This is a genomic window from Leucobacter muris (assembly GCF_004028235.1).
Lineage (GTDB): Bacteria > Actinomycetota > Actinomycetes > Actinomycetales > Microbacteriaceae > Leucobacter > Leucobacter muris.
This window is the reverse complement of sequence record NZ_CP035037.1, coordinates 2,989,715-3,046,494: the sequence shown is the minus strand read 5'-3', so window position 1 is coordinate 3,046,494 and position 56,780 is coordinate 2,989,715. Positions and strand designations below refer to the sequence as shown.

49 protein-coding genes and 1 pseudogene (2 of these 50 running past the window's edge) are annotated in these 56,780 nt (G+C 71.0%); 29 read left to right on the top strand and 21 right to left on the bottom strand.

Features of this window, described 5'->3' with window-relative positions; all coding sequences use genetic code 11:
• Positions 1–59, bottom strand: partial view of an aldo/keto reductase gene (locus tag Leucomu_RS14260; protein ID WP_128387623.1) — the start only. The gene continues 793 nt to the left of window position 1, outside the view; the window shows 59 of its 852 coding nt (coding positions 1–59); it begins with the start codon at positions 57–59; the stop codon falls past the left edge of the window.
• A 171-nt stretch (positions 60–230) separates the two neighbouring features.
• Here Leucomu_RS14260 and Leucomu_RS14255 point away from each other — a divergent pair, with 171 nt between their 5' ends.
• Positions 231–1,667, top strand: coding sequence for a DHA2 family efflux MFS transporter permease subunit (locus tag Leucomu_RS14255; RefSeq protein WP_267128503.1), 1,437 nt, complete (start codon positions 231–233; stop codon positions 1,665–1,667).
• Positions 1,668–1,731: 64 nt separating this feature from the next.
• On the top strand, positions 1,732–2,043 hold the full coding sequence (locus Leucomu_RS14250) for an MTH1187 family thiamine-binding protein (protein WP_128387621.1): 312 nt from the start codon (positions 1,732–1,734) through the stop codon (positions 2,041–2,043).
• A 105-nt stretch (positions 2,044–2,148) separates the two neighbouring features.
• Here Leucomu_RS14250 and Leucomu_RS15625 read toward each other — a convergent pair whose 3' ends face one another.
• Both Leucomu_RS15625 and Leucomu_RS14245 read right to left on the bottom strand, forming a co-directional pair.
• Positions 2,149–3,240: a DUF5979 domain-containing protein gene (locus Leucomu_RS15625; RefSeq protein ID WP_228407389.1), complete on the bottom strand. Its 1,092-nt coding sequence runs from the start codon at positions 3,238–3,240 to the stop codon at positions 2,149–2,151.
• Positions 3,241–5,158: 1,918 nt separating this feature from the next.
• On the bottom strand, positions 5,159–8,734 hold the full coding sequence (locus Leucomu_RS14245) for a hypothetical protein (protein ID WP_164884578.1): 3,576 nt from the start codon (positions 8,732–8,734) through the stop codon (positions 5,159–5,161).
• 298 nt (positions 8,735–9,032) lie between these two features.
• Here Leucomu_RS14245 and Leucomu_RS14240 point away from each other — a divergent pair, with 298 nt between their 5' ends.
• Both Leucomu_RS14240 and Leucomu_RS14235 read left to right on the top strand, forming a co-directional pair.
• Positions 9,033–11,027, top strand: a complete 1,995-nt coding sequence (locus Leucomu_RS14240) for a sigma-70 family RNA polymerase sigma factor (protein ID WP_164884577.1) — start codon at positions 9,033–9,035, stop codon at positions 11,025–11,027.
• 117 nt (positions 11,028–11,144) lie between these two features.
• Positions 11,145–13,013, top strand: a pseudogene (locus Leucomu_RS14235) (ABC transporter ATP-binding protein).
• Positions 13,014–13,072: 59 nt separating this feature from the next.
• Here Leucomu_RS14235 and Leucomu_RS14230 read toward each other — a convergent pair.
• Positions 13,073–13,543 (bottom strand): GNAT family N-acetyltransferase, encoded by a 471-nt coding sequence (locus tag Leucomu_RS14230; RefSeq protein WP_228407122.1) that lies wholly within the window; start codon positions 13,541–13,543, stop codon positions 13,073–13,075.
• A gap of 66 nt (positions 13,544–13,609) precedes the next feature.
• On the opposite strand from Leucomu_RS14230, the gene Leucomu_RS14225 reads away from it, so the two are divergent.
• The 16 genes from Leucomu_RS14225 to Leucomu_RS14150 all read left to right on the top strand — a co-directional run bounded on the left by Leucomu_RS14225 (position 13,610) and on the right by Leucomu_RS14150 (position 29,570).
• Positions 13,610–14,836: a pyridoxal phosphate-dependent aminotransferase gene (locus tag Leucomu_RS14225; RefSeq protein ID WP_128387618.1), complete on the top strand. Its 1,227-nt coding sequence runs from the start codon at positions 13,610–13,612 to the stop codon at positions 14,834–14,836.
• Positions 14,833–15,291: a 23S rRNA (pseudouridine(1915)-N(3))-methyltransferase RlmH gene (gene rlmH, locus Leucomu_RS14220; protein ID WP_194294560.1), complete on the top strand. Its 459-nt coding sequence runs from the start codon at positions 14,833–14,835 to the stop codon at positions 15,289–15,291. Before Leucomu_RS14225 ends, rlmH begins: the two co-directional genes overlap by 4 nt.
• Positions 15,292–15,367: 76 nt before the next feature.
• Positions 15,368–15,748, top strand: coding sequence for a hypothetical protein (locus Leucomu_RS14215; RefSeq protein WP_128387617.1), 381 nt, complete (start codon positions 15,368–15,370; stop codon positions 15,746–15,748).
• 307 nt (positions 15,749–16,055) lie between these two features.
• Positions 16,056–16,289, top strand: coding sequence for a glutaredoxin-like protein NrdH (nrdH, locus tag Leucomu_RS14210; protein WP_017883938.1), 234 nt, complete (start codon positions 16,056–16,058; stop codon positions 16,287–16,289).
• A 170-nt stretch (positions 16,290–16,459) separates the two neighbouring features.
• Complete coding sequence (gene nrdI / locus Leucomu_RS14205) at positions 16,460–16,861, top strand: class Ib ribonucleoside-diphosphate reductase assembly flavoprotein NrdI (RefSeq protein ID WP_128387616.1); 402 nt, start codon at positions 16,460–16,462, stop codon at positions 16,859–16,861.
• Complete coding sequence (gene nrdE / locus Leucomu_RS14200; RefSeq protein ID WP_128387895.1) at positions 16,861–19,002, top strand: class 1b ribonucleoside-diphosphate reductase subunit alpha; 2,142 nt, start codon at positions 16,861–16,863, stop codon at positions 19,000–19,002. The genes nrdI and nrdE overlap by 1 nt, the downstream gene beginning before the upstream one ends.
• A 100-nt stretch (positions 19,003–19,102) precedes the next feature.
• Positions 19,103–20,071, top strand: coding sequence for a class 1b ribonucleoside-diphosphate reductase subunit beta (gene nrdF / locus Leucomu_RS14195; RefSeq protein ID WP_017883935.1), 969 nt, complete (start codon positions 19,103–19,105; stop codon positions 20,069–20,071).
• A gap of 231 nt (positions 20,072–20,302) precedes the next feature.
• On the top strand, positions 20,303–21,943 hold the full coding sequence (locus tag Leucomu_RS14190; protein WP_128387615.1) for an ABC transporter substrate-binding protein: 1,641 nt from the start codon (positions 20,303–20,305) through the stop codon (positions 21,941–21,943).
• Positions 21,944–22,024: 81 nt separating this feature from the next.
• Entirely contained in the window at positions 22,025–22,969 is a 945-nt protein-coding gene (locus tag Leucomu_RS14185; protein ID WP_128387614.1) for an ABC transporter permease, read from the top strand.
• An 8-nt stretch (positions 22,970–22,977) separates the two neighbouring features.
• Complete coding sequence (locus tag Leucomu_RS14180) at positions 22,978–23,865, top strand: ABC transporter permease (protein ID WP_228407121.1); 888 nt, start codon at positions 22,978–22,980, stop codon at positions 23,863–23,865.
• Positions 23,849–24,688 (top strand): ABC transporter ATP-binding protein, encoded by an 840-nt coding sequence (locus Leucomu_RS14175; protein WP_128387613.1) that lies wholly within the window; start codon positions 23,849–23,851, stop codon positions 24,686–24,688. Before Leucomu_RS14180 ends, Leucomu_RS14175 begins: the two co-directional genes overlap by 17 nt.
• Entirely contained in the window at positions 24,685–25,548 is an 864-nt protein-coding gene (locus Leucomu_RS14170) for an ABC transporter ATP-binding protein (protein ID WP_228407120.1), read from the top strand. Before Leucomu_RS14175 ends, Leucomu_RS14170 begins: the two co-directional genes overlap by 4 nt.
• Positions 25,549–25,588: 40 nt before the next feature.
• Complete coding sequence (locus tag Leucomu_RS14165; RefSeq protein WP_128387612.1) at positions 25,589–27,034, top strand: C69 family dipeptidase; 1,446 nt, start codon at positions 25,589–25,591, stop codon at positions 27,032–27,034.
• A gap of 1 nt (position 27,035) precedes the next feature.
• Complete coding sequence (locus tag Leucomu_RS14160; protein WP_128387611.1) at positions 27,036–28,166, top strand: glycerate kinase; 1,131 nt, start codon at positions 27,036–27,038, stop codon at positions 28,164–28,166.
• A 95-nt stretch (positions 28,167–28,261) separates the two neighbouring features.
• On the top strand, positions 28,262–29,014 hold the full coding sequence (locus tag Leucomu_RS14155; protein ID WP_128387610.1) for a TetR/AcrR family transcriptional regulator: 753 nt from the start codon (positions 28,262–28,264) through the stop codon (positions 29,012–29,014).
• Positions 29,015–29,114: 100 nt separating this feature from the next.
• The gene (locus tag Leucomu_RS14150; RefSeq protein WP_128387609.1) at positions 29,115–29,570 is read left to right on the top strand and encodes a DUF3817 domain-containing protein; all 456 of its coding nucleotides are present in this window, start codon (positions 29,115–29,117) and stop codon (positions 29,568–29,570) included.
• A 103-nt stretch (positions 29,571–29,673) separates the two neighbouring features.
• On the opposite strand, the gene Leucomu_RS14145 is transcribed toward Leucomu_RS14150, so the two are convergent.
• The 5 genes from Leucomu_RS14145 to Leucomu_RS14125 are packed head-to-tail and all read right to left on the bottom strand — an operon-like array spanning position 29,674 to position 36,776.
• Complete coding sequence (locus Leucomu_RS14145; RefSeq protein WP_128387608.1) at positions 29,674–31,404, bottom strand: ABC transporter ATP-binding protein; 1,731 nt, start codon at positions 31,402–31,404, stop codon at positions 29,674–29,676.
• Positions 31,401–32,315 carry an ABC transporter permease gene (locus Leucomu_RS14140; RefSeq protein ID WP_017882595.1) on the bottom strand — a complete coding sequence of 305 codons (915 nt, stop codon included), beginning with the start codon at positions 32,313–32,315 and terminating at the stop codon, positions 31,401–31,403. Before Leucomu_RS14140 ends, Leucomu_RS14145 begins: the two co-directional genes overlap by 4 nt.
• The gene (locus tag Leucomu_RS14135; protein ID WP_031289474.1) at positions 32,312–33,349 is read right to left on the bottom strand and encodes an ABC transporter permease; all 1,038 of its coding nucleotides are present in this window, start codon (positions 33,347–33,349) and stop codon (positions 32,312–32,314) included. Before Leucomu_RS14135 ends, Leucomu_RS14140 begins: the two co-directional genes overlap by 4 nt.
• Positions 33,346–35,052, bottom strand: a complete 1,707-nt coding sequence (locus Leucomu_RS14130) for an ABC transporter substrate-binding protein (protein ID WP_128387607.1) — start codon at positions 35,050–35,052, stop codon at positions 33,346–33,348. Before Leucomu_RS14130 ends, Leucomu_RS14135 begins: the two co-directional genes overlap by 4 nt.
• Positions 35,049–36,776 carry an amidohydrolase gene (locus Leucomu_RS14125; RefSeq protein WP_128387606.1) on the bottom strand — a complete coding sequence of 576 codons (1,728 nt, stop codon included), beginning with the start codon at positions 36,774–36,776 and terminating at the stop codon, positions 35,049–35,051. Before Leucomu_RS14125 ends, Leucomu_RS14130 begins: the two co-directional genes overlap by 4 nt.
• A gap of 155 nt (positions 36,777–36,931) precedes the next feature.
• Between Leucomu_RS14125 and Leucomu_RS14120 the strand changes: the two genes are divergently transcribed.
• Both Leucomu_RS14120 and Leucomu_RS14115 read left to right on the top strand, forming a co-directional pair.
• Positions 36,932–37,630, top strand: a complete 699-nt coding sequence (locus Leucomu_RS14120; RefSeq protein WP_017882599.1) for a TetR/AcrR family transcriptional regulator — start codon at positions 36,932–36,934, stop codon at positions 37,628–37,630.
• Positions 37,631–37,736: 106 nt separating this feature from the next.
• Positions 37,737–39,083 (top strand): M20/M25/M40 family metallo-hydrolase, encoded by a 1,347-nt coding sequence (locus Leucomu_RS14115; RefSeq protein ID WP_128387605.1) that lies wholly within the window; start codon positions 37,737–37,739, stop codon positions 39,081–39,083.
• Between the two features lie 106 nt (positions 39,084–39,189).
• On the opposite strand, the gene Leucomu_RS14110 is transcribed toward Leucomu_RS14115, so the two are convergent.
• On the bottom strand, positions 39,190–40,362 hold the full coding sequence (locus Leucomu_RS14110; RefSeq protein ID WP_128387604.1) for a PucR family transcriptional regulator: 1,173 nt from the start codon (positions 40,360–40,362) through the stop codon (positions 39,190–39,192).
• Between the two features lie 157 nt (positions 40,363–40,519).
• On the opposite strand from Leucomu_RS14110, the gene Leucomu_RS14105 reads away from it, so the two are divergent.
• The 4 genes from Leucomu_RS14105 (at position 40,520) to Leucomu_RS14090 (ending at position 46,663) form a co-directional block, all read left to right on the top strand.
• Positions 40,520–41,851: an MFS transporter gene (locus tag Leucomu_RS14105; protein WP_128387603.1), complete on the top strand. Its 1,332-nt coding sequence runs from the start codon at positions 40,520–40,522 to the stop codon at positions 41,849–41,851.
• Between the two features lie 58 nt (positions 41,852–41,909).
• Positions 41,910–43,565 carry a thiamine pyrophosphate-dependent enzyme gene (locus tag Leucomu_RS14100; RefSeq protein ID WP_128387602.1) on the top strand — a complete coding sequence of 552 codons (1,656 nt, stop codon included), beginning with the start codon at positions 41,910–41,912 and terminating at the stop codon, positions 43,563–43,565.
• Between the two features lie 55 nt (positions 43,566–43,620).
• Positions 43,621–45,270, top strand: a complete 1,650-nt coding sequence (locus Leucomu_RS14095; RefSeq protein ID WP_017882604.1) for an amidohydrolase — start codon at positions 43,621–43,623, stop codon at positions 45,268–45,270.
• Positions 45,271–45,403: 133 nt separating this feature from the next.
• On the top strand, positions 45,404–46,663 hold the full coding sequence (locus Leucomu_RS14090) for a M20 family metallo-hydrolase (RefSeq protein WP_128387601.1): 1,260 nt from the start codon (positions 45,404–45,406) through the stop codon (positions 46,661–46,663).
• A 20-nt stretch (positions 46,664–46,683) separates the two neighbouring features.
• Here the strand turns inward: Leucomu_RS14090 and Leucomu_RS14085 are convergent, their stop codons facing one another.
• The 7 genes from Leucomu_RS14085 to cuyB are packed head-to-tail and all read right to left on the bottom strand — an operon-like array spanning position 46,684 to position 51,904.
• Positions 46,684–47,556 carry an amino acid ABC transporter permease gene (locus Leucomu_RS14085; protein ID WP_128387600.1) on the bottom strand — a complete coding sequence of 291 codons (873 nt, stop codon included), beginning with the start codon at positions 47,554–47,556 and terminating at the stop codon, positions 46,684–46,686.
• The gene (locus tag Leucomu_RS14080) at positions 47,553–48,200 is read right to left on the bottom strand and encodes an amino acid ABC transporter permease (RefSeq protein WP_128387599.1); all 648 of its coding nucleotides are present in this window, start codon (positions 48,198–48,200) and stop codon (positions 47,553–47,555) included. The genes Leucomu_RS14085 and Leucomu_RS14080 overlap by 4 nt, the downstream gene beginning before the upstream one ends.
• 47 nt (positions 48,201–48,247) lie before the next feature.
• Entirely contained in the window at positions 48,248–49,150 is a 903-nt protein-coding gene (locus tag Leucomu_RS14075) for a transporter substrate-binding domain-containing protein (protein ID WP_128387598.1), read from the bottom strand.
• A gap of 46 nt (positions 49,151–49,196) precedes the next feature.
• Positions 49,197–49,955, bottom strand: coding sequence for an amino acid ABC transporter ATP-binding protein (locus tag Leucomu_RS14070; protein WP_128387597.1), 759 nt, complete (start codon positions 49,953–49,955; stop codon positions 49,197–49,199).
• The gene (locus Leucomu_RS14065; RefSeq protein ID WP_128387596.1) at positions 49,952–50,386 is read right to left on the bottom strand and encodes a hypothetical protein; all 435 of its coding nucleotides are present in this window, start codon (positions 50,384–50,386) and stop codon (positions 49,952–49,954) included. Before Leucomu_RS14065 ends, Leucomu_RS14070 begins: the two co-directional genes overlap by 4 nt.
• Complete coding sequence (locus Leucomu_RS14060; protein WP_128387595.1) at positions 50,386–51,168, bottom strand: amidase family protein; 783 nt, start codon at positions 51,166–51,168, stop codon at positions 50,386–50,388. Before Leucomu_RS14060 ends, Leucomu_RS14065 begins: the two co-directional genes overlap by 1 nt.
• Complete coding sequence (cuyB, locus tag Leucomu_RS14055; RefSeq protein ID WP_128387594.1) at positions 51,161–51,904, bottom strand: cysteate racemase; 744 nt, start codon at positions 51,902–51,904, stop codon at positions 51,161–51,163. Before cuyB ends, Leucomu_RS14060 begins: the two co-directional genes overlap by 8 nt.
• Positions 51,905–52,016: 112 nt before the next feature.
• On the opposite strand from cuyB, the gene Leucomu_RS14050 reads away from it, so the two are divergent.
• Both Leucomu_RS14050 and Leucomu_RS14045 read left to right on the top strand, forming a co-directional pair.
• On the top strand, positions 52,017–52,676 hold the full coding sequence (locus Leucomu_RS14050) for a GntR family transcriptional regulator (protein WP_017882612.1): 660 nt from the start codon (positions 52,017–52,019) through the stop codon (positions 52,674–52,676).
• Between the two features lie 97 nt (positions 52,677–52,773).
• Complete coding sequence (locus Leucomu_RS14045) at positions 52,774–53,163, top strand: TIGR02611 family protein (protein ID WP_017882613.1); 390 nt, start codon at positions 52,774–52,776, stop codon at positions 53,161–53,163.
• On the opposite strand, the gene Leucomu_RS15785 is transcribed toward Leucomu_RS14045, so the two are convergent.
• The 3 genes from Leucomu_RS15785 to upp all read right to left on the bottom strand — a co-directional run bounded on the left by Leucomu_RS15785 (position 53,156) and on the right by upp (position 55,781).
• On the bottom strand, positions 53,156–53,623 hold the full coding sequence (locus tag Leucomu_RS15785; RefSeq protein ID WP_128387593.1) for a DUF4870 domain-containing protein: 468 nt from the start codon (positions 53,621–53,623) through the stop codon (positions 53,156–53,158). The two genes, Leucomu_RS14045 and Leucomu_RS15785, sit on opposite strands and share 8 nt — an antisense overlap.
• Before the next feature lie 268 nt (positions 53,624–53,891).
• Positions 53,892–54,608 (bottom strand): winged helix-turn-helix domain-containing protein, encoded by a 717-nt coding sequence (locus Leucomu_RS14035; RefSeq protein ID WP_017882614.1) that lies wholly within the window; start codon positions 54,606–54,608, stop codon positions 53,892–53,894.
• A gap of 534 nt (positions 54,609–55,142) precedes the next feature.
• Entirely contained in the window at positions 55,143–55,781 is a 639-nt protein-coding gene (upp, locus tag Leucomu_RS14030; RefSeq protein WP_017882616.1) for a uracil phosphoribosyltransferase, read from the bottom strand.
• 56 nt (positions 55,782–55,837) lie between these two features.
• Here upp and Leucomu_RS14025 point away from each other — a divergent pair, with 56 nt between their 5' ends.
• Complete coding sequence (locus Leucomu_RS14025; RefSeq protein ID WP_128387891.1) at positions 55,838–56,272, top strand: nucleoside deaminase; 435 nt, start codon at positions 55,838–55,840, stop codon at positions 56,270–56,272.
• An 81-nt stretch (positions 56,273–56,353) separates the two neighbouring features.
• Here the strand turns inward: Leucomu_RS14025 and Leucomu_RS14020 are convergent, their stop codons facing one another.
• A protein-coding gene (locus Leucomu_RS14020) for an ABC transporter ATP-binding protein (RefSeq protein ID WP_128387592.1) crosses the window boundary here: on the bottom strand, positions 56,354–56,780 show its final stretch. The gene runs 644 nt beyond the window's last position; only the last 427 of its 1,071 coding nucleotides appear in the window; its start codon lies off the right edge, out of view; it ends in the stop codon at positions 56,354–56,356.

The following is a 56,780-nucleotide window of genomic DNA, read 5'->3' as shown; positions in this document are numbered from 1 at the left end:
TCGACGCCCGGGGCGATCGGGATCCGGGGGGCGGGAAGGGGCGCGCCTGCTGCAGTCATGCCTCGACGCTACCGAACGGGGGCCGCCCTGCCCACCCCGCCCTCCGAGGCGCGCCCCGCGTGCGTGTCGGAGGGCGGGAGTAGGCTTGCCGGGTGAACAGCGCTCAGCCCTCGAACACTCCCGAGATCAGGCCGTGGCCGGCCCTGTGGTCGCTCGTGCTCGGCTTCTTCATGATCCTCGTCGACACGACGATCGTGTCGGTGGCCAACCCGTCGATCATGCGCGGTCTCGACACCACCATGGTCGCGACGCTGTGGGCCACCAGCGCCTACCTGCTCGCCTACGCGGTGCCGCTGCTCATCACGGGCCGCCTCGGCGACCGCTTCGGCCCGCGCCGCGTCTACCTCGTCGGGCTCACCGTGTTCACGCTCTCCTCGCTCGCCTGCGGGCTGGCCGACGGCGTCGAGACCCTCATCGCCGCCCGCGTCTTCCAGGGCCTCGGCGCCTCGCTCATGACGCCGCAGACGATGGCGGTGATCACCCGCATCTTCCCGCCGCGCGAGCGCGGCGCCGCGATGGCCGTGTGGGGCGTCACCGCGGGCGCGGCGACGCTCGTCGGCCCGATCCTCGGCGGATTCCTCGTCGACGCCTGGGGCTGGGAGTGGATCTTCTTCATCAACGTGCCCGTCGGCGTGATCGCGTTCGTGCTCGCCATGCGCTTCGTGCCGGTGCTGCCCACCAACGCGCACCGCTTCGACTGGCTGGGGGTGCTGCTGAGCGCGCTCGGCATGTTCCTGCTCGTCTTCGGCATTCAGGAGGGCGAGAGCTTCGACTGGGGTGTGATCTGGGGGCCCGTCACGGTCTGGAGCCTCATCATCGCGGGTGCGGTGGTGCTGGCGCTGTTCGTGCTGTGGCAGTGGCGGCAGCGCGGCGAGCCGCTGATCCCGCTCGAGATCTTCCGCGACCGCAACTTCTCGGTCGGTTCGGCGGTCATCGTGACGGTCGGCTTCTCGGTCACGGGCATGTCGCTGCCGCTGATGCTCTACCTGCAGCTCGTGCAGGGGCTCACGCCCACGCAGTCCGCCCTCATGATGGTGCCGATGGCGGTGCTCTCGATCGTGCTGGCGCGCCCGGTGGGGCGGCTCATCGACCGCCGCGACCCGCGTCTCCTGCCCGTGCTCGGCCTGCTGCTCGTCGCGGTAGGTCTCGCGTGCTACTTCTTCATGGCCCGACCCGAGACGCCGATCTGGCTGCTGCTGATCCCGAGCGCCGTGCTCGGCTTCGGCAACGCCTTCATGTGGGGCCCGTTGGCGTCGATCACCACGTTCGGGCTCTCGCAGCAGCTCGCCGGCGCCGGTTCCGGCGTCTACAACACCAGCCGTCAGGTGGGCGCGGTGCTCGGATCGGCCGCGATGGCGGCGTTCATGGGATCGCGGATCGCTGCCAAGCTGGGGCCTGAGGTCGCCGATGCGGCCGGCGGCGCGGGTACTGAGGGCGGCGGGGGATCCGGCGCGCTCCCGGCGGCGCTGCACGACGGTTTCGCCGCGGCCATGGGCGAGTCGATCCTCATGCCGATGGGCGTGATCGTGATCGGCGCGCTCATCGCCCTGCTCTTCGCGCCGCGCCCGGCCCGCACCGGCGGCGTGCGGCTGCCGGTCGAGCGGTGAGGGGCTCCTGCGATACTCGGATGAGGGCCGAACGGCCCGCTCGTCACTGCAGGAAGGCAAGCACATGATCGTCGCATTCTCCGTCGCCCCGAGCGGCACCGGCCAGGCCGGCGCCTCGGTGTCCGACGCCGTCGCCGAGGCCGTGAAGGTGGTGCGCGCCTCCGGGCTGCCGCACCGCACCAGCAGCATGTTCACCGAGGTCGAGGGGGAGTGGGACGAGGTCTTCGACGTGGTCAAACGCGCCACTGAGGCCGTGCTGCCCTTCGGCTCGCGGGTGTCGCTCGTGATCAAGGCCGACATCAGGCCCGGCTTCGAGGGCGAGCTCGACGCGAAGCTCGAACGGCTCGAGCGCGCGATCGAGCGCTCGGGGGAGTAGGCCTTCGGCTCCGGCAGCGCGCTGTGCAGCGCGCGCGGGGCTCAGACGCCGCAGCGGCGGCCGCCCCGGAGGGCGACCGCCGCTGCGGCGTCTCGACGGATCGGATCAGACGTCGGCCTGCTTCCGGCGTCGCCCGGCGAGCACGCTCCCCGCGGCGCCCGCCGCGAGGAGCGCGACGACGGCGGCGACGAGCGCCCCGAGATCGGCGCCCGTGGTCGAGAGGGCGTCGTCCGGGCGCTGGGCCGGGTCCTCGGTCGGGCTCACCGGGGGCACCCCGTCGAACACGTTCGAGACGAGCGCGGTCGTGCCGCCGGCTGCGACGACGATCCCCTCGCGATTCGTGCCGGCGGTCTCCTCGCCCGACACGGTGATGGAGCTCGACTTCGCGCCGCCGTCACCGGTCTCGGTGAGCGTGCAGCGCGCACCCTCGGGGAGCTCGGACTCGGCGTGCCGTTCGCCCGCGCGCAGGGCGAACCGCTTGGTGATCGGCTCGTCCAGCCCGTTGGCCTCGCAGACGAGCTCGAAGGAGTACTCTGCCGAGCGGCGGTCGTCTCCGACGGGGTGCTCGTCGGCGCTGAGCACCGACTTCTCCACGACGATGCCGCCGAGCGTGTACGTGTTGCCGAATCGGAGGTGCGTCTCGCCGTCGGCCTGCTCGCGGATGCGGACCTCCGCGCTCAGCCCGTCGGTCGCCGGGGAGACCCCCGGACCGGCCTCGATCGAGCGCCCGGTCTCGCCGTGCGCGCCGAGGGCGCCGGCTTCGGACGCCGTGCAATCGGTGCCGATGGGCAGGCCGGGCACGGTGGCCGAACCGTTCTTCGGCACCATCACCGTCGCCGAGTCGCCGAGGTCGAGCGCGACCCGCGCGGGATCGGCCACCCCGCTCGGAACGGTGCACGAGAGCGCGACGGGGAACTCCTCGGGCGCGTTCGCGGCGCCGGGTCCGGCGACCTCCTTCGAGATGACGAGCGGTGCGGTCTTCACCGTGACGCCCGCACGCTGCGGCGTCGACGGCAGGTTCACCCGGTTGCCCGAGGTGTCCCAGGCGATGACACCGTTCTGGTTCCAGGCGAACTGCGGCGTCGCGTACTGATCGAGCGCCGCGCGGAGGCCCTGTGCCGAGGCATCGACCACGCGGTTCACCGTCTCGAACTCGATGGTGACCTCGCCCGCCGGTGCGAGCGGCGACGCGGCCATGTCGATGTCGACGCGGATCCCCGCGATGTCTGCGACAGCGCCGGTGTACGCCTCGAGAGGCGTCCACACGTTCGCCGGATTCGTCGCGGTGTCCGAGCAGGTCGGGTCGGACACCCAGAGAGATGCGCCCGGCACGTCGCCGACGCACGCCGCGGGGTTCGACGTCACCTCGACAGTGGTCGTGGCGCCGGCCGGCAGACCGGAGAAGCGGAACACATCGGCGAGATCCTCACCGACGAGCACGGGACGGAATGTCGACCCGCGAGCGGCCCCTCCAGCGAGCATCTTGTCGCCGACGGTCGGCATCATGTCGACGATCGTCATGTGCGAGAGCGGGTTCGTGCCGGTGTTGAAGTGCTGCAGCTTCCAGGTGTCGGTCGCCCCCACGGCGGTGTACGACGCGCAGGGATTGCGCGTGTAGCCGGATCCGACGGGGCGGTAGCTGGTCGGCAGGCACTCGTCGCCGGTGCGCACGTCGAGCGCGCCGTTCACGAGGTTCTCGCCGAGCGTGTCGAGATGCTCGCCGTTCACGGTCTTGGCCGCGCCGACGACGGTCCCCGCACGCGGCTGCACGAAGTTCGTGTTCGAGCAGCGGTAGGCCTCGACCGGCGCGGGCGGTTGCTGCCCGAAGTCGTTCGGCTGCTGGCACACCGCGAGCGGCACGCCGGTCTCGACGGTGACGGTGTTCTGCGCCTGCGTGCCCGTGGGCACGGGCTGAAGGGCCAGCCCGAGGCCGATGGTCATCGTCTCGCCGGGCTCCATGCGGGAACCCGCGGGCCAGGTGAACACCAGCGAATCGCCGTCATCCGAACGCGAGATGGTGACATCGGCGGGGTCGGAGCTCAGCCCCGCCTTGCCGCTCGCACCGGGCGCGCTCGTGAAGGTCGGCTGCTCGCCGTCCCACTCGAGCGTGGAGGGGAGCGCGTCGGTGACGCTCGTTATCGGCAGGTAGCCCGTGCCGGTATTCGTGAAGACGAGCTGCCAGGGCATGTTCACGAGCGGCTCCACCTGGTGGGTGCCGGTGTCGTTCGGGGCGCGCTTGCTGACCCGCAGCGAGTGGGTGCCGGGGCCGAACGTCACCTCCGCATCGGCGTCGTCGTTTGCGCTGCCGTATTCGCGGTTGTCCGCCACGACGATCGCGGTGTTCTGCTCGAGGTCGCCCGACCAGTCGACCTCGGCGTCCGCGCGCAGGCGCACGGTGAAGGGCAGCACGGCGGTGCCCCACGAGGCGTTCCACGAGCTCGCCCCCTGCGGGAAGAGGCCGTTGCCGGCCGCCCGCGAGAAGTCGACCGCGACGCCGGTGATCGAGCCCGGGTCGCCGGTGAAGACGTCGAACGGCACCCAGGTGCCCCCGACCTGCACCTGCAGTCCCGCGGTGTCGGCATCCTTCGGCGCGGTGAGCGCACCGAACGATACGAACTCGAAGCGCTTCCAGAAGGACTCGGTGTCGTCCTCGATGCGCAGCGTGTTCAGCGGCGCGGTGGACCCGTTCGAGTTCGCGGTGAGCGCGACCTGCACGGGATCCGACGGCGAGGTCTCGATGATCGTGCCGCTGCTGGACGCGCCGTGCTGCACGGAGACGGTCTTCCGAAGGCCCACCTGCACGGCGGCTTCTCGGAGATCGACGGCGGCTTGCGCGGTGTCGCTCGGCTGCGTCTCGGGGGCGACCACGGCATCCCAGCCGCGGGCGACCGCGAGGTTCGGCACGGTGACGACCGACACGAGGTCGCCGCCCTCGATCGGATCGCCGGTGAGGCGGGAGTCCTCGCGGAGCTGCATGTCGAGGTGCATGACCAGTTCGGCGCCCGCGGGGATGCGGTTGCCGTTCTGCTCGGGATCGGTTCCGGAGAACGTGGTCGCGATGCCGATCACATCGGGGAGCAGCGCCGTGAACGCCGGGTCTCCGCTGAGCACCTGGTCAAGTGTGAACACCTCCTGCACGCCGGCCGGCGTGCCGTCGTAGACCCAGACCTCGACCTCGCTCTGGGCGGTGTCGATGTACGCGGGCAGGGTGCCGAAGCTCACTCCCGTGAGGGTGAAGGTGTCGAAGTGGTTCTTCGGGCCGGCGACCTCCGCCGCGTAGTCGCGGCCGGTGAACTGGCTCTCGTCGATGGCGGCGGGGCTGTTCGGCTTCTGGGTGTCCGTGATGCGGATCTTCGCGAGCTGCATCGCGCCCTTCGCGCCGGGCTCGGAGGTCGAGGCGTTCGACGCGGTGAGCGTGTACCGCGCACGCGGGTAGTCGCTCGGGTCGAGCTCGCCCGGGTTCGGCACGGTCATGCCGATGCTCGCCGTCGGTGCGCCGGTGGGGGGCGCCGCTCGCGGCGTCGATGGGCTGCACCTGCTTCACGAGGTCGACGTTCGTCTTGCCGTCGAGCACCTGGATGGTGTCGGAAGCGGTGTAGGAGTCCGACGTCGTATCGCTGCGGATACCCGTGGCGGTGAAGACGTTCTCGATGCAGCCGTCGGCGGCGTCGACGCAGTTGAAGGCCGTGTCGTGCTCCTTCACCCACTTCACCGAGCTGTCGGCGGTGCGTGCGCGCTCGCGCAGCTGCCAGTCGAGGCGGAAGGCGCGGATGTCTGCGGAGGCGGAGACGCCGGTGCCGACTGCGGGGGCCGTGAGGTCGCCGGCCTGGCTGGCGGCCTCACGCGCTGCGGTGTTCTCGGCGAGCACGAGGCGCACCCCGAGGGTGCTGAGCTGCTGCGCCGGGGTGAGGGTGTACCCCTTGAAGCCGTTCGCGTCCATCCAGCTGCCGCCCGGCACCGGGGTCACGCTCGTCCAGGCGGTGCCGTCGAAGAGCTGCACGTCGGTGACGACGTCCCAGACGAGGCGGGGGTCGACCGTGCCGTCTCCCGCCGATCCGCCGGTGCGGATCGGGCGCACGTGGGTGAGGTTGAACGCCTCGAACACGGTGCCTTCGCCGCTCGCGGTGGGGTTCTGAGGATCCTGCAGCTCGACCGTCGTGTAGCCGGGCTCGGTCGAGGCCCAGCGCTGCGTGGTCGAGGTGCGGGCGCCCGACTGCGAGGTGAGCACATCGTCGGCCCAGGCCTTGGCCGCCCACATGCCCGTGCCGGGTTCCGGCCCGTTGTCGCGGGAGCCGCGGATGCCGACGGTCTCGTCGTCGGTGTCCGCTCCCGTGACGACGCGGTCGTCGAGCTCGCCGGTGCCGGTCGCCGAGGCGGTGTTCTCATAGCGCTCGACGGCGAGGAAGTCGGTCGCGGTCGGCTGCGAGTCGTCGCTGCGGAGCGTGGGGCGCGAGGTGAACGAGAGGTTCGGCTTGACGTAGGTCTTCTGCGAGAGGCCGTTGTCGTTCGTGTAGACGAAACGCACGCCGGTGATGCCGGCGGGCAGGTCGTAGGCCTCGTCCTCGGCGGGGTTGGTGACGAGCGGGGTCGGCGACCAGTTGCCGTCGGCGTCGCGGGTGTAGATCTCGAGATCGGCCTGCCCCGCCGGCTCGGCCGAGTTGAGCGGGCGGCTGATGGGGGGAAGGATCTGCTTCGCGTCGAAGGCGTCCCAGAAGGTGCCGGCACCGCCCCAGGCGTCTTCGACGACGATCTCCGTGGGCTTGGTGCGGCCCCCGCCCGTCGCCACCTCGGTGTCGAGCTGCACGACGACGTTCTGACCGGGGAGCACGGTGCCGGGGCCGACGCGCTTGTCGATCGTGACGTCGATCCGGGGCGCGACGAGCGAGAGCGTCGCGCTCGCCTCGTCGGTGGCGTCGGGCAGGCCGGCCTTCGTGCCGGTCACGTCGATGACGTTCGGCATCGGATCGGTCCTCGCGCCGGGCGCGACGAAGCTCTCGTCGGAGTTGGTCTGGATCCGGTAGCGCACCTCTGCGGCGGTGTTCGTCGAGATCTGCCCGGAGTAGACGATGGTGAACCCGGTGATGGTCTCGCCGGCCGGAGGGGCGGGGAGGGGATCGCCCTGCGCCACGGATACCGTGGTGGGGCCGCCGTCGTGGAACCAGACGATCTCGGCCGAGGTCGCGCCGTTGGGCCAGACTGCATCGAGGTCGCTGTTGTCGAAGCCGTCGAAGATGAGATCGTCGCCGAGGAAGCGGGCATCGGAGCCCGTGCCCGGTTCGGCGATCGTCAGGGTGTCGAGGGTGGTGCTCCGAGGCGCCTCGGGGTTGATGGCGCGGAACACCACGCCCACCGTCTCGCCGGCGGTGACGTCTGCGAGCGCGGTGGTCTCCGTGCCGTCGGGGAGCGCGAAGAACCGCTTCTGCGCGTCGACCGAGATCGCCTCGGGGGCGACCTCGAAGTCGGCCTCCGCGGGCTTCGAGACCGGCGGCTGACCCGGGGCCTCCACCGTCGCGAGCACGGTGTTGGTCGAGGTCCAGCCGGTTGAGATGTTCGCGCCGCTGCTGCGGTTCGTCTCGCGCTGCGTGACCGAGAAGGCCTGCGACACCGAGGCGCCGGGGGCGATGGCGGCGTCGGTGGAGGTGTAGGCCGTGCGCACACCTGCGATCTCGGAGTTCGGGATGCCCGCGGTCCAGGTCACCCAGTTCCAGGATGCGCCGGTGAAGCGGTAGACCTCGACGTCGGTGGCATCCGCGCCGGCGGGCCGGGTGCTCGTGGGATCCGCGGGCGCGGTGAAGCCGGCGAAGTCGACGAAGTTGAAGGGGTTGCCGGCGGGGAGTTCGCTCGCCCCGTCGGGTGCGAGCGCCGGGTCGGCGGGATCCTGCAGCCGAAGGGCGCCGGCCGGGACGTTCGACGCCTGCGTCGCGCCGATGGTGACGGTCGAGGCGGCGCCCGGCTCGTAGCTCTGCCCGGCGGGGCTCCAGCTCTTCGCCGGCGCCACGTCGATCACGACGGGGTTGTCGATCTCGATGATCGCGCTCGACGAGGTCTCGAGCGGCCTCGTGCCGGACATCGCGGTGAACGTCGCGGTGTTGGTCAGATCGGTGCGCAGCACCGGATCGTTCGGCGAGAGATCGCTCGGAACGGTGATCGTGTACTCGAGCACTCCCTGCGCGCCGGTGGGGATGCCGGTTCCGCCGGTGTTGCCGGTGCCGGCCTGCACCGGCAGCGCGACGCCCACGGTGATCTGCAGTTCGGCCGGGTTGCTCGGAAGTGCGCCGCTCGCCGGGAGCGCCGGGGAATCGCCCGACGCGACACCCGGCAGGTCGAGGGTGACGCCGGTGCGCTGATTGTTGAAGCTCGCGACGAGGTCGCTGATCTGCCAGCCGGCGAAGGCGGCGGGCAGCGCGTCGACCACGACCGCGGGGCCGTCGGCGTCCTCGTCGTTCGCGAGGAACTCGACGCGGTAGGTGACCGAGTCGCCGGGGCGCAGATCGCGCGCCTCTTTTCCGCCGTTCACCGTTTTGCTGATGAGGATCGAGGCCCCCTCGGCTGCGGTCGCCGGCGGCAGCTGGCCGCCGAGCGCGAAAGCGCCGCCGAACAGCAGCGCGGAGAGTGCAGCGGCGAGCAGGCGCGTCGCGCTGCGCCGCCTCGCCCGGTTCCGATCCTTCGAGTCGAGTCCGTTGACCCGCATACCTTGCCCCCTTCATGGCGATTCGAGCGCTTCCGGCGCTCGAAGCCCGACTTCCGCACTTGGGAATACTTCTGGGGGAAGCGAGTGCAGAAGCCGGGCACGTATGAAGACGGGCGAAGCCGTGAAATGTGACGCGCGTTTGACAAAGTTTTTTCTGCGAGTGCTGCGCGGGTCGAACTTTCAGGTGGTTTCGCGGATAATCGAAGTGGGGACCCGAGCGCCGATTCCGGCGCTGGGGGCTTGTCTGGGTGGCCGGCGCTGGGAATACGCCGTGCTTCCGCAATCCGCGGGGGCTTTGGTGATTGGCGAGCATCGGCGAGCGCGCTCGGATTCCGAGCTGATCTCCCTCAGCCGTGACGGTGACGGCGGGGCGTTCGCCGAGCTGTGGAACCGCCATCGTCGTGCCGGTCATGCTGCCGCCAGGAGCATCGCCCCCTCCCTCGACTCCGACGACCTCGTCGCCGGCGCGTATCTGAAGATCTTCGAGCTCGTCCGAGAGGGGCGCGGACCCACCGGTGCGTTCCGTCCGTACCTCTACCGGGTGATCTCCTCGCTCGCGGCAGACGCCTTCCGCTCTCCGGAGCACGCCGTCGCCGATCTCGAAGCGATCCCCGCCCTCAGCGGTGCCGGCCCGTGGGAAGACGAGGCGTTCGACCGCGACGCTGCAGCCCGCGCCTTCGCCGCGCTGCCCGAGCGTTGGCGCACCGTGCTCTGGTACACCGTGGTCGAGGGGCTCCCGCCGCGTGAGGTCGCACCGATGCTCGGGCTCTCGGCGAACGGCGTCTCGGCGCTCGCGGCTCGCGCGCGGGAGGGGCTGCAGGCGGCGTGGGTGGAGTCTCACGCCGACATGGAGGTCGCCGACGTCGCCTGCCGCACGGTGCGGCAACGCCTGCAGAGCTACCGGCGCGGCAGGCTCACCGCGAAGCGGAGACGCGAGGTCGCGGCGCATCTCGGCTCCTGCGAGGCGTGCGCCGCGGTGGACGCGGAGTTCCAGGCGCTCAATAGCCAGCTCGCCCTCGTGCTGTCGGTGGTGGTGCTCGGTGTCGGCTCCGCGGCCGCGTTCGCCTCCGCGCTCGCGGCAGGCACCGGCGTCTCGGCCGTAGCAGCGGCGGCAGTCGGGAGCGCCCCCGGCATCGGCGGCTTGTCCGGAGGCGCCTCCGGCAGAGCCGGGGCCGGGTTCGGCGGAGCGACCATCGCGACCATCGCGGTGGCCTCGGTAGCGCTCGTCGCGGCTGCGGCCGGCGGCGTCCTGCTGCTGAACTCCCTGAGCGACCGCGACGCGGGAGGCGCTGCCCCGATCGAGGCCGCGCCCCGGGATCGCGAGGTCGACCCCGCCGAGGCCGGCTCGGAAGGCCACGACGCGGGCGGATCCGGGCCGGCGGCGGAGTTCGAACCGGTAGCACCGTCGCGCACCGGCGAAACGCCCGTGCCGCTCATCGCCGTCGACCCGCCGTCGGCCGCGGTGCCGCAGCCGGATCCGGGCGAACGCGCCACGCCCGTCCCCCCGGAGCCCTCGGTGGTGCCTCCCGATCCGGTCGGCCCGACCGATCCGGTCGATCCGGTCGATCCGGTTGATCCGGAGCCGCCGAATGATGGGCTCCTCCCGGGAGCCGAGTGCTTCACCCCCGACGTCGACGCCGGGCAGTACGTCGTCTCCGGGCGGTCGAGCGCGCCGGGGACGGTCGAACTGCGCTTCCCCGCCGAGCTGGGCGGCGGAGCAGCGGCGGCGGTGACCGGGGGCGACCGGAACTGGTCGTCGCAGGCGCTGCCCGCGCTCGCCGCGCTCGTCGGCGGAGCCGCACCTCCCGAGGCGCGGCTCGTCACCGACGCCGCCGCCGGCCCCTGGACGCCCGTCCCGGTCGCGCAGTGCGGCGGGACCGGTCCGATCGTCGTGTCCGAGCTGAGCGTTCCGGAGCTCTGCGCGGCGATGCCTGCGGGCGAGGCGACCGCCCGCCTCGACGGCACGCTCTCGGAGTACGGGGTGGTCTTCGCGAGGCACCGGGCGCCCGCGGGCACGACGCCGATCGTCGACCCGCTGCTCGACGGCGCTCCCGATCTTCGCTACCCGTGGGTCGCCTGGCACGGCATTCTCTCTCGCGCCGCTCTCTGGGAGCCCCACTCCTGGACGGCGTCGTTCCCCATCGACGCCTCTGCCGCCTCTGTCGCGGAGTACAACGCCGGCCGCGCGGGGCTGATCGAACTCCGGGTGCAGACTCCGGGCTTCTGGTGGGCGGGGCCCGGTACGACGTCGCCGTGGATGCCGGTCGACCAGCTGGTGGAGTGCGGGTCGTAGGGCAGGGAACCGCGGTCGGGCCGTGCGCCGACCGCTGCGGCGCGTGTGGGCGTGTGCGCCCGCAGCGTACGCGGCGCTCGAATGTCGGAGGTTGCGGGTAGTCTCCGAAACATGAGCATGGGCGGTGGTATGGCAAGCGGGCGCGGATCGCGCGTGTCCGCCGGCGACGCCGAGCGCCAGCGCGAGATCAACGAGGCGGCCCCGCAGATCACCGACCTCGGGCCGCGCATCGCGGCGCTCTTCGCACCCTACCGCTGGCAGCTGTCGGTGATCATCGTGCTCGTGCTGGTCTCGGCGGGGCTCGGCATCCTGCCGCCGCTGCTCACCCAGCGCGTCTTCGACGAGGGGCTGTTCCCGCCCGACGGCTCTCCGAACATCGGGGTGCTCTCGTGGCTGGTGGCCGGCATGATCGCGGCCTTCGTGCTGTCGTCGGCCATCGGCATCGTGCAGACCCTCTTCACGGCGCGCGTCGGCAACCGGGTGATGGGCGACCTGCGCGTGCGGCTGTTCGCGCACCTGCAGTCGATGGAGCTCGGCTTCTTCACCCGCACCAAGACGGGTGTGATCCAGTCGCGTCTGCAGAACGACGTGGGCGGGGTCTCCAACGTACTCACCAACACCGTCGCCAACATCATCGGCAACACCGTGACCGTGATCGCGGCGGCGGTCGCGATGGTGCTGCTCAGCTGGCAGCTCACCCTCATCGCGGTCGTGCTGATGCCGATCCTCGTGATCGCGCAGCGACGGGTCGGGCAGATCCGCGCCCGCATCGCGGGCCGCACCCAGGAGTCGCTCTCCGAGATGACGGCCATCACGCAGGAGGCCCTCTCGGTCTCGGGCGTGCTGCTCGCCAAGACCTACTCGCGGCAGCGGGCCGAGACCGAGCGCTACGCCGCCGAGAACGGCAGGCAGATCGACCTGCAGGTGCGGCAGGCCATGAGCGGTCAGGTGTTCTTCGCGCTCGTGTAGGTGTTCCTGTCGGCCGTGCCCGCCATCGTCTACCTCGTCTCGGGCTGGATCATCGCCCGCGGGCAGGGCGAGGGCTTCGACCCCGGCATCACGGCGGGCACGATCGTCGCGTTCACCACGGTGCAGTCGCGGCTGCTCTTCCCGCTCATGGCGCTCATGCGCATCGCGCTCGACCTCCAGACGTCGAAGGCGCTCTTCGCCCGCATCTTCGAGTACCTCGACCTCGACCCCGCGATCACCGACGCCCCCGACGCGCGCGAGCCCTCCGATGCGCCCGGCCTCGCGGGGCGGGTCGAGTTCGAGCGGGTCTCGTTCCGGTACCCCGACGCGGGCGCGCAGGAGCGGCTCACGCTCGACGACGTCTCGTTCCACGTGCAACCCGGCGAGTTCGTCGCATTCGTCGGAGCGTCGGGTTCGGGCAAGACCACGATCGGGTCGCTGATCCCGCGGCTCTACGACGCGAGCGAGGGCGCCGTGCGCTACGCGGGCGACGACGTGCGAGAGCTGCGCCACGAGGCGCTCGTCGACCGCATCGGGGTGGTCACGCAGGAGCCCTACCTCTTCCACGCGTCGATCGCGGCGAACCTGCGCTACGCGAAGCCCGATGCCTCGCAGCACGAGTTGGAGGCGGCCGCGAGGCTCGCCAACATCCACGACACCATCGTGGGCTTCGCCGACGGCTACGACACCGTCGTGGGCGAGCGCGGCTACCGCCTCTCCGGCGGCGAGAAGCAGCGCATCGCGATCGCGCGCGTGCTGCTCAAGAACCCCCGCGTGCTCGTGCTCGACGAGGCGACCAGTGCGCTCGACACCGTGAACGAGCGCGCGGTGCAGCGCGCGCTCGACGACGCCCGCAGCGGGCGCACCACGATCGCGATCGCTCACCGGCTCTCCACGGTCGTCGACGCCGACCGCATCTACGTGGTCGGGGCGGGTCGCATCCTCGAGCAGGGCACGCACCGCGAGCTGCTGCTGCGCGGCGGCGCCTACGCCGAGCTCTACGCCCAGCAGAGCTGATCACGGCCGAGATCCGCCCCGGGGCGCCGATGTCCGAGCCGCGGATCGGCGGACCGCCCTCACCCCGCGCGGTCGGCGACGGGTCGAGCGAAGTAGACCCGGTCGAAGCCGTCCTCCGTGCGGCGCTCCACCTCCCGGAATCCGCGCCGCGGATAGTAGGCGAGGTTCTCCGTCATCCTCGCGTTCGTGTAGAGCCTCGTCTCGACGAGGCCGAGCGAGCGCGCCTCCTCGTCGGCGCGCTCGAGCAGCGTGGCCCCGATCCCGAGCCCCCGGGCCTCGGGCGCGACGGCGACGTTCTCGACGAGCAGATGATCCGGGCGCGCCTCCGTCACGAGCACCCCGAGGATCCTCCCCTCGAGCCGCGCCACGAGCACCCCGCCCGCCTCGACGGCGGCCGCGTAGTCGGTGCGCATGGGCGCGGGCTCGCGCCCGATGCGCGATACGTAGGGCTCATAGGCGGCCCGCACGAGCGCTGCGATCTGCGCCGCATCGCCGGCTCGCGCCGCCTCGAACCCCACCGCCGCCTCCACCCTCCCAGTATCCGCCCGCACGCCGCCGAACGCGAGGCTTCGGGGCTCGGAGAGTAGGATTTCCCCGTGCGCCCCATCACCCAGTCCAGCAAGTTGGCAGGCGTTCGCTACGACGTGCGCGGCCCGATCCTGCAGGAGGCCGAGCGGCTCGAGCGCGAGGGGCACCGCATCCTCAAGCTCAACATCGGCAACCCGGCACCGTTCGGCTTCGATGCGCCGCCCGAGATCGTCGAGGAGCTGCGTCGCATCCTGCCCGCCGCCCAGGGCTACAGCGATTCGCGGGGCATCCTCCCCGCGCGCGAGGCCGTGGCCCGCTACTACGCCGAGGAGGGCGTCGTCGGCGTCGGCCCCGACGACGTGTTCATCGGCAACGGCGTGAGCGAGATGATCTCGCTCGTGCTGCAGGCGCTCGTCGATGACGGCGACGAGATCCTGGTGCCCGCCCCCGACTACCCGCTCTGGACCGCGCAGGTCACGCTCGCCGGCGGTCTCGCCGTGCACTACCCCTGCGACGAGACGAACGGGTGGATGCCCGACCTCGAGGCGATCGAGCGCCTCATCACTCCGCGCACCAAGGGCATCGTGCTCATCAATCCGAACAACCCCACGGGCGCGGTCTACTCGGCCGAGCTCGTGCGCGGCTTCGCCGCCCTCGCCGAGCGCCACGGCCTCGTGCTCATGGCCGACGAGATCTACGAGCGCATCCTCTACGACGGCGCCGTGCACGAGCACGCGGCCCTGCACGTGCGCGACACGCTCTGCCTCACGTTCAGCGGCCTCTCGAAGGCGCAGCGCATCGCGGGGTACCGCTCGGGCTGGGTGACGGTCTCGGGCGACCGCGCGCCGGCCCGCGACTTCCTCGAGGGGCTCACCCTGCTCGCGAACATGCGCATGTGCGCGAGCGTGCCCGCGCAGTACGCGATCCCGGTGGCGCTCGCCGCCGAGTCGAACTGGTCGGGCATCGCCGAGCTGTGCGCGCCGGGAGGGCGGCTCAGAGAGCAGCGGGAGGCCGCGCACCGGCTGCTGACGGGGATCCCGGGGGTGAGTTGCGAGCGGCCCGGCGGTGCGATGTACCTGTTCCCGCGGCTCGATCCCGAGGTCTACCCGATCGACGACGATCAGCGCTTCGTGATCGACCTGCTGCGCGCGACGCACGTGCTCGTGACCCACGGGCGCGGTTTCAACCTGCCCACCACCGACCACCTGCGCTTCGTGACGCTGCCCTCGGTGCCGGTGCTCACGGAGGCGATCGGCCGCATCTCCGAGTACCTCGATGCGAGGAGAGTGCGGTGAGCATCAGGATCCTCGCGGTCGGCAAGCGTCACGAGGCGTGGGTCGCCGACGGCATCGACCGCTACGAGAAGCGGCTGCGCAAGCCGTTCGACGCGAGCTGGCAGTTGCTGCCGCACTCGTCGCGCGAGGGGGATGCGGCGCGGGCCGAGGAGTCGGAGCGCATCCTCGCGAAGGTGGATCGCGACGCGTTCCTGGTGCTGCTCGACGAGCGCGGGCGCAACGTCGACTCGCCGGCGCTCGCCTCCGCGCTGCGGGGCGCGTTCGACTCGGGCCGCACGGTGACGGTCGTGATCGGGGGTGCGTACGGGGTGTCGGATCGCGTGCGCGAGCGCGCCGACTTCGTCTGGAGCCTGTCGAAGCTGGTGTTCCCGCACCAGCTCGTGCGCCTGATCCTCGCCGAGCAGCTGTATCGGGCGCAGGAGATCTCGGCGGGGCGGCCCTACCACCACGTCTAGGCCGCGGCGCGCTCAGTCCGGCTGCGCAGCACACGCGCAGCCTATCAATGTCGGTGGTGCGGTCTAGCGTGTGGGCATGAACCCCTTCCGCTTGAGCACCCGGCTGCAGCAGTCCCCGCGCGGGCGCCAGCCTGCGAGCCGGCACGCCGCTCAGGCGGTGCGCGCCGAGGCGGGCGGTGCGGTGCAGGTGCCGTGGCGCGTGGTCGCGCGGTCGGCGAGCGGGGTGATCGAGGTCGAGCAGTGCGGCGACGGGCCGCTGCACTCGGTGCGCTTCGCCCTCGCGGGCGGCGGCATGCTCGGCCTGTCGCTGCCTCGCACGGTGTATCCCGACGAGCGGTTGCGGGTGGTGGTGCGCGGGGCGGGCGGGTCGCCGGCCGCGCAGTCGCCCGACGCCATGCTGGTGCTGCGCTGGTTCCAGCCCGACGGAAGGGAGCTGCTGTGGCCGATCGCGCTCTGAGGCGGGCCGATCGTGCGGCCCGGCGAGGGGTGCTGCGCGAGTTCGGCGCGCGTGTCAAGAGGGCCTCGCGCGACACGCCGGGGAGGAGGTGTGAGGGAAAAAACTTTCGCCGCTCACCGCCTGTGGATAACCCCCTGCGAGGGGCGGAACTCCGCCGAAAGTTCTCCCCAAGCCGCACCCCTGATCCGTGGAAATAAAGTGGAAAACTACAGCGTTGTAACTACTGCATCTTGTGGTTGGCGTGGGTGTGGTTCACTATATGTAGTGCCCCGAGCGGGGCATCTGAGTTTTGGAAGAGGGGCGTGAAATGGCCATCACGGTGTACACCAAGCCGTCGTGCGTGCAGTGCACGGCGACCTACCGGGCGCTCGACAGCAAGGGGATCGAGTACGACGTGCTCGACCTCTCGCAGGACGAGACCGCGCTGGAAACGGTGAAGGAGCTCGGCTACCTGCAGGCTCCCGTGGTGGTGACCGACGACGAGCACTGGTCGGGCTTCCGCCCCGACAAGATCTCGGAGCTGGCCAGCCGCCTCGCGTAAGCGATTCGCGTCGAGCCGCAAGCGGGTGGGGAAAGCTCGTGCATCGCTCGACCGCACTGTCATCATTTCGAACCGCGGCGGCGGGCGGGGCCCGGAGGCCCGGCCCGCCGCCGCGGTTCAGGAGCGAGGGAGCCGCACGGCTCTCGGGGGTTCGCACGGAGGTGAAGAGCATGACCGACCTGGTGTACTTCTCCAGCGTCTCGGGCAACACGCACCGCTTCGTGCAGAAGCTCGATCGCCCCGCCCTGCGCATCCCCCTCCACTCGCGCGACGAGCCGCTCGTGGTCGACGAGCCCTACGTGCTGCTCGTCCCCACCTACGGCGGCGGCCCCGAGACACGGGCCGTGCCCAAGCAGGTGATCCGCTTTCTGAACGACGAGCGCAACCGCAAGATGTTGCGCGGCGTGATGGCGGCCGGCAACACCAACTTCGGTGAGGCCTACGGGATCGCGGGCGACATCATCGCCCGGAAGTGCCGCGTGCCCTTCCTCTATCGATTCGAACTCTTTGGAACCCCGGACGACGTCACCGCCGTCCAAGAAGGATTGGAACAGTTTTGGAAGCAGCAGTGATGGAGGCCGGCCACGAGTCGTCGAAGATCAGCGACATGGATTTCCACTCGCTGAACGCGATGCTCAACCTGTACGACGCCGACGGCAAGATCCAGTTCGACAAGGATCGCGAGGCCGCGCGCCAGTACTTCCTGCAGCATGTCAATCAGAACACGGTGTTCTTCCACTCCTTCGAGGAGCGCATCCGCTACCTGCTCGACAACGACTACTACGAGCGCGAGCTGATCGAGCAGTACCCGATCGACTTCATCGAGCAGCTGCGCGACGAGGCGTTCGCGATGAAGTTCCGCTTCCCGACGTTCCTCGGCGCCTTCAAGTTCTTCACCTCGTACGCCCTCAAGACGTTCGACGGCAAGCGCTACCTCGAGCGCTTCGAGGATCGCGTGGTGATGGTCGCGCTCGGCCTCGCCCAGGGCGACCACGAGCTCGCGCGCGGCATCATGCGCGAGATCATCTCGGGGCGCTTCCAGCCCGCGACCCCCACCTTCCTCAACCTGGGCAAGGCCCAGCGCGGCGAGCTCGTCTCCTGCTTCCTGCTACGCATCGAAGACAACATGGAGTCGATCTCGCGCGGCATCAACTCGTCGCTGCAGCTCTCGAAGCGCGGCGGCGGCGTCGCCCTGCTGCTCTCGAACATCCGCGAGTCGGGCGCTCCCATCAAGAAGATCGAGAACCAGTCCTCCGGCATCATCCCCGTGATGAAGCTGCTCGAGGACAGCTTCAGCTACGCCAATCAGCTCGGCGCGCGCCAGGGCGCCGGCGCGGTGTACCTGAACGCGCACCACCCCGACATCATGCGCTTCCTCGACACGAAGCGCGAGAACGCCGACGAGAAGATCCGCATCAAGACCCTCTCGCTGGGCGTCGTGGTGCCCGACATCACCTTCGAGCTCGCGAAGAACAACGAGGACATGTACCTGTTCTCGCCCTACGACGTCGAGCGCGTCTACGGCGTGCCCTTCGGCGACCTCTCGATCAGCGAGAAGTACTACGAGATGGTCAACGACGCGCGCATCAAGAAGTACAAGATCAACGCGCGCCACTTCTTCCAGACCATCGCCGAGCTGCAGTTCGAGTCGGGCTACCCCTACATCGTGTTCGAGGACACGGTGAACCGGGCCAACCCGATCAAGGGCCGCATCAACATGTCGAACCTGTGCTCCGAGATCCTGCAGGTCAACACCCCGACCACCTACCACGAGGATCTGAGCTACGACCAGATCGGCAAGGACATCTCCTGCAACCTCGGGTCGATGAACATCGCGGCGGCGATGGACGGCGGCGACCTGGGCGGCACCGTCGATCTCGCGATCCGCGCCCTGACCGCGGTGAGCGACATGAGCCACATCACCTCGGTGCGCTCCATCGAGGACGGCAACGAGCAGTCGCACGCCATCGGCCTCGGCCAGATGAATCTGCACGGCTACCTCGCCCGCGAGCACGTGCACTACGGCTCCGAAGAGGGCATCGACTTCACCAACATCTACTTCTACACGGTGCTCTTCCACGCGCTGAGCGCATCGAACCGCATCTCGATCGAGCTGGGCCGCACCTTCGGCGGCTTCGAGGATTCGAAGTACGCGTCGGGCGAGTTCTTCGACAAGTACACCGAGCAGCCCTGGGTCCCGGCCACCGAGCGGGTGCGCGAGATGTTCGCGAACGCGGGCATCGAGATCCCCACCCAGGACGACTGGCGCGAGCTCAAGGCCAGCGTCATGCAGCACGGCATCTACAACCAGAACCTGCAGGCGGTGCCGCCCACCGGCTCGATCTCGTACATCAACAACTCGACCTCGTCGATCCACCCGATCGCCTCGAAGATCGAGATCCGCAAGGAGGGCAAGCTGGGTCGTGTCTACTACCCGGCGCCGTTCATGACGAACGAGAACCTGGAGTACTACCAGGACGCCTACGAGATCGGCGCCGAGAAGATCATCGACACCTACGCCGCGGCCACGCAGCACGTCGACCAGGGCCTCTCGCTCACGCTGTTCTTCAAGGACACGGCGACCACCCGGGACATCAACAGGGCGCAGATCTACGCGTGGCGCAAGGGCATCAAGACGATCTACTACATCCGTCTGCGCCAGCTCGCGCTCGAGGGCACCGACATGTCCGAGTGCGTCAGCTGCATGCTCTGAGCATCTGCCATCCTGCGCGAGCGACGCGAATCGCAGGATCCAACCCCGACGTGAGAAGAGATCCTGCGATCCGCGCAGGATGACGCATAAGGAAAATTCGATGAACTTCAAGCTGGGTCACGCCGTGCAGGCGATCAACTGGAACCGGATCGAGGACGACAAGGATCTCGAGGTCTGGAACCGCCTGGTCAACAACTTCTGGCTGCCCGAGAAGGTGCCGCTCTCGAACGACGTGCAGTCGTGGGCGACGCTCACCGACGCCGAGAAGCTGCTCACCATGCGGGTGTTCACCGGCCTCACCCTGCTCGACACGATCCAGGGCACGGTCGGCGCGGTGTCGCTGATCCCGGATGCGATCACGCCGCACGAGGAGGCCGTCTACACGAACATCGCGTTCATGGAGTCGGTGCACGCGAAGAGCTACTCGTCGATCTTCTCGACGCTGTGTTCCACGCAGGAGATCGACGACGCGTTCCGCTGGTCGGTCGAGAACCCCAACCTGCAGAAGAAGGCGCAGATCATCGTCGACTACTACGAGGGCGACGACCCGCTGAAGCGCAAGGTCGCCTCGACGCTGCTCGAGTCGTTCCTCTTCTACTCGGGCTTCTACCTGCCGATGTACTGGTCGAGCCACGCCAAGCTCACCAACACGGCAGACCTGATCCGCCTCATCATCCGCGATGAGGCCGTGCACGGCTACTACATCGGCTACAAGTTCCAGAAGGGCCTCGAGCAGGAGACCGAGGAGCGCCGCCAGGAGCTCAAGGACTACACGTTCGCGCTGCTGTACGACCTCTACGAGAACGAGGTGAAGTACACGCAGGATCTCTACGACCCGGTGGGCCTCACCGAAGACGTGAAGAAGTTCCTGCACTACAACGCGAACAAGGCGCTCATGAACCTCGGCTACGAGCCGATGTTCCCGAAGGAGATGACCGACGTCAACCCGGCCATCCTCTCGGCGCTGTCGCCCAACGCCGACGAGAACCACGACTTCTTCTCGGGCTCCGGCTCGAGCTACGTGATCGGCAAGGCCGTCGCCACCGAAGACGAGGACTGGGACTTCTGACGCCCCTGATCTAGGCCGGCCCCACAGGGCTTCCGAGAGGCCCGGACCCGCGATGTTTCGCAGGTCCGGGCCTCTTTTTCGCGCCAGCGACGGGATGCAGTTGCAGGGTTTCGACGCATTCAAGTGAACGCGTGTTGACATTAGTGTTGTCTTTCTGGTTCACTACCTACGGGTCGAAGCATCAGAGGTGGTGCAAGCCCCACTCAATGAGGAGAAGGAGAACCGAAGACAATGGGAGTCACACGGAAGAGAGCCCTCGCGCTCTCCACAATCGTCACGGCGGGGGCGCTTGCGCTGACGGCGTGCGCCGGAGCCCGCGGCGGCGAGCCGGCCGCGTCGAACGACGGCGCGGAATGGTCGCAGACCACCCCTGAAGCGTCCGGCAACGCCGGCACGATCTCGTGGGGGTTCTACTACGAGCCCGCGACGGTCGACCCGGCCCACTCGTTCAACTACGCCGAGAATCAGGCCGACGCGAACATGTGCGAGAGCCTGTACGTGCTGAACCCCGATTTCTCGTCCTCGCCGAGCCTCGCGGAGGAGACCGAGCGGCCCGACGACACCACCTACGTGTTCACGATCCGCGACGGTGTGACCTTCTGGGACGGCACGCCGCTCACCGCAGAAGACGTGGCGTTCTCTCTCAACCGCAACCTCGACCCCGAGGTCGCCTCCTACTTCTCCCAGAACTACACCAACGTGCAGTCGGTGGAGGCCACCGGCGAGCGTGAGGTCACCGTCAAGCTCGCACAGCCCGACGTCCTCTTCGAGGCCGGTCTCTCGACCGCCGCCACGGCCATCGTCCAGCAGGCCTTCACCGAGAACGCCGGCGCCGAGTTCGGTGCGCCCAGCACGGGTGTCATGTGCACCGGCCCCTTCCAGTTCGATTCGTGGACTCCCGGCACATCGCTCGTCATGACGAAGAACGAGAACTACTGGAACACCGAGCGCGCCGCCCTCAGCGACAGGATCGAGTTCAGCTTCCTGCCCGAACCCTCCACGCAGACCAATGCGCTGATGACGGGCCAGCTCGACGGCATGTACCAGGTGCCGGCGTCGAGCATCGCCCAGCTGCAGGCGTCGCCGTCGGGCACCCTGTACCTCGGCGAGAGCCTGATCACCTTCGACATCATCGGGGGAGCCCGGGAAGGCGCCTTCGCGGATCCCAAGATCCGCAAGGCGCTCTCGCTCGCGCTCGACCGCGAGGCGATTGCCTCGAACGTCTTCGCCGGTGCTGCCGAGCCGGCGAACACGCTCGTCTCGTCGACGGCTTGGGGGTACGCCCCCGAGGTCTTCGAAGAGGCCGCCGCGGAGATCGCTCCGGCCGAGGTCGACCTCGAGGCGGCGAAGGCGCTCGTCGCGGAAGCCGGATCGCCGACCGACACCATCGTGCTCGCCTACAACTCGGGCGACACCTCGATGGTGCAGGTGGCGAACGAGGCCCAGTCGGCGGCCGAGCAGATCGGCCTGAAGCTCGAGCTGAAGCCCATGCCCTCGACCGGCTACCAGACGATCTTCTTCGACCCCGAGACGCAGGCCGGTGTGGATGCGTGGATGACGATCTGGTACGCGAACACCCCCGAGCCTCTCGACGTGTACTCGATGTTCATCGAAGGCGCCTCTTCGTACAACTTCAGCGGCTACTCCAACGCCGACGTGAACGCCGATCTGACGGCCGCGCTCAGCGAACTCGATGAGACCAAGCGCGCAGAGCTCGTGGTGAAGGCGCAGGCGACGCTGGTCGAGGACGTCCCCTGGATCCCCGTCGTGCACCTCGCGAACACCCTCTACATGAACGATCGCGTCACGGGCGCGCCGGCGTCGTTCATCGACCTCTACTCGCCCTGGGGCGCGCAGGTCGGCACCCCCTGACCGGTCGGATCGGTGGAGCGGCGCCACTGCTGCCGCTCCACCGATCCGGTGCGAGGCCCTGCCTCGGATTGAGAACCACAGATGCTCCTCTTCATCATCAAGCGAGCCGGCGCGCTCGTCGCGACGCTGTTCGTGACGAGCTTCATCGTCTTCGTCGCGCTGCAATACGCGCCGGGCAGTCCCATCGCCGCTCTCGTCGGCGGGCCGGGTGTGACCGCCGAGACGATCGCGCGCGTGCGTGCGCAGTACCATCTGGATGATCCGGTGATCATCCAGTACTTCCACTGGATCTCCGGCGTGCTGCGCGGAGACTTCGGCAACTCCTTCGTCTTCAAGGAGAGCATCCTCGGTCTCATCGGGCCCCGCCTCGAAGTGACCGGCGTGCTCGTGCTGTACGCCACCCTGCTCATCATGGTCTTCGGCATCGCGCTCGGCCTGATCTCCGGGCTCGGTTCGCGCCTCTGGGACCGTGTCATCAGCGCCTCGGCGGCTGTGGGCCTCGCGGTGCCGTCGTTCGTCGCTGCGATCGTGCTGATCGCGGTGTTCGCGGTGGGGCTCGGCTGGTTCCCGGTCTTCGGGTCCGGCGAGGATCTCGGCGACCGTCTCTGGCACCTCACGCTGCCGGCGATCGCGCTCGCCCTCAGCGCTACGGCCTACGTCGTGCGGGTGACCCGCAGCAGCATCCGCGAAGAGGCGTCGAAGGAGCACGTGCTCACGGCCCAGGCGCGCGGCGTCGCGAGCGGCCGGGTCGTGCGCCGGCACATTCTGCGCAACGCCGCGATCCCCATCGTGACCGTCGGCGGGCTCACGGCCACGGGCCTCATCGCGGGCACCGTCATCGTGGAGAGCGCGTTCGGGCTGAGCGGGGTCGGGGCGCTGCTCGTGCAGTCGATCTTCCAGCGCGACTACCCGGTGGTGCAGGCCATCGCACTGATACTCGTGGTCGCGTTCGTGCTCATGAACCTGCTCGTCGACCTGTTCTATCTCGTACTCGACCCCAGAATCACGATCGGAAGCGGACAGTGAGCATTCCCGTGCAGACGAACGAACACGCCGATGTGCGGGATCCGCGTGTGCGGAGGATCCCGGTCCCCCGGTGGCTTCGCAAGCCGCCCCTGGCCGACGCGATCACCCTCGGCGTCATCGTGCTGCTGCTCGCAGCCGGGTTGCTGGCGCCGCTCATCGCCCCCTACGACCCCAACCGGGTGTCGCTCTCCGAAGCGCTGCTCCCGGCGAGCCTCGATCACCCCCTCGGCACCGACGCGAACGGGCGCGACCTTCTGTCCCGGCTGCTCTGGGGCGCTCGAACCGCCCTGCTCGGGCCGCTGCTCGTCGTGGCCGTCTCGACGGTCGTGGGCACGGCGCTCGCGGTCTTCGCCGCCTGGCGAGGGGGGTTCGTCGACGCGCTCATATCGCGAGCGCTCGACATGGTCTTCGCGTTCCCGGCGCTGCTGCTCGCTCTGATCTCGACGGTGCTGCTCGGTCCGGGTCTCTTCTCGGTCGCGCTCGCCCTGTCGATCTCGTACGTCCCCTACATCGCGAGGGTCGTGCGTTCAGCGGCGATCAAGCAGCGGCAGATGCCCTTCGTGCAGGCCAGTGTGATCCAGGGCTTCTCCGGCTACTTCATCACGATGCGAAACATCCTTCCGAACGTGCTGCCGCTGGTGTTCGCGCAGGCGGCCATCGTGTTCGGCTGGGCCGTGGTCGATCTCGCCGCGATCTCCTACCTGGGGCTCGGGGTGCAGCCGCCCACCGCCGACTGGGGGCAGATGATCGCGAACGGGCAGGCCTCGATCCTGCGCGGCTACCCCGAGGAATCCGTGTACGCGGGCGCGCTGATCGTGATTCTCGTCGTCTGCGTGACCCTGCTCAGCGATCGACTCAGTGAAAGATGGGAGGCGAGTCATGTCGCCGGTGATTGAGTGCGCTGATCTCTGCGTCGATTTCGGCGCGACGAGGATCCTGCACGACGTGTCCCTGCGGTTGCATCACGGGCAGGCGCTCGCGATGGTCGGGGAGTCGGGCTCGGGCAAGTCGATGACGACGAAGGCCATCCTGCAGATCCTCCCGAAGGGGGCGAAGACCAGCGGATTCGTCCGCTTCGAGGGCCGCGAGGTGCTCGCCATGCGACCCGCCGAGCTGCGGGCGTATCGCGGCTCGGACGTGTCGATCATCTTCCAGGACCCGAAGGCCCACATCAACCCGGTGCGGACGATCGGCGAGTTCTTGACCGAGACCCTGCGCGACGGCGGGGCGCGCCGCGCCGAGGCGCGTCGACGTGCGGCCGCGGCCCTGGGCGACGTGGGCCTCGCCGCCCCCGAGGAGAAGCTCGACCAGTATCCGCACGAGTTCTCCGGGGGCATGCTGCAGCGCGTCATGATCGCATCGGTCGTGCTCGCGCAGCCGAAGGTGATCCTCGCCGACGAGCCGACCACCGCGCTCGACGTCACCACGCAGGCGGAGGTGATGTCGATCCTCAAGGATCTGCGCGAGCGCACGGGCATGGCGATGCTGCTGATCACGCACGATCTCGAACTCGCGACCGCGACGTGCGACACCATCAGCGTGATGAACTCGGGCAGGATCCTCGAGACGCAGTCGGAGGCGGCGTTCGAGGCGAACCCGAGCCACCCCTATTCGCGCCAGCTGGCGGCTGCACGGCCGTCGGTCGATCGGAGGGCCGACCGCCTGCCGACCGTCACGTGGCGGTTCGGCGATGAAGCGACAGAGGGAGCCGAGGCATGAGCGCGCGGATGAAGACGGACGGCGCGCAGGACGGGGCCTCGGGCGCCGCTCCCGCGCTCGAGATCATCGGTCTGCAGAAGACCTATCGCACTCGCCGAGGCGAGGTGCACGCCGTGCGCGACGTGAGCCTGACCCTCGAGGAGGGCGGCTCGCTCGCCATCGTCGGCGAGTCCGGTTCGGGCAAGACGACCACGGCGAAGATCGTCATGGGGCTGGAGGCGCAGACCGCGGGCGCGGTGAGGGTCTTCGGCGCGGAGCGCAGCGCTCACCCGCCCGCGGCGGAGCGTCGCGCGTTCGGTCGCATCGCGCAGATGGTGTTCCAGGATCCGTACAGCTCCCTCGACCCCCGCATGACGGTGTCGGAGTCGATCCGCAGCGTGCTCAAGCTGCACGGCGGCGGCGACCCGGGCGCGCGGGAGCGACGTGTGGTCGAGCTCTTCGATCTGGTGGGCCTCAGCGGACGTCTGCTGAACGCGCGGCCGAAGGACATGTCGGGCGGCCAGCGCCAGCGCGTCGCGATCGCGCGTGCGCTTGCGCCGGAACCTCGTCTGGTCGTGCTCGACGAGGCGGTCGCCGCCCTCGACGTCTCCGTGCAGGCGCAGGTGCTGAACCTGCTGTCCGACATCCGGGAGGCCACCGGGGTGGCGTACCTCTTCATCTCGCACGACCTCGGCGTGGTGCGGCAGATCACCGAGACCGCGGTCGTCATGTACCGCGGCGAGATCGTCGAGCGCGGCAGCACCGCCGAGATCCTCGATCATCCGAACCATCCCTACACGCAGCACCTGCGCGCATCGATCCCGGGGCCCGAGTGGCGAGACCGCGATCGCTACTCGCTTCCCTTCGACGCCCGTGCCTGAACGGCCCGCGCCCAACGACCAACTCTTGAGGAACCCCACTGTGATCATCCCTGCCAAGCCGCGAGTCCGGTCCTGCGACACCGTTGTGGTCGCAGCCGAGTCCAGTGCGACCGGACGCACGCTCTTCGGGAAGAACTCCGATCGCCACCCGAACGAGGCGCAGTATCTGACGCTCGTCCCCGGTGCCGAGCACGCTCCGGGAACGAGCGTCGACTGCACGTTCGTCTCGGTACCGCAGGTCGCCCGCACCGCCCGCGTCGTCGGCTCTCGGCCCTGGTGGATGTGGGGGTTCGAGCACGGTGTGAACGAGCACGGCGTGGCGATGGGCAACGAGGCGCTCTGGTCGAAACTGCCCCCGCGGCTCGAGGCGGGGCTGCTCGGCATGGATCTGCTGCGGCTCACCCTCGAACGGTCCACGACCGCGGACGAGGCTCTGGAGTGCTTGCTCGCGCTGGTGGAGGAGCACGGGCAGTCGGGCCCCACCAACACGGTGATCCTGGAGAGCTACGACAACGGCTTCGTGATCGCGGATCCGTCGACGGCCTGGCTCGTGCAGACCGCCGGGCGTCACTGGGTCGCGAAACGGGTGACCGGGGTCGCCGCGATGTCGAATCTGTACACGATCGGATCGGACTACACCAGGATCTCCGACGGGGCGGTCGACGAAGCCGTGGCGCGCGGCTGGTTCGACCCGGACGCCGGGACGCCGTTCGATTTCGCGCGTGCGTACGGGGACGAGCACCTGCCGGATCTCGACGGCTGCGCCCGCCGTTTCGACCGCAGCTCGCATCTGCTGCAAGAACTCGAGCGGTCGGGGCGAGGGCTCCGGCTGCGGGACATCCACCAGGTGCTGCGCGACCTGGGCGACGGCCCCGCCGAGGCGCTCCGGCCCGGCCCCCGGTCTGAGGGGGCGATCTGCATGTACGCGCAGGATCCCGCGGGAAGCGAGACGGCGGCCACCATCATCGCCGAGCTCGACGCGGCCCCCGAGCTCTGCCGCATCGGAGTCTCCGCGTCGGCTCCGAGACACGCCGGGCTCATCCAGGTGTGGGTCGATCTCGATGACTTCGGCACCTTCGAGCAGCCGGTCGACGCCGCCGGCGCCGACCTGTGGTGGGAGACCGAGCGTCTCCAGCGAAGGATCGAGGCCGCCTTCCCCGCATTCGCGCCGATCGCCGACTCCGTCTTCGACCGAGTGAACCGACGGTTCTTCTCGCTCTCGCAGCAGCCGGTCGGCCGAAGCCGAGACGACAGGCAAGCCGTGTTCTTCGAGGGTGAGGCGCGACATCGCGCGGCCGTGGCGCAGCTCACCGAACTGTTCGAGGAGCTCGGACCGGTGCTGGTCGAACAGGGCGACGCCGACCTTCGCGGAGACCATCTCGCACGGCTCGCCGCGCTCGTGGAGACGACCACCGTCGAACGCAGCGCGCCGGTGCGGGAGCGGGTGCTCGCCGATGCGCAGCGCCACTCGGTGAGAACCGCCTGACGTGGCTCGCGTCCTGCTCGCACCCGACTCGTTCAAGGGGTCGGCATCGGCCGCCGACGCGGCGCTCGCGCTCGCACGAGGCTGGCGCTCGGTGCGCCCGGAGGACACGTTCGACCTGCGTCCGATGGCCGACGGCGGAGAGGGGACCCTCGACGCCGTGCACGCCGCGGTGCCCGGCTCCGAGCACGTTCCGGTGGAGGTGCTCGGGCCCCTCGGTCGGCGTCACACCACCTCCTGGCTCTCCCTGCCGAACGGCGAAGCGGTCGTCGAACTCGCCGCTGCCAGCGGTCTGCTGCTGCTCGACCGAGACGAGTCGACGGGCCTTCCGGAGTTCCACCCCCTCGACGCGCACAGTTTCGGTACGGGTGAGGCGATTCGTTCGGCCGTCGAATCGGGTGCGAGACGGGTGCACGTCGGGCTCGGGGGCAGCTGCTCGACCGACGGAGGCGCCGGAATACTCCTCGCCCTCGGGGTCGAATTGCTCGATCGGGGCGGCGAACGGATCGCGTTGGGCAACCGCGGGCTCGCCGAGATCGCCTCCGTGGACGAGGCTGGACTCATCACTCTCCCTCCGGACGGCATGTGCGTGTGGAGCGACGTCGACGCGCCGCTGGTGGGGGACTGCGGCGCCGCGGCCGTCTTCGGCCCTCAGAAAGGCATGTCGGCCGCGCAGATCGCCGCGGCGGATGCGGGATTGGCTCATTTCGCCTCTCGGCTCGGTCTGAGCGCGGCGACTGCCGGATACGGAGCTGCGGGAGGTGCTGGCAGCGCGCTGGCCTGGCTCGGCGCATCGCTGATGAGCGGGGCAGAAGCCGTCGCGAACACGATCGGAGTGCCGCGGGCTTTGGAGGCGGCCGATGTCGTCATCACGGGCGAGGGGAAGTTCGATCGTCAGAGCGCCGGGGGGAAGGTGCCGTGGCGGGTGCGCGAACTCGCACGCCGGCACGATGTGCCGGTGATGCTGGTCGCCGGGCTGATCGAAGAGGACGCTGCTGACTTCGCCGACAGCCGGGCTCTCGTGGATCTCGCGGGCGATGCGCGGACCTCGCGCGCGCACGCCCTGCACTATCTGGAGGCGGCCGGCGCGAGTCTCGCCGAGCGATGGACGCGGAGCCCGGCGACGGGAGCGTGACCAGTGCGGTCCGGTGCTCGACGCGCCGCCGACCGGAAGCCCGCGAGAACACATCAGGATAGGTTTATGAACGCAGGGGGGCATCGAGGAGACTTATGGACGGAACCAAACGGGGGAAGACGCGCGGCGTACTGAGCCGGCGGAGGATCGTCGACGCGTCGATCAGGATCGTCGAGGAATCGGGGGGCGATGCGCTCACGTTTCGCCGCCTCGGCGCCGAGCTGGGGGTGCACCCCTCGGCGATATACCGGCACTTCCGCGACAAGAACGAGCTGACCCTCGCGCTCGTGGATCGTCTCAACGAAGACGCGATGAAGACGTTCACGCCCGATCCCGATTGGTTGGTCTCGCTGCGCGACCTCTGCCTCCGTCTGCGCGCGGCGCACTACAACTCGCCCCGAGTGGGTTCCTTCGTCATGGCGCGAACCTCCCGAAGCCAGTACGAGTTCCAGGGAGTCGAGAACTTCCTCTCCACTCTTCGGCGCGCTGGATTCAGCGACGAGGACGCGGCGGTGCTCTACCGGGTGATCTCCGAGTGGGTGCTGGCGTTCGCGTACGAGGAGGCGGCGTTCATGTCGCTGCCCGAGGCGACGCGCGAGGCCGATAAAGCAGCCTGGAGGGAGGACTACCACCACGTCTCGCCGAGGAAGTACCCGACGATCTTCGAGCTGGCTCCGCACATTCCCGCCATCGACGACCCGTCGGTCTTCGAACTGGGCCTGGACCTGCTGCTCCAGAGCATCGCGCGAAAGGCCGACGCGGCGGCGGGGTCGGCGACCGATCCGCGACGGGTCGACACGGGGACGGCGTCCGCGGATCCCGGGACGGACGGCGCCGACGCGGGCTGAGGGGGTTCACCGCCGACGCGGCCCGGTCCCCTCGCGGCAGGTCGCCGAGTGCTCAACCCGTTCGCCGCTCTCCCAGGCGGTGATCGATAGCTTGGGAGGTATGTCGCCCCGCCTGCTCTTCCGCACCTTCGCGTTCGCAGAACTCGTCACCTGGGCGGGTCTGATCACCGCGCTCGTGCTGCGCGGCACGGGCGTCTCCGACGCCTTCGTCTCCCCGGCGGGCGGGGTGCACGGCTTCGTGTTCCTCTCCTACTGCGTCATCACCGTGTTCGTGTGGGTGAACGACCGGTGGTCGTTCGGCACGGGCCTGCTCGGCCTCGCCAGCGCGGTGGTGCCGTTCGCGACGCTGCCCTTCGAGCTCGTCCTGGACCGTCGAGGCGAGCTCGGGCGCAGCTGGCGCCTCGGGGCGGGCGGCGAGCCGCCCCGCACCCTCGTCGAGCGGGTGCAGGCGTGGGTGCTGCGGCACCCCTGGTGGGCGCTCGCGATCCTCGTCGCCGGTGTGACGGCGGTGTTCTCGCTGCTGCTCTGGATGGGGCCCCCGATCCCGAAGAGCTGACGGAATCGGCCCGACTTCCTCTGATGAAACCCCTCGAATCGGAGCGGGGAGATGAGAGGAAGTCGGGCGGATTCCAGCAACCGGCCCCGCCGTGCCGCTCCCGCTACGCCGCCTGCTCCCACAGCGGCTCGGGCCGCGAGTCGAGCAGGCGGCGCGTGTACTCCTCGCGGGGACCGCCGAGGATCTGCGACGTGCGGCCATGCTCCACGACCCGCCCGCGCTGCATCACCAGCGTCTCCTCGCACACGCGCGAGACCACGGCGAGGTCGTGGCTCACGAACACGATCGTGAGGCCGAACTGCTCGCGCACCTCCTCGACGAGCTCGAGCACCTGCGCCTGCACCGACACGTCGAGCGCGCTCGTCGCCTCGTCGAGCACGAGCATGCTCGGCTGCGCGGCGAGCGCCTTCGCGAGCGCGACGCGCTGCCGCTGACCGCCCGACAGCCCGCGAGGGCGAGCGGCCGAATGCTCGGGGCGGATCCCGACCCGCTCGAGCAGTGCGGCGGCCTCGCGCTCCGCGTCGGACCGCGAGGCGCCGCGGTGCAGCCGCACCACGTCGGCCACCGCGCGCCCCACCGCTATGCGCGGGTCGAGCGAGAGATACGGGTCCTGGAAGACCATCTGCGTGTGGGCGGCCAGGGCCCGCCGCTCCGCCGCGTTCAGCGCCCGCTGCGGCCGCTCGGCGCCGTCGACGGTCAGCGTGCCCGAGCTCGGCTCCTCGAGGCCCACGATGATGCGGGCGAGCGTCGACTTGCCCGATCCCGACTCGCCGACGATGCCGAGCGATCCGCCCCTCGCCAGCTCGAAGCCGACCCCCGACAGCGCCTGCACGTCGTCGCGCCCCGGCACCCGGTAGCGCTTCGAGATGTTCTCGGCGCGGATCGCGGCCGCGGGCCGCGCAGGCTCGGGCGCCCCGGGCTTCGGCGCGCCGGGCTCAGGCGCGTCAGGCGCGGGCGCGCCGGGCGCGGTGGCGGCCTGCGTATCCGGCGCGCCCGCCGCCCCGAACCGGTCGAGCTCGATGCGCGGCGTCGCGGCCAGCAGCTCGCGCGTGTACTGCTCGCGCGGGGCGCGGAACACGCGCTCGGTGGCGCCCTCCTCGACGACGAGCCCGCCGCGCAGCACGACGACCCGCTCGCAGAGCGAGGCGGCGAGGCCGAGGTCGTGGGTGATGAAGAGCATTCCCATGCCGCGCGCCTGCTGCTGCTCGCGCAGCAGCTCGACGATGCCGGCCTGCGTGGTGACGTCGAGCGCGGTGGTGGGCTCGTCGCAGAGCAGCAGCTCGGGCTCGTCGAGCAGCGCGGCCGCGATCATCACGCGCTGCAGCATGCCGCCCGACAGCTGGTGCGGGTACTGCTCCAGCAAGGCAGAAGCGCGGGGCAGCCCGACCTGTTCGAGCTGGGCGACCGCCCTGGCGGCGGCGTCGGCGCGGCTGAGGCCGTGCCAGCGCACGAGGGTCTCGGTGAGGAAGTCGCCGAGGGTGCGCACGGGGTTGATGCCCGAGCGCGGATCCTGGAAGATCATCGACGCGCGGGTGCGGCGGATCGCGCGCAGTTCGGCGGGGGAGTCGGTGACGGTGTCGACGCCGGCGACGCGCACCGAGCCGGTGAGTGCGGCCTGCTCGGGGAACAGGCCGAGTGCGGCCCGGGTGGTGAGCGACTTGCCCGATCCGGACTCGCCGACGAGGGCGACCGACTCGCCGGCGCCGACCGACAGGGAGACGCCGTGCAGCAGGGGGCCGCGGCTGGGTACGCGCAGCGTGAGGTCGTCGATCCGCAGCAGCGGACCGCCGGCCCGGCCGGCGGCGTGCGCGTGAGTGCGAGGTGCAGCGGTCATGAGAAGTTGCCTCCGATTCGGTCGGACAGTTCTTCGCCGATCACGTTGATGGCGACGACCACGAGCACCACCACGGCGGCGGGCACGAACGTGGGCAGCAGGGCCCCGCTCATGAGCGCGCCGCGGCTCTCGTTGATCATGGAGCCCCAGTCGGCGGTGGGCGCCTGCACGCCGAGGCCGATGAACGACAGCGCGGCGAGGTCGGCGAGCACGTAGCCGAAGTTGAGGGTGGACTGCGCGCCGACGGTGGGCACGACGTTCGGCAGCACGCGGGTGAACGCGATCCACGAGCTGCGGAAGCCGAGCACGCGGTAGGCCTGCACGTAGGGGCGGGAGCGCTCGGTGATGATGAGGCCGCGGGTGAGCCGCGCCACGTAGGGGATGTAGGCGATCGTCATGGCGAGCACGGGGGCGAACAGCCCCTTGCCGAAGAGGGCGACGCCGAGCATGGCGAGCAGCATTGCGGGGAACGAGAACAGGAAGTCGAAGACCCGCGAGAGCACGGCGTCGACCCAGCCGCCGCGCCAGGCGGCGACGAGGCCGAGCACGAGACCCAGCGCGGTCGAGCCGACCACCACGATGAGGGGGCCGATGAGCGAGGTGCGCGCCCCGAACATGAGCCGGGTGAGCAGGTCGCGGCCGAGCGCGTCGGTGCCGAGCCAGTGCGCCCAGCCGGGCCCGGCGAGCACGTTCTGCAGGTCGACGTGGTCGGGATCGTAGGGTGCGATGACCGGCGCGAGGGCCGCGGCGAGCACCACGGCCGCGACGAACACGACGGCGATGCGGCCGGTGGTGCTGAAGAGGCCGCGGCGCTTCGGCTTCACGGGCAGGGCGAGGGCGCGGGTGCCCTCGGGCTGCGCGGACGGAGTCGGGGCCGCTGCGCGGCGCGAGGGGCTGGCTGCGGTGCTCATCGGGTCTCCGTTCCCGCGGCGATGCGCGGATCGATCAGCGGTTGGATGAGGTCGACGACGGTGTTGACGGTCACGAAGGCCACGACCACCACGAGCACGATCGCCTGCACGACGGGGAAGTCGAGGCGGTCGACCGACTGCACGAGCAGCGAGCCGATGCCGGCGAGGCCGAAGGTCTGCTCGACGATCGCGCTCGAGACGAGCAGGCCGGCGACGAGTACGCCGCTCACGAGCAGGATCGGGCTGATCGCGTTGCGCAGCACGTGCCGCAGCACGACCGACGACTTCGTGAGGCCGCGGCTCGTGGCCACCTCGACGTGCTCGCGCACGAACTGCTCGTTCATCGAGGATCGGGTGACGCGTGCGACGAGCGCCACGAAGGCGAGGCCGAGCGCGAGGGCCGGCAGCACGAGGTGCACGAAGCGGTCGAGCCCCTCGTCGCCGCTGCCGAACGAGGGGAACCAGCCGAGCTGCACGGAGAAGACGGCGATGAGCAGGATCGCGATCACGAACGACGGCACCGCGCCGAGCGCGGTGGAGGTGATGAGGATCGCGCGATCCGCGAACCGGCCGCGCCTCAGGCTCGCGAAGATGCCGGCCGCGAGGCCCAGCACGGTGATGAGGATCGCGGCCATGGCCACGAGCTCGAGCGTGACGGGCAGGCGCTGCAGCAGCACGTTCGACACGTCGTCGCGGTACTGCAGCGAGCGGCCGAAGTCGCCGCGCAGCACGCCGCCGATCCAGCTGAGGTACTGCTCGACGGGCGACTTGTCGAGCCCGTACTGGCGGGTCACCTCGGCGATGGCCTCGGGGCTCGGGCTGCGGCCGCGCAGCAGGAAGCGCGCGGGGTCTCCCGGCACGACGAAGCGCGAGAAGAACACCACGAGCGAGGCGGCGAACAGCGTCGCCATGAGGCCGACGATGCGGCCGGCGATGAAGCGCGCGGTGCGCGCGCCTCGGCCGGGCCCGCGGCCCTCGCTCTCCTGCAGGCGCACGGCCCGCGTCTGCGCGGCCCCCATTGCGGTATCGGTCATCGCTCGGCCCTTCCGATCGTCGCGGCCCAGGGGTAGTACATGTAGGAGATGGACGGGTCGACGCCCGTGATCCGATCACCCATCCACAGGGTGGTGGGCAGGTCGATCAGCGGGATCCAGGGCAGTTCCTCGCTGGCGATGCGCTGCGCTTCGGCCGAGAGGAACGAGCGCTCGCCCGCGTCGTCGGTCTGCAGCGCCCGGTTCACGACGTCGTCGAACTCGGGGTTCGACCACTGCCCGTAGTTGGAGAACTCGCCCGTGCGGATCACCGCGTACATCTCGAGGGGGTCGGTGCTCGACAGGTACCAGGTAGTGGCGAACAGGTCGACGCCCTCGATGGCGGTGGGGTCGGAGAACAGCAGCGTGTAGGCGTTCGGGGTGCGTGTCTCGATCTCGATGTCGAGACCGATCTCGCGGCCCGCCGACGCGACGGCCTGCGAGATCACGTCGAACGACGAGTCGAGCGAGGCGGTGACGTAGGTGATCTTCGCGCCCTCGGCTCCGGCCTCCCTCACGAGTTCGCGGGCGGCTTCGAGGTCGTAGTCGTGGTCGGGCAGGTCGTCGAAGGCCTCGCGCACGGCGTCGGGATCGCCGTTGATCCACACCGACTCCGACGTGAGGGCGTCGCTCGGGCTGCCGTAGCCCTGCACGGCCGCGCGCACCAGCGCCTCCCGGTCGATGGACATGGTGAGGGCCTGACGCACGCGAGCGTCGCCGAGCGGGCCCTCCATGTCGGAGACGATGAGGCTCTGCACGGTCGCGTTGGTGCCGAAGTAGACGGAGCCGGTGTCGCTCGCGCGCAGCACGTCGATCGCATTGCTCGGGATCGTCCACGCGCCGTCGATCTCGCCGGTCTGCAGGGCGTTGACGCGTGCGTTGGGGTCGTTCAGCACGACGAAGGTCATCTGCTCGGCCTTCGCCCGAAGGTCGGGATCCCAGTAGTCGTCGAATCGCTCGAGGGTGATCGACTCGCCGGCCCGCCACTCGCCGAACGAGAAGGGGCCGGAGCAGTTCACGCCGGTGGACTGGTTGCCGTAGTCGGCGCCGGCCTGCTCGGTGCTCTGCGCCGACTGGATCACGCCGGGGGCGGCCGACATGAGCTGGTTGAACTGAGAGTCGGGCACGACGGTGCGCACGGTCACCTCGTGCTCGCCGGTCTGCTCGATCGTGTCGACGTTCTTGAAGCTGTCGTACCAGAACGAGGCGACCTCGGGGTCGAGGTGCCGGCTCAGCGACACGACCACGTCGTTCGGGGTCATCGGGGTGCCGTCGTGGAACCGCACGCCCTCGCGGATCGTGTAGACCCAGCTCAGCGGGTCGGGGTGGTCGACCGCGGTGGCGAGGCCGGGCGACTGCGACAGGTCGGAGTTCCAGCGCAGCAGCGACTCGCACATGTTCGAGAGCACCGTGTTGTCGGCGTAGTCGAAGGCGTAGGCGGGGTCGAGGGAGTACGGCTCGGTGGCGAGCGCCCAGGTGAAGGAGTCGATGTCGCCCGCGGGCTGGGGCGTATGGGCGGTCAGCTCGAAGGTGCCGGCGTCGCGGCCGACGGCGCTCTGGCCGCAGCCCGCGAGTGCGCCGATGGCGAGGGCGCCGACGCCCGCGGCCGCGAGCAGCCGGGCGGTTCGGGATCGCGCGCGGCGGCCTGTCGCGTGAGTGCGGTCGGGTGCGGGTGCGCCGCCGGCCCCGGGGATCCGGCCCGTCACGCCTCTGCGCCCGTCGCGTCGAGCTGCGGGGCGCGCTGCGCCGCCGCGATCGGATCCGAGCCCTCGGCGCGCGAGTAGACGCGCTCGCCGCCGATCCAGGTCTCGTCGACGACGGCGCCGCCGATCTGCTCCGCGGGCAGTTCGAAGAGGTTGCGGTCGACGATGGCGAGGTCGGCGTAGTAGCCGGGCACGAGTCGGCCGGTCGCGTGATCGAGATGGTTGATGCGGGCGGTGCCCTGCGTGTAGGCGTCGAGGGCCTGCGCGAGGGCGAGCTTCTGGTGCTCCGGGCCGAGGGGCGGGCGCTGCGCGCCCGGCGCGACCCGGTTCACGGCGACGTGGATGGCCGCGATCGGGTCGGGGCTCGACACGGGCCAGTCGCTGCCCGCTGCGAGCGCGGCCCCGGTCGCGGCGAGTTCGCCGAAGGGGTAGTGGTGCGCCTCGGCGTCGCCGGCGAGGAAGGGGAGCGTGAGCTCGTCGAGCTGGTCCTCGTGGCACGCCCACAGCGCCTGCATGTTGGCGGTGGCGCCGAGCGGGGCGAAGCGGGCGACGTCCTCGGAGCGCACGACCTGCAGGTGCGCGAGGTGGTGGCGGTTGTCGGTGGGGCCGTTGGTTGAGAGGGCCTGGTCGAGCGCGTCGAGCGCGTCGGTGACGGCGCGGTCGCCGAGCGCGTGGAAGTGCACCTGCACGCCCTCGCGATCGAGCGCGGTGACGAAGTCGGCCATCTGCCGCGCGTCGAAGAACGAGATGCCGCGGTTGTCGGTGGCGCGCCCGTGGTGGTCGAGGTAGCAGTCGTGCATGGCCGCGGTGAAGTTCTCGGCGACGCCGTCGACCATCACCTTGACCGAGCCGAGCGAGAGGCGGTCGGGGTCGCACTCGGCGGCGGCCTCGTCGCGGCGGGCCAGGATCGGTTCGAGCTGGGCGTCGCCGTCTTCGCGGTTCCACCACTGCGCGCCGCGCACCCGCACCTTGAGGGTGCCGTCGGCCGCGGCGCGCCGGTAGACGGGCACGGTGTCGGGGCTGCCCATGAACTCGCCGACGGCGGCGTCCTGCCAGGCGGTGATGCCGAACGACACGAGGTGCTCCTGCGCGGCGAGCAGGCCGGCGTAGGCCTTCTGCTGGGTGGCGCGGGGGCGCACGCGGTCGAAGAGGCCCATCGCGCCCTCGTGGGCGGTGCCGGCCGGGGTGCCGTCGGTCTCGCGCTCGAAGCGGCCGTCGGCCGGGTCGGGGGTGTTCGCGTCGATGCCCGCGAGTTCGGCGGCGCGCGTGTTGAACCAGGCGCCGTGGTGGTCGCGGTTCTCGAGGAAGACGGGTCGGTCGGGCACGACGGCATCGAGCATCCGGCGGGTGGGGGTGCCGCCGGGGAAGGAGTCCATCGACCAGCCGGCGCCGAGGATCCAGTCGAGCTCGGGGTGGGCCTCGGCGTAGGCGGCGATGGTGGCGAGCGCGTCGTCGGCGGTGTCGCACTCGGTGAGGTTGCAGCTCAGGAGCTCGATGCCGGCGCTGACGGGGTGCACGTGCGCGTCCTGGAAGCCGGGGATGAGCAGGCGGCCCGCGAGGTCGATGCGCTCGGCGGCGGTTTCGGCGAGGCGGGCGACCTCGTCGGGGTCGGTGCTGAGGATGCGGCCGTCGGCGATCGCGAGTGCGCCGCGCCGGGGGCGGGCCTCCGTGCCGGTGTAGATCCAGCCGTTCTCGAACACGACGTCTGCTTGCGGGGTGTGGGTCACCGGTGCCTCCTGGGGTATCGTCATCGATCCGTGCTGCAACAGTAGGAGCATAGGCCGGCAATGTCAATTAGATTGACATGAACGTTGACAGAACGATGACGGGGGTGTTTCCGACGCCTACACTGGTGTGAGGAATCCGAACGACGGGAGTCGAGATGGTGGAGGCTGCGACGGAGCAGACGGCTGGCGCGCGCCGCGTGCGGCTGGATCGGCGCATGATCGTCGACGCGATGCTGGGGCTGGCCCGCGACGAGCCGCACACCCGGATCACCTTCAAGCGCCTCGGCGAGGCGCTCGGGGTCGATGCGACGGCGATGTACCGGCACTTCCGCAACAAGGACGAACTCACCCGCGCCGCGCTCGACCGCATCACCGGCTGGGCCACCGACGCGGGGCGCGCGAGCTCGGGCAGCTGGCGGCAGCGCCTCGAGACCCACCTGATGCGCACGGCCGAACTCGCCCTCGAGTACCCCTCCATCGGCGCCGAGGGCGCGATCATCGACCCCGTCGGCCCGGGCGACACCTCGGCCGTCGAGTTCATGCTCGAGATGCTCGCCGAGAGCGGTCTGCGCGACGCGGAGCTGCTGCGCGCCTACGCCGCGATCTCGGGCTTCGCGCTCTCGCAGAGCTCGGCCCTCGCCCACGACGTGCTGCGCAACCCCACCGCCGCGCGCGACGGCTCCGAGCCGTGGATCAGCACCTTCGGGTCGATCAACCTCACCGAGTACCCGCTCGTCAACGAGCACCGCGACGCCCTGCTCGCGATGGACGGCATGACCGTCTACCGCGCCGGCATCTCGGCGATCCTCGACGCCGTCGAGATGCGGCAGGCCGCCGCGCGCCCCGTCGCCTGAGCCCGAGGCGCCCCGAACGGGCGTGCGCAGGAGGCGAGGATGCGCGGGACACGCCCTAGGCTGGAGGGGTCGGGGCCCGAACCCCGGCGCGACTGGAGGTGCGAGGGTGACGGAGGAGCGGATCGACGGATCCGGCGGAGCCGGCGAGGCGATCGAACTGCTGCGCGAGCTCATCCGCGAGGGGTGCGTCAACGACGGCACGCCCTCGTCGGGGCAGGAGATCCGCAACGTGCGGGTGCTGCAGCGCTTCCTCGCCGACGCGATCGCCCTGGGCCGCATCGAGACCCAGGTGCTCGAGTCGGCGCCGGGCCGGGCCTCCCTCGTCGCACGCGTGCGGGGCACCGATCCCGACGCCCCCGCCCTCGGCCTGCTCGGCCACCTCGACGTGGTGCCCGTCGACCCCGACGGCTGGACCCGCAACCCGTTCGGTGGTGAGCTCATCGACGGCGAGGTGTGGGGGCGCGGCGCCGTCGACATGCTCTACCTGACCGCCGCGTTCGCCTGCGTGCTGCGCGAGGTCGCGCTCGCGCCGCGGCCGCCGCGCGGCGACCTGGTGCTGCTCGCCGTCGCCGACGAGGAGGCGGGCAGCGACCTCGGCATGCACTGGCTCGTGCGCGAGCACCCGGAGGCGGTGCGCGTCACCGAGGCGCTCTCGGAGTCCGGCGGCATGCGCATGGGGCGCCACGTCGCGATCGAGGTCGCCGAGAAGGGCTCCGCCGGCCGCCGCCTCGTGGTGCGCGGCAAGCCCGGCCACGCGTCGATCCCGTTCGGCGCGACGAGCGCCGCCTACCGCATGGGCGAGGTGCTGCAGCGACTCGAGGCGGTGATGCCCGCGGCGCAGCTCGGCGAGCTGTGGAACGCCTTCGTCGACGCCCGCATCGACGACTCCGAGCTCGCCGAGCGGCTGCGCGATCCGGTGCGCCTCGACGCGGCGCTGCCGCAGCTCGGCGGCATCGCCGGATACGCGCACGCGGTGTCGCGGATCACGATCTCGCCGACCGTGGTGCGGGCCGGCGCCGCCCACAACGTCATCCCCGGTTCGGCCTCGATCGATCTCGACATCCGCACGCTGCCCGGCACGAGCGACGAGGAGGTCGACGAGCTGATCGCCGCCGTGCTCGGCCCGCTCGCCGACGAGGTGGAGATCCGCCGCCTGCGCGGCTGGGCCGCCACGGGATCCCGCTCCGACACGCCGCTGTTCGCGGCCATCAAGCGTGCGATCGCGGAGGTCGCCGACGCGCCGACGGTGCCGATCATGGCGGCGGGCGGTTCGGACGCGCGCGTGCTGCGCGAGCTCGGGATCCCCGCCTACGGCTTCGGCCTGCTCGCACCTGGCTGGAGTTACGAGCGCTACCGCGAGGGCGTGCACGGCAACGACGAGCGCATCGATCTCACCTCGATCGAGCTGTCGATGGCGGCGCTGCGCAGCATCGTGAGCGAGAGGATCGGCTAGGGCGCGTCTCGGGGTCGCCTAGGCGCCGAGGGGCGGATCTCGCTGGTTCTGCCGCAGGGAGGCCTGCGGAACCCGCCCCTCGGCGGAGGGCACATGCCCCTCGCTCTCACGCCCAGCCGACGACGAGGCGCGCGGCCTGCTCGGGCACCGTCGGATCGACGCCCGTGAGCTCGGCGAAGCGCCGCAACCGGTTCGCGAGGGTGTTGCGGTGGCAGAACAGTTCGGCCGCCGAGTCGCCGATGCTGCCGGTGCGCAGGTAGCTGCGGGCGGCCTCCTCGAGGCGGGCGCGCTCGGTCTCGCCGCAGCCCGCGAGCGCGGCCTGCACGTCCGAGAGCACGGGGCGCCCGGCGGCGAGCAGGCTGCGCGCGGCGAGCCGAGCCCAGCCGCGGCTCCAGGTCATCGCCCCGTCCTCGCCCGGGGCGAACACCCGCGCCAGCTCGCGGGCCGTGCTCGCGGCGCCGCTGAGCGCCGGGAGCCCCGAGTTCGAGACCGTCGCGCCGATGCGCAGGTCGAGCAGCCGGCGTCCGAGCTCCTCGATGCGCGATCCGGGCAGTTCGAGCTGCCGGGTGAACGCCACGAGCGTGTCGCCGAGGTGGTGGGTGAACACGCGCGCCCCGGCCCGCTCGAGTTCTGAGACCGCGACGCGCAGCGGGGCGATGTCGTCCTCGACCGCGGCGAGCACGACGAGCGGTGCGTCGGCGGGAAGGCCGAGCTCGTCGGCGACGCGCTGCAACTGGGTGCCGGAGGGGATCGGTTCCTGGAAGAGCGACGCGATGAGGCCCTGCCGCACGGAGGCCTGCTCCTCGCGCATGCGCTCGCGCTCGGCGACGTACGCCCGCTGCGTCTGCCCGACGTACTCGTCGACGGTGCGCAGCACGATGCCGGTGTGGCGCACGATGAGCTCGGCGTCGTCGGCCTCCGCGACGCGCGTGAGCGCCTCCCAGAGCACGGTGAAGTCGTGCCGGATGGCGGTCATGAGCGAGGGGAGGGGGATGCCGGCGCGGGCGCGCGAGACGCCCACGTCGGTGGCGATCGTGATGGCGTGGTCGAACCCTCCGGAGCGCAGGCCGTCGATGAGCGTGAGGAACGAGAGGCGGGCCGTGCGGCGCACCTCGGAGGCGGGGATGGGTGCCGGGTCGTAGGCCGGCACCGCGACGACGAGCGCGAGGAACGTCTCGGTGAGCTCGTCGGCGTCGAGCCGGTCGAGCAGCTCGAACCAGCGCTCGGCGTCGCCGGGCGCGGGCGTGTCGCTCAGCGGGTGGGCGGGATTCGGAACCATAGCCCCAGTGTATGTGCACATGCACAATCTGCGGCCGCGATCCGGGGGCGATACGTGCCCGCAACAGTGCGAAACGCCTGAGATTCTAGAGGGCGTGGCCGCCGCGACCGCGACGGCACGCCCGCACCGGATCCCGCATCCTCGACGGAGAGAGAGCATGAGCGAGACAACCAACACGTCGGCGATCGAGTACGACGCCACGCAGGAACTGAGCATCAAGGACGCCAACAAGGTCGCCCTCGGTGCCCTGATCGGCACCGCGCTCGAGTGGTACGACTTCTTCCTGTTCAGCGCCGCAGCCGCGCTGGTCTTCAACGTCCAGTACTTCACGAGCGAGAACGCGACGGCCGCGGCCCTCGCCTCGTTCGCCACCTTCGGCGTCGGCCTCGCCGCCCGCCCGATCGGCGGCATCATCTTCGGACGCATGGGCGACCGCATCGGCCGCCGCAAGGTGCTGATGATCACGATCGTGGGCATCGGCCTCGTGACCGGCCTCATCGGCATGCTGCCGACCTACGCGGCCATCGGCATCGCCGCCCCGATCCTGCTCGTGCTGCTGCGCGTGCTGCAGGGCCTCTTCGTGGGCGGCGAGTGGTCGGGCGCCATGACCATCGTGGTCGAGAACGCGCCGCTGCACCTGCGCGCCCGCTACGCTGCGATCCCCCAGATCGGCTCGCCGATCGGCACCATCCTCTCGTCCGGCGGCTTCTTCATCATGACGCTGGTGTTCTCGCAGCAGAACTTCGACGCGTGGGGCTGGCGCATCCCGTTCCTCATCGCGCTCCCCCTGCTGCTCGTCGCCGTCTACATCCGCTCGAAGCTCGAGGAGTCGCCGGTCTTCCGCCAGCTCGAGGAGTCGGGCGAGGTCGTCAAGAGCCCCGTGCTCACCACCTTCCGAGACAGCTGGAAGCAGATCATCGTCGGCATGGCCGCGGCCCTGCTCGGCGTCGGCGGCTTCTACCTCGTGACCGCGTTCTGCGTCTGGTACGGCGTGAACGTGCTCGGCTACGACTCGTCGCTGATGCTGCTCGGCTCGATGGTCGCGGCCGCGGTCGAGATCTTCGTGCTGATCTGGGGCGGCAACCTGGGCGCCAAGTACGGCGCGAGCCGCGTGATCCTGTGGGGCGGCGTGCTGTCGGCCGTCGTCGCGGTGCCCGCCTTCCTGCTGCTTTCGTCGGGCAACCCCGTGCTCGTGGTGATCGCGATGACCCTCGCGGTGTCTGCGCTCTCGCTGCCCTACGCCGCCTCGGGCACCGTGCTCACCGGCCTCTTCCCCGCGAAGACCCGCTACACCGGCGTCGGCCTCGCCCAGAACACGGCGGGCATGCTCTCGGGCTTCATCCCGCTGCTCGCCACCGGCTTCGTGGCCGCCGTGGGCGACCACTGGTGGCCCGCCGCCGCGATGCTCGCCTTCCTGTCGCTGTTCACCGCGGTCGCCGGCGCCATCGCGCCGGGTCTCAGCGTGAAGCTGCCCGGCTTCAAGCACTGACACCGCGCTCCGAACCCTGACACCCGTCTCCCAGCAGTCTCCCGAGAGGATCGAACCCATGTCGCAGTCAGCCGGACACCTGATCGTGCGCACGCTCGAGTTGCACGGCGTGGAGCGCGTCTACGCCGTTCCGGGCGAGAGCTACCTCGATGTGCTCGACGGCCTGCACGACTCCTCGATCGAGACCGTCGTGTGCCGCCACGAGGGGGGCGCCGGCTTCATGGCGCTGTCCGAGGGGCGGCTCACGGGGCGGCCGGGCGTCGCGATGGTCACCCGCGGCCCTGGCGCCGCGAACGCGATGATCGCGGTCCACACCGCCTGGCAGGATGCGACGGCCCTCGTGCTGTTCGTGGGCCTGATCCCGGTGGCCGACCGCGAGCGGGAGTCGTTCCAGGAGTTCAGCCTCTCGGGCTGGTTCGGATCGACCGCCAAGCGGGTGATGACGATCGACGATCCGGCGCGCGCGGGCGAGCTCGTCGACGAGGCGATGCGGATCGCCGCATCCGGTCGCCCGGGACCCGTGGTCGTCGGGCTGCCCGAGGATCTGCTCGTCGAGCTCACCGACGCCCCCGTGACGGGGCCGACCGCGGCCCCCGAGCTCGCTCCGGCGGGCTCGGAGATGCGGGCGCTCGCCGAGCGCCTCGCCCGCGCCGAGCGCCCCGCGTTCGTGGTCGGCGGCGACGGCTGGCAGTCCGGCTGCGGCGCCGAGCTCGCGGCCTTCGCCGAGGCGGCGGGCGTGCCGGTCTTCGCCGACTGGCGCGCCTACGACGCGGTGCCGCACGACAGCGGCGCCTGGGCGGGGTGGCTCGGGTACGGTCGCGCCGACGCCGTCGCGCAGGGCTATGCGCAGGCCGACCTGCTCGTCTTCGTGGGCTGCGCCCGCACCGACGTGCTCAGCGACGGCTACACGCTCGGCTTCGAGGCGCAGACCGTGCTGATCACGGCCGACCCCGAGGGCACGGCCCACGCCGGCCGCATCGACCAGCAGATCGTCTCGACCCCCGCCGCCTTCGTGAGCGCGCTCGCGGCGACCGACGCGGCGACGGCGCGCGGCGCGCGCGACGGCGCCTGGCTCGAGGGCCGCGTCGCCGCGCAGGCCCGCTTCGCCGAGCACCGCGCCGACGCCTCCGTGCCCGGCGCGCTCGCCGATGCGGGGGTCGACCTCGGCATCGCCTTCGGAGAGCTCGACGATCGGCTGAACGGCGAGGCGATCCTCACCTTCGGCGCCGGCAACGCGACGATCTGGGCCCACCGCTTCGTGCGGCACCTCTCGCCCGCCAGCCTCGTGGGCGCCCGCAACGGCGCGATGGGGCTCGCGGTGCCGGGCGCGGTCGCCGCGTCGCTGGCGTTCCCCGACCGTCGCGCGGTCGCCGTGTGCGGCGACGGCGACTTCCTCATGAACGGGCAGGAGATCGCCACGGCGGTCGCCCACGGCGGCAAGCCGCTCGTGATCGTGGTCGACAACGGCATCTACGGCACGATCGTGCAGCACCAGGAGAAGCACTACCCGGGCCGCCCCTCCGGCACCCGCATGGCGAACCCCGACTTCAAGGCCTGGATGGAGTCCTTCGGCGGCCACGGCGAACGCGTCGAGACCACCGAGGCGTTCGCGCCCGCCCTCGACCGCGCCCTCGCGGCGGACGCGCCGGCCCTGATCCACGTGCTCATCAGCAGCGAGGTCATGCCGCCCGCCCCCGACGAGATCGCGGGCTGAGGGCCCAGCCCCGCACCGCCGCGCCGACCGCCCGCAAGCCCCAAGGAGCAGCCCCATGAAGCTCGACCTGATCCTCACCGCCGGCGAGATCCTCACCATGGATCCCGCACGCCCCACCGCCCGCGCCGTGGGCGTGCTCGGCGGCCGCATCGCCGGCTTCGACGAGCAGATCGCCGGGCTCGAGGCGGAGCGCGCGCTCGACTTCGGCGACGCCGTCGTCACGCCCGGGCTCATCGACGCCCACTGCCACACCGCCTGGTGGGGCCTCGGCCTCGCGTCGGTCGACCTCAGCCGCGCCCGCGGCCTCGACGAGCTCTACGCCCTGATCGAGGCCGAGGTCGCGCGCCTCGACGAGCTCGGCGACGCCGACGCCTGGGTGCACGGCACCGGCTTCAACCAGGGTCACCACGGCGACGCCTTCCCCGACATCGCCCGCCTCGACGAGATCACGGGCGACCGCCCCCTCTACCTGCGCCACACCTCGGGCCACGCGTCGATCACCAACTCGGCCACGCTGCGCCTCGTGGGCGCACTCGACCCCGGCTTCGAGAACCCCGTGGGCGGCGTGGTCGTGCGCGATGCCGACGGCGCCCCCACGGGACTCGTCGAGGAGGCGGCCCAGGGCCTCGTGCAGGCGCTGCTGCTGCCCTACTCGACCGAGCGGCTCGTCGAGGCGCTCGAGGCGGCCACGTCGCGCTACGCCGCCGAGGGCATCACGAGCTTCACCGAGGCCGGCGTGGGCGGCGGCTGGATCGGCCACAGCCCGGTCGAGGTCGCCGCCTACCAGGCCGCCGCGGAACGGGGCCGCTTGCACGCCCGCGCACAGCTCATGCCCGCGATCGACGCCCTGCGCCCCCTCGAGGGGCACGCCGCCGACTTCCACCGCGAGGGCCGCGGGCGGGGGCTCGACCTCGGCATCCGCTACGGCTTCGGCGACGACGCCGTGCGCTTCGGACACGTCAAGGTGTTCCTCGACGGCTCGCTGCTCGGCGCGACCGCCGCCGTCACCGAGGACTTCTGCGGGCACGATCACAACCGCGGCTACCTGCTCGACGACCCCGAGACCTACCGCGAGCGGGCCCTGGGCGCCTACCGCGCCGGCTGGCCGCTCGCCCTGCACGCCATCGGCGACGCCGCGATCGACCTCGCGCTCGACCTCATCGAGGAGGCGCAGGAGCGCTACGGCCGCCTCGCCGCCCCCTGCCGCATCGAGCACTTCGGCATCGCCCGCCCCGACCAGCTCGAGCGCGCGGGCGGCCTCGCCGTCGCGGTCACGCCGCAGGCCGGTTTCATCGGCCCCATCGGCGACCAGATGGCGGATCGCGTCGGCCCCGACCGCGCCGGCTGGCTCTACCGGGGCCGCAGCGTGGTCGACGCGGGCATCCTGCTCGCCGGATCCTCGGACCTGCCCGTCGCCGACAACAACCTGCGGCGCGGCATGCAGTCGGCCGTCGACCGGCTCACCGACAGCGGGGCCGTGCTCGGCGCCGGTGAAGCGCTCACTCCCGAGGAGGCCCTGCGCACCCACACCGAGTGGGCCGCGCGGGCGACCGGCCAGATCGCCGACAAGGGCACCCTCGAGCGGGGCAAGCTCGCCGACTTCGCGGTGTTCTCGGCGTCGCCACTCACCGCGCCGAGCATCGCGCAGCTCGACGTGGTGGCGACCGTGCTCGGCGGCGAGCTCAGCTTCGACGCGCGATCCTGACCCGCCGCCCTCCTTCCCGATCCCGTATGCCCCGAGGCCCGGCCCGACCGCGGTCCACGAGCACCGCCTCGAACGCCCCGCCCCGGGACAGGGGACCCGGCGGCTCACAGACCCTCCCTCGAAAGGACGAAACATGACCGAGCAGAACAGCCCGAAGGCGGAAGCGTTCCTCGCCGACTGGGCCGTGCACTCCCGCTTCGGCGCCGTCGAGGGGACGGGCGGGGTCGAGCGCCAGGCCGCGAGCGCCGCCGACGGCGAGCAGCGCAAGTGGTTCACCCGCCTGCTCGAGTCGCACGGCTTCACCGTGCAGCGCGACGCCGTCGGCAACCAGTTCGGGCTGCTCGAGCTCGTGCCCGGCGCCCCCTACGTGCTCACCGGCTCCCACATGGACTCCCAGCCCACCGCGGGTCGCTTCGACGGCGCCTACGGCGTGATGGCCTCGGCGCACGCCTGCTTCCGCGTCGCCGACGAGCTGCGCGCCTCGGGCGAGCAGCCGCGGTTCAACCTCGCCGTCGTCAACTGGTTCAACGAGGAGGGATCCCGCTTCAAACCCTCGATGATGGGCAGCTCGGTCTTCACCGGAAAGCTGCCGCTCATGGACGCGCTCGCGACGCCCGACCCGCACGGGGTGACCGTGAAGGACGCGCTCGACGCGATCGGGGAGCGCGGCGGCTTCGAGGGGCTCGACGTCGCCTCCTACGCCGAGATCCACGTGCAGCAGGGCCGCAGCATGGAGCAGGACGGGATCACCATCGGGCTCGTGAACGCCACGTGGGGGGCGCGCAAGTTCGAGTTCAGGATCACCGGCGAGCAGGCGCACAGCGGCTCGACCCTCATGGCCGACCGCCGCGACGCGTTGCTCGGCGCCGCCCGCCTCATCGTGGCCGCCCGGGAGCTCGTCGACGAGTTCGAGCCGGGCGCGCTGCACACGGCGTGCGGTGAGATCAACGTCTATCCGAACTCGCCGGTCGTCGTGGCGAGCGAGGTGCAGCTGCTGTTCGACCTGCGCTCGTCGAGCAGCGACGTGCTGACCGCCGCCTACGCCCGGGTCATGGAGACCGTCGAGCGGGTGCAGCGCGAGGACCGCGTGCAGATCGAGGTCGTGGCCGAGCACAGCTGGGATCAGAACCCCTACCCCGAGGCCGGCCTCGAGCTGGCCCGCGAGGTCGCGCAGCAGCTCGGGCTCACCCACGATCGCGTGATGACCGTCGCCGGCCACGACTCGACCAACATGAAGGACGAGGTGCCCACGGTGATGCTCTTCGTGCCGAGCGTCGACGGTATCTCGCACAACCTCAAGGAGTTCACCCGCGAGGAGGACCTGCTCGCGGGCGTCGATCACCTCACGGGCGTGGTGCGACGGCTCGCCGGGGGAGCGCTCGTCGCCGACTGACGCCCCGGCGGCGGGGCGGATCAGACGCGGGATCCCGCCCGGCGCGGCGCCGACGATCGGCGGGCGGCCCGCCCCGCCCCGCGCACCCGCGCCTCGGTGGCGCGGGCGAGCCACGACAGCAGCCCGTTCACGACGAAGAAGATCGCGCCGATGAGCAGGTACATCTGCAGCGGGTTGCCGAGCGTCTGCACCGCGATCTCGCCCCGCCGCCGCAGCTCCTCGAAGCCGATGATGAAGCCGAGGGCGGTGTCCTTCACCACGATCACGAGCTGCGCGATGAGCGAGGGCAGCATGATGCGGAAGGCCTGCGGCAGCACGATGCTGCGCAGCGCCCCGCCCCGGCTCAGACCGAGGGCGAGGGCCGCCTCGGTCTGGCCCCGCGGCACCGCGTGGATGCCGGCGCGCACGATCTCGGAGATCGCGACCGAGTTGTAGATCGTGAGCCCGATGACGAGGTACCAGAGCAGCGGCAGGTCGACGCCGATCACGGGCAGCGCCCGCGAGGCGAAGAAGATCGAGATGACCACGGGCACGGTGCGGAAGAACTCGGTGACGCCCACGATGCACCAGCGGTAACAGGGCAGCGCCGTGACCCGCAGCAGCGCGATGGCCGTGCCGATGACGAGGCCCAGCACGATCGAGACCGCGCCCGCCGAGGCCGTGTTGCCGAGCCCGCCGAGCAGGAACCTCCAGACGGTCGCGAACTGCGGGTCGAAGGGGTTGAACAGCGGCGACCAGTGCCGCGCCTCGAGCTGCCCGGACTGCTGGAGGCGCACGCCGATGAACGCGGCGAGGGCGAGCAGTGCGGCGCCGACGACGGCGGTGATGATGCGCGTGCGGTGGCGGCCCCGCGGGCCGAGCCGGTCGAAGAGCACGGAGGGCGAACCGGTCATCGGAGGACCGCCTTTCGTACTGCGAGCGAGAACAGCGCGCTGGTCGGCGCGATGATGAGCAGGTAGCCGATCACGACGCCGGCGAGCACCGGGATCACGTCGAGCCCGCGCGTCGCCGCGAGGGTGTCGGCCACGCTGAAGAGGTCGCCGCCCACGCCGATCGCGCCCACGAGCGCCGAGTCCTTGATCATGGCGATCGTGGTGTTCGCGAGCGGCGGCACGGCGGCGCGGAACGCCTGTGGCAGCAGGATCTGCGAGAGCGTCGTGCCGAAGCCGACGCCGAGGGCGCGGGCCGCCTCGGCCTGGCCGATCGGCACGGCGTTGATGCCGCTGCGCAGCGCCTCGCAGACGAACGCGGCGGTGTAGACCGCGAGCGCGCTCGTGCCGAACCAGAAGTACGAGCCCCGCACCCCGATCTCGGGCAGGCCGAAGGCGAAGAAGAAGAGCACGACGGCGAGCGGCACGTTGCGCATGGTGGCGACCCACCCGGTTCCGATCCGGTTGAGGATCGGAACCGGGGTCACCGAGCACACGGCGAGCAGCGATCCGAGCACGAGCGCCCCGAGGCCGCCCCACAGGCAGATGCTGAGCGTACGCAGCATCCCCTCGCCGAAGAGCGGCAGGTTGTCGATGATGACGGACACGTCGAGGTCCCTTCAGATCAGTGCGCGACGCGCGCGGCGGCCGGACGCTAGGCGCAGGGGATGAACTCGGGCAGCGAGGGCACCTCGGGCACGACGGTGCCGGCCGTGCGCTTCCACGCCTCGGCGAAGCGGCCGTCCTCGACGGCGGCGTTCAGGGTGTCGTCGATGAACTCGCAGAACTCCACGTCGCCCTTCGTGATGCCGATGCCGAAGAGCTGGTCGAGGTACGACTCGCCGACGATCTTGAACTCGCCGTCGGCCTCGTCGGCGAGGCCGAGCAGGATCGTGCTGTCGGCGGCGATGGCGTCGACCTGGCCGGTGCGCAGCGCGTCGGCGCACTTCGAGTAGACGTCGAAGAGCACGAGCTGGGCGTCGGGATCGGCGAGGTGCTCGGAGATCGCGTCGAGGTCGGCGGATCCGGTCGCGCCGCACACCTTCACCGACGGGTCGCCGACCGACTCGATGCCGGTGATGGCGTCGTTGTCGGCGAGCGCCATGGTGAGCGTGCCGGCGTTGTAGTAGGTGCCCGCGAAGGTGACGCGCTCCTGGCGCTCCTCGGTGATCATGTAGGTGGCGATGACCATGTCGGCCTTGCCCGACATCACCGCCTCGTCGCGCACCTTGGTGTTCGTCTCGATGAAGTCGATCTTGTCGGCGGGGATGCCGAGCTCGCCGGCGATGATCTTGCCGATCTCGACGTCGAAACCGGTGGGCTGGTTGTCGAGCCCCTTCAGGCCGAAGAGCGGCTGGTCGAACTTGGTGCCGATCGTGACGGTGCCGGCCTCGGCGAGGCGCGCCATGGTCGAGCCCTCGGGGAAGTCGGTCGAGCTCGCGACGGCGGGCGCCTCGGCTCCGGCCGATCCGGAGTCGCCTCCCGAGCACGCGGTGAGCAGCAGCGCGCCGGCTGCGAGAGCGGCGAGCGCCGCGGCGGTACGGGTACGGTGCAACATGACAGTTCTCCTTTGATGCTGTGGTGATGTTGGTGGGGATTGCGTTTCAGTGCTGCAGCACGCGCGACAGGAACTCCCTGCCGCGCGCCGATGCGGGTCGGGTGAAGAACGACTCGGGTGTGGTGTCCTCGACGATGCGCCCGTCGTCCATGAACAGCAGGCGGTCGGCGACCTTGCGGGCGAAGCCCATCTCGTGCGTCACCACGAGCATGGTCATGCCCTCGCGGGCGAGCTCGGTCATCACGTCGAGCACCTCCTGCACCATCTCGGGGTCGAGGGCGCTCGTGGGCTCGTCGAAGAGCAGCGCCTCGGGCTGCATCGCGAGCGCGCGGGCGATCGCCACGCGCTGCTGCTGACCGCCCGAGAGCTGGTGCGGGTGCTTCTTCGCGTGGGCCGTGAGCCCGACGCGCTCGAGGAGCCGTTCGGCGGTGGCCCGCGCCTCGGCCCGCGGCACGCCGCGCACGCGGGTGGGCGCGAACATGATGTTCTCCTCGACGGTCTGGTGCGCGAAGAGGTTGAACTGCTGGAAGACCATGCCGACCCGCGCCCGCAGCCGGGTGAGGGCGCGCCCCTCCTCGGGCAGCAGCTCGCCGCCGATGCGGATCTCGCCCGCACGGATCGGTTCGAGGCGATTGATCGATCGGCAGAGCGTCGACTTGCCGGACCCCGACGGGCCCACGACCACCACCACCTCGCCCGGGGCGAGTTGCAGGTCGATCTGCTTGAGCACGTGGTGGTCGCCGTAGTACGTGTCGACGCCTCGCATGCTGATGAGCGCCGTCGTCTCGTCGCGCGCTTCGGTCATGATCCGCTCCGATCTGCATGCGCGTGTGCCGCATGCGGGTGTGCTCCGCGCCCGAGCGCGGCTTCGAACTGTCTCGCGCATTCGAGCGCGGTCGCCTCGTCGCGGGCGACGATCTGCAGGCCGCCGACGCAGGCGACCGCGGCGTCGAGCGCCGAGAACAGGGCCGATGGCCATCCGAGCTCGGCCCGGATCGTCGCCTCGTCGACCCCGGCGGCGGGGATGCTCCTGCCGAGGGCGGGGACGAGCACCGCGTCGTGCGCGTCGAGCACGCGGGCGAACGCGTCGCGGTGCGCCGCGAGGCGGGTCCTCGCGGCGTCGACGTCGCCGGCAGAGGCGGCCGCGGCGGCGAGCTTCGCGCGGATTGCGGGGCCGTAGCCCTCGGCGCCCGCCTCGTACCTGGCGCGGTGGGTGCGGTACGACTCGTCGTGCATCACCGTCCAGAACGGTTCGAGGGCCGCGCGGTCGACGTCGATGCGCGCGATCGGGCCCCAGTGCTCGGGGGTGGCGGGCGCCGGCCAGCCGGGAAGCCGCATCGCCGCGACGCGGGGGGCCTCGAGGGGGGGGCGCGGCCTGCGCGCAGCTCGCCGCCCGCGCTCCCGGCGCCGTGTGCGCCGCTCATCGCCTCCCACGCCAGGATCAGCAGCCCGACGTCGCGCGCCATCGGGCCGACCACGTCGAACGAGGGGGCGAGCGGGTGTATCCCGTCGACCGGCGTCGTGCCGGTGCGGGGGCGCAGGCCGACGATCCCGCAGCAGGCGGCGGGGATGCGGATCGAACCCGCGGTGTCGGTGCCCAGGCCGATGTCGGCGAGGCCCGCGGCGATCATGGCTGCCGTGCCGCCGCTCGATCCGCCGGCCGTGAGCCCGGGGTGCGCGGGGTTCGCGATGCGGCCCCAGTGCGTGTTCTCACCCGTGACGCCCCACGCGAACTCGTCGAGGTTCGCCTTGCCCACGACGCGGGCCCCCGCGTTCACGAGGCGCGCGACGGCGGGGGCGCTCGCCGCGGCGGGCTCGGGGTCGTAGGCCCGGGATCCGCAGGTGGTGACGTAGCCCGCGGCGTCGATGTTGTCCTTGACGATGAGGCGGGTGCCCGCGAGCGGACCGGTGGGCTCGGGCCCCGCGCCCAGCGGGTGGAGCGGCGGCTCGCTGATGGTCATGTTGCCCGGCGCGCGGCGCTGGCCGGGCAGGGCGACGGCGGCGGAGCGGTCAAGCATGGCTCGGGCTCCTCTGCTGCTGACGCACGAGGGCGGCGGCGGTGAGCGCCATCGGGTCGAGCACGGGCAGGCCCGCGAACTCGGCGCCGAGCACGGAGGGCAGCTCGGTGCAGGCCGCGAGCAGCGCGCCGGCGCCCGTCTCGCGCAGTTCGCCGGCGGCGTCGCCGAGCAGCGCCGAGGCCGCATCGAGGTCGCCGGACTTCACATCGCGGATCGCCTGCATGACGCGCCGCTGCAGCGACTCCGGCGGCGCGAACGCGGGCACTCCGGCGGCGGCGAAGGCCCGCTGGTAGACGCCGGAGGCGATCGTGCCGTCGGTGGCGAGGATCGCGACGCCCTCGCCGCCGATCTCGCGCTCGGCGGCGACGCGCACGGTCTCGTCGACGAGGCTGATGAGCGGCACGTCGACGCCCTGCAGTGCGCGGTCGAGGAAGACGTGCGCGGTGTTGCAGGCGACGACGAGCCGCTCGGCACCGGCCGCGACGAGGGAGAGCGCGGCGGCTCGGATGGCGGGTGTCGGGTCGGCTCCGTCGGCGGTGAGGGCGTCGCTGCGGTCGGGGATGCGCGGGTCGCCCCAGATGATGAGGGGCAGGTGGTCCTGGTCGCGTGCGGCGGGGCTCGCGGCGACGATGCGGCGGTAGAAGTCGACGGTCGCGAGCGGCCCCATGCCGCCGATGACCCCCACGAGCCCGGTGCCGGGCGATCCCGGGCTCCTGGGAGCGGTACGATCCGTCATTCTCGCCTCCTTGCGATCACGAAACCAATATATCGGATTCAATGTATCGAATTTTGACAGACTCCGAGCGTCGAAGCAAGAGGCCGGGCGAACTGCGTTACATTTGGGCACCATGGAGCAGTTGCGAACCGTCGAGCGCCGCCGTCTGAGCGACGTGGCCTTCCAGCGTCTGCTCGAAGCGATCATCCGCGAGGACCTGGCGCCGGGCGCCCGCATCCGCGACGCCGAACTGGCCGCGCAGCTGGGGCTCTCGCGCACGCCGGTGCGCGAGGCCGTGAACCGGCTCGTCGATCTCGGGCTCGCCGAATCGAAGCCGAGCGCGCACACCCGGGTCACCACGCTCACCGCACGATCGGTCGAGCGCACACTCGAGATCCTGCAGTCGCTCGACCGGCTCGCCGTCGAGCAGGCCGTGCCCAACATCGGCCCGGCCCAGCTCGCCGAGCTGCAGCGCATGAACGACCGCTTCGCGGAGGCCATCCGCTCGGGATCGGCCGCGGCCGTGCTCGACGCCGATGTCACCTTCCACCAGGCGCTGCGGGAGTACGCCGAGAACCCCGTGCTCATGCGCGTGATGTCGCAGCTCGACCCGCACGTGCAGCGCATCCTCTTCCGCAAGTTCAGCTCGCGGCTCGGCGCGCCGAACACCGTGCACCACCACGTCGCGCTGCTCGACCTCATCGCCGCGGGCGACGCCGCGGGCGCCGCCTCGTCGTCGGCGCAGCAGTGGCGCGAACTGGGCGGGCAGATCGGCGAGCTCTTCGCCGACTGAACCGCGCCCGAGCGGCGGTGCGATGCGGCGCGCCCGCGGTCATCGCCGCGCGGCGATCCTTGGCTTCCGTCCAGCCCGAAGCCGTATCCTCGTGCCTATGTCCGACCCCTACGCCGACGACGCGGAGCGCGCCCGACGGCTGAGCAAGCGCTTCGGACGCCTCATGGAGCGGTGGCGCGCGATGATCCGCCGCCGCCCCTGGCTGAACACCGCCTACAAGGTCGCCGTCACCGTGCTCGGCGTGCTCGTGGTGATCGTCGGGCTCATCCTCGTGCCCCTGCCCGGACCCGGCTGGCTGATCGTCTTCATCGGGCTCACCATCCTCGGCACCGAGTACCACTGGGCGCGCAGACTGCTCGGATGGCTGCGCAAAGTGCTCGCCCGGTTCTGGGAGCGCTGGAACGCGTGGAGGGCGGCTCGTCGGGCCCGCAAGGCCGAAGCCCGCGAACCCGACGAACCGCCCTCCGGGGCGTCGTCGCTTACTTGACGAGGTCGAGGTTGAAGGCGAACGCCTTCGCATTGCCGGTGCGGTACGCCTCGGGCGCCTTGACCGCGGCGATGATGTGGAACACGAAGAACACGACCTGCGCGATCCACGCCACCGGAACGATGATGAAGTTCAGGTAGGGGATGAAGCTGCCGATCAGGACGATCACGTAGATGCCCGTGCGCAGCAGCGAGAAGTTGAGGTTGTCGCGGTGGAACGCGAGGGCGCGCGGGTTGCCCTTGTCCTTCTCGGTGAGGTAGAAGATCAGCGCCGGGATCCAGGTGAAGAACACCGAGAGCCAGTAGTTCAGGGTGATCGTGTTGGCCGGATCGGCGACGGGCTGCTGGTAGCCCGCGGGCGGCTGCTGGTAGCCGCCGGGGGGCGGGGCCTGACCGCCGGCGGGCGGCGCCTGGTACTGCGGCTGCTGGGGAGCCTGGTACTGGGGCTGCTGCGGCGGCACCGGCGGCTGGGGCGGCTGGTACTGCGGCTGCTCGGGGGCCTGCGGTGCGCTCGGCGCGGCGTTGCCCGGCGCCTCGCCGCCCGGGGCGGGAGGGGCGGGACTCTGCGGCTGCTCGGCGGAGCCGGAGGAGTTCTGATCCTCGGGGGCAACGTGGTCATGGTGGGTCTCCTTCGGGACGGCGGAACTCCTACGACGTTACCGCAGGGCGGGGGGTCGCGGAAAGACTCAGGATGGCGGCTGGCCCGCACCGCGCATTCTGCGGCGGCGCTCAGAACACGTCGGGGCTCGGCGCGGCGGTGTGCAGGATCGAGACGTCGGCGTGGCGGTCGAAGCGGTACCCCGTGCCGCGCACCGTGCGCACGATGTCCTGGTACTGGGCGAGCTTCACGCGCAGGCGGCGCACGTGCACGTCGATGGTGCGCTCGCTCGGCACCTCGTCGGCGGGGGCGTCGCTCCACAGGCCGGTGATGAGCTCTTCGCGGCTGATGGTGCGGCCCTCGCGCAGCACGAGGTACTGCAGCAGCTCGAACTCGCGGAAGGTGAGGGCGGCGGGCACGTTGTCGAGCAGCACGCGCTTGCGGGAGAGGTCGAGCACCACGCCGCCGGCGACGCGGTCGTCGGTCTCGGCCTCGTGCTGCTTCTGGCGGGCGTGCGCGGCAGGATCGCCGAGTGCGAGCCGCACCACGTCGACGTCGCGGCCGCCGGTGCCCTCGGGTGCGAGCGCCACGGCGGCGTAGGTCTCGGCCGCGGGGGCGAGCTCGGCGACGAGCTGCTTGATGCGGGTGACGATGGCGCCGAGCTTGGGGTCGCCGTCGGCGATCTTGTCGTCGGCGAGCCCCACGTAGAGGGCGAAGCCGCGCACCTCGGTGCCCTCGGGCACGTTGCGCTCGGGGGAGGCCTGAGACGGGAGCTCGGCGGCGAGATCGGGGCGGGCCGAGCGGAGGGTCTGGGCGGTGCGGGCGGCCTGGGCGGTGGTGGCGTTCATGATGATGTCCTTCGGAGCTGTCGTGCCGCGTGCCGGAAGTCGAGCCGGGGTGGGGTGCGGCGGTGCGGCCGTGGCCGCGGGGTGCGATGCTGCGAGCGGGCCGGGACCGGCCGGGCTCGCGGGGTGCGAATCGAGCTGCGGATCCGGGGATCGACGCGGGGCTCGACGATTCACGCGAGTGCCGAGCCGGTGGGCTCGGCGGGGCGAACGAGGTTCAGAAGTCGTTCACATGCACATTCGACAGCGCATGACACCCTGACCGGCCATCATCATGCCGGTCTGCCCAAAGTTCACCTCGAAGGCGGACTGGGTGCGAATGGTCTCATGCATAAGGCACAGTTAAGCAAAGCATTGCTCGCCGTGTCAAGCGGGAGCCCGCAGCCTCGCGAGCGGAAGGGCTCGACCGGATCATCGGGTCCCACCCTTCCTTCGGTCGAGAAGGAGCGATCCGATCCGAGGTATCGGTGAGATCCGAGCCGACGGTCGTCCACACCCCGCGACCGGGCGCGACCAAGAGCGCGGCTCGGGGAACGGTCAGTGGTCGACAGTGCCGTAGAGGCGGTCGCCCGCGTCGCCGAGGCCCGGCACGATGTACGCCTGCTCGTTGAGCCCCTCGTCGAGCGCGCCGAGCACGAGGGTCACCTTGCGGTCGCCGGCGGCCTTGCGGATCACCTCGACGCCCTCGGGGGTGCCGAGCACGCAGATCGCGGTGACGTCGTCGGCGCCGCGCGCGAACAGGAACTCGATGGCCGCGGCGAGCGACCCGCCGGTCGCGAGCATGGGGTCGAGCACGAAGCACTGGCGGCCCGCCAGGGAGTCGGGCAGCCGCTCGGCGTAGGTGGTGGGCTCGAGCGTCTGCTCGTCGCGCACCATGCCGAGGAAGCCCACCTCGGCGGTGGGCACGAGCTTCACCATGCCCTCGAGCATGCCGAGACCGGCGCGCAGGATCGGCACGATGAGCGGCAGCGGCTCGCTGAGGCGCACCCCGGTGGTGGGGGAGACAGGCGTGACGATCCCGTGCGGCTCGACGCGCACCTCGCGGGTGGCCTCGTAGGCGAGCAGCGTCATGAGCTCCTCGATGAGCAGCCGGAACGTGGGCTGCGGCGTGTTCTCGTCGCGCAGCACCGTCAGCTTGTGGGTGATCAGCGGATGATCCGCAACGAAGACTCGCATGCGCCTATCCTATTGCCGTGCCCCCCTTCCCTCCATCGCCAGGCGACCTCGCCGCGATGGACCTCGCGCTCGCGGAGGCGCGCCGCGCCGCCGGCGAGGGGGAGATCCCCGTGGGCGCGGTGCTGCTGGGGCCGCAGGGCTCGCTGCTCGGCACGGGCCGCAACGCGCGCGAGGGCGATCCGGATCCGACGGGCCACGCCGAGGTCATCGCCATCCGCGAGGCGGCGCGGGCCCTCGGCGACCGGGTGCTCGACGACTGCACGCTCGTGGTCACCCTGGAGCCGTGCGCGATGTGCGCGGGGGCGATCCTCGCCGCGCGCCTGCCGCGGGTCGTGTTCGGCGCGTGGGACGAGAAGGCCGGGGCCGCGGGCAGCGTCTACGACCTGCTGCGCGACGGCCGCCTGCCGCACCCGGTGCCCGAGGTGGTGTCCGGGGTGCGCGCCGAGCAGAGCGCCGCGCTGCTGCGGGAGTTCTTCGAGCAGCGTCGGTGAGGGCTCCGGCTCCGGTGCGACCGCGGCGTTCCGAGGCCGCACCGGAGCCGGACCCCTCACCGCGGGCGCGCGGCGCGTCGATCAGCTCCGCGGCGCCACCGTCACGGGCTCCGCGGCGAACGACACCCGCACGCGGTCGCCCGCCCCGTAGGCCGCCTCGGCGCCGTGCTGCACCGCGAGCGTGTCGCCGTCTGCGAACTGCACGATGGTGCGTCGGATCGGCCCGAGGAATCCGCTCGACACCACCACTGCGTCGAGCTGCCCCGCGCCCCGCTGGGAGCCGGCCCCGAGCCGCACGTGCTCCGGGCGCACGTAGACCCGAACCTCGGCGCCGCCGGTCGCGGGCGGCGCCACGACGGGGAGTTCGGCGCCGCGCACGATCACCCGATCGCCCTCGAGTCGGCCGTCGACCCGGTTCGAGAGCCCCACGAAGTCGGCCACGAAGGGCGACGCGGGGCGGCGGTAGAGCTCTTCGGGCGTGCCGAGCTGCGCGATCCGGCCGCCCTCC

Bases quoted from the DNA above. Each gene is read 5' to 3' on its own strand.
- nrdE (WP_128387895.1), top strand. From the start codon at position 16,861: ATGGAGGCCGGCCACGAGTCGTCGAAGATCAGCGACATGGATTTCCAC.
- Leucomu_RS14155 (WP_128387610.1), top strand. From the start codon at position 28,262: ATGGACGGAACCAAACGGGGGAAGACGCGCGGCGTACTGAGCCGGCGG.
- Leucomu_RS14140 (WP_017882595.1), bottom strand. From the start codon at position 32,315: ATGAGCACCGCAGCCAGCCCCTCGCGCCGCGCAGCGGCCCCGACTCCG.
- nrdH (WP_017883938.1), top strand. From the start codon at position 16,056: ATGGCCATCACGGTGTACACCAAGCCGTCGTGCGTGCAGTGCACGGCG.
- Leucomu_RS14150 (WP_128387609.1), top strand. From the start codon at position 29,115: ATGTCGCCCCGCCTGCTCTTCCGCACCTTCGCGTTCGCAGAACTCGTC.
- Leucomu_RS14215 (WP_128387617.1), top strand. From the start codon at position 15,368: ATGAACCCCTTCCGCTTGAGCACCCGGCTGCAGCAGTCCCCGCGCGGG.
- upp (WP_017882616.1), bottom strand. From the start codon at position 55,781: ATGCGAGTCTTCGTTGCGGATCATCCGCTGATCACCCACAAGCTGACG.
- Leucomu_RS14120 (WP_017882599.1), top strand. From the start codon at position 36,932: ATGGTGGAGGCTGCGACGGAGCAGACGGCTGGCGCGCGCCGCGTGCGG.
- Leucomu_RS14170 (WP_228407120.1), top strand. From the start codon at position 24,685: ATGAGCGCGCGGATGAAGACGGACGGCGCGCAGGACGGGGCCTCGGGC.
- Leucomu_RS14175 (WP_128387613.1), top strand. From the start codon at position 23,849: ATGTCGCCGGTGATTGAGTGCGCTGATCTCTGCGTCGATTTCGGCGCG.
- Leucomu_RS14095 (WP_017882604.1), top strand. From the start codon at position 43,621: ATGAAGCTCGACCTGATCCTCACCGCCGGCGAGATCCTCACCATGGAT.
- Leucomu_RS14085 (WP_128387600.1), bottom strand. From the start codon at position 47,556: ATGACCGGTTCGCCCTCCGTGCTCTTCGACCGGCTCGGCCCGCGGGGC.
- Leucomu_RS14090 (WP_128387601.1), top strand. From the start codon at position 45,404: ATGACCGAGCAGAACAGCCCGAAGGCGGAAGCGTTCCTCGCCGACTGG.
- Leucomu_RS14190 (WP_128387615.1), top strand. From the start codon at position 20,303: ATGGGAGTCACACGGAAGAGAGCCCTCGCGCTCTCCACAATCGTCACG.
- Leucomu_RS14185 (WP_128387614.1), top strand. From the start codon at position 22,025: ATGCTCCTCTTCATCATCAAGCGAGCCGGCGCGCTCGTCGCGACGCTG.
- cuyB (WP_128387594.1), bottom strand. From the start codon at position 51,904: ATGACGGATCGTACCGCTCCCAGGAGCCCGGGATCGCCCGGCACCGGG.
- Leucomu_RS14255 (WP_267128503.1), top strand. From the start codon at position 231: ATGATCCTCGTCGACACGACGATCGTGTCGGTGGCCAACCCGTCGATC.
- Leucomu_RS14110 (WP_128387604.1), bottom strand. From the start codon at position 40,362: ATGGTTCCGAATCCCGCCCACCCGCTGAGCGACACGCCCGCGCCCGGC.
- Leucomu_RS14100 (WP_128387602.1), top strand. From the start codon at position 41,910: ATGTCGCAGTCAGCCGGACACCTGATCGTGCGCACGCTCGAGTTGCAC.
- Leucomu_RS14105 (WP_128387603.1), top strand. From the start codon at position 40,520: ATGAGCGAGACAACCAACACGTCGGCGATCGAGTACGACGCCACGCAG.
- nrdI (WP_128387616.1), top strand. From the start codon at position 16,460: ATGACCGACCTGGTGTACTTCTCCAGCGTCTCGGGCAACACGCACCGC.
- Leucomu_RS14060 (WP_128387595.1), bottom strand. From the start codon at position 51,168: ATGCTTGACCGCTCCGCCGCCGTCGCCCTGCCCGGCCAGCGCCGCGCG.
- Leucomu_RS14135 (WP_031289474.1), bottom strand. From the start codon at position 33,349: ATGACCGATACCGCAATGGGGGCCGCGCAGACGCGGGCCGTGCGCCTG.
- Leucomu_RS14050 (WP_017882612.1), top strand. From the start codon at position 52,017: ATGGAGCAGTTGCGAACCGTCGAGCGCCGCCGTCTGAGCGACGTGGCC.
- Leucomu_RS14250 (WP_128387621.1), top strand. From the start codon at position 1,732: ATGATCGTCGCATTCTCCGTCGCCCCGAGCGGCACCGGCCAGGCCGGC.
- Leucomu_RS14245 (WP_164884578.1), bottom strand. From the start codon at position 8,734: ATGCGGGTCAACGGACTCGACTCGAAGGATCGGAACCGGGCGAGGCGG.
- Leucomu_RS14035 (WP_017882614.1), bottom strand. From the start codon at position 54,608: ATGAACGCCACCACCGCCCAGGCCGCCCGCACCGCCCAGACCCTCCGC.
- Leucomu_RS14065 (WP_128387596.1), bottom strand. From the start codon at position 50,386: ATGCACGACGAGTCGTACCGCACCCACCGCGCCAGGTACGAGGCGGGC.
- Leucomu_RS14145 (WP_128387608.1), bottom strand. From the start codon at position 31,404: ATGACCGCTGCACCTCGCACTCACGCGCACGCCGCCGGCCGGGCCGGC.
- Leucomu_RS14045 (WP_017882613.1), top strand. From the start codon at position 52,774: ATGTCCGACCCCTACGCCGACGACGCGGAGCGCGCCCGACGGCTGAGC.
- Leucomu_RS15625 (WP_228407389.1), bottom strand. From the start codon at position 3,240: ATGGCCGCGTCGCCGCTCGCACCGGCGGGCGAGGTCACCATCGAGTTC.
- nrdF (WP_017883935.1), top strand. From the start codon at position 19,103: ATGAACTTCAAGCTGGGTCACGCCGTGCAGGCGATCAACTGGAACCGG.
- Leucomu_RS14025 (WP_128387891.1), top strand. From the start codon at position 55,838: ATGGACCTCGCGCTCGCGGAGGCGCGCCGCGCCGCCGGCGAGGGGGAG.
- Leucomu_RS14070 (WP_128387597.1), bottom strand. From the start codon at position 49,955: ATGACCGAAGCGCGCGACGAGACGACGGCGCTCATCAGCATGCGAGGC.
- Leucomu_RS14075 (WP_128387598.1), bottom strand. From the start codon at position 49,150: ATGTTGCACCGTACCCGTACCGCCGCGGCGCTCGCCGCTCTCGCAGCC.